This window comes from Paraburkholderia phosphatilytica (genome assembly GCF_003443895.1).
GTDB lineage: Bacteria > Pseudomonadota > Gammaproteobacteria > Burkholderiales > Burkholderiaceae > Paraburkholderia > Paraburkholderia phosphatilytica.
Genome location: NZ_QQOA01000051.1, coordinates 1 through 46087 on the forward strand (window position 1 = coordinate 1; position 46087 = coordinate 46087).

General features: G+C 64.9%; 42 protein-coding genes. 18 read left to right on the top strand and 24 right to left on the bottom strand.

Annotation, left to right across the window (positions count from 1 at the left end; translation table 11 throughout):
- Positions 1–129, bottom strand: a 129-nt coding sequence (locus DVS29_RS32515; protein ID WP_118184737.1) for an FAD-binding protein, incomplete at its 3' end; no start/stop codon positions are given.
- 250 nt (positions 130–379) lie between these two features.
- Here DVS29_RS32515 and DVS29_RS32520 point away from each other — a divergent pair.
- The 3 genes from DVS29_RS32520 to DVS29_RS32530 all read left to right on the top strand — a co-directional run bounded on the left by DVS29_RS32520 (position 380) and on the right by DVS29_RS32530 (position 3312).
- Positions 380–1567: an NAD(P)/FAD-dependent oxidoreductase gene (locus tag DVS29_RS32520; protein ID WP_118184663.1), complete on the top strand. Its 1188-nt coding sequence runs from the start codon at positions 380–382 to the stop codon at positions 1565–1567.
- A gap of 66 nt (positions 1568–1633) precedes the next feature.
- Positions 1634–2383 carry an electron transfer flavoprotein subunit beta/FixA family protein gene (locus tag DVS29_RS32525; RefSeq protein WP_118184665.1) on the top strand — a complete coding sequence of 250 codons (750 nt, stop codon included), beginning with the start codon at positions 1634–1636 and terminating at the stop codon, positions 2381–2383.
- On the top strand, positions 2383–3312 hold the full coding sequence (locus DVS29_RS32530) for an electron transfer flavoprotein subunit alpha/FixB family protein (protein ID WP_118184667.1): 930 nt from the start codon (positions 2383–2385) through the stop codon (positions 3310–3312). The genes DVS29_RS32525 and DVS29_RS32530 overlap by 1 nt, the downstream gene beginning before the upstream one ends.
- A gap of 40 nt (positions 3313–3352) precedes the next feature.
- Here the strand turns inward: DVS29_RS32530 and DVS29_RS32535 are convergent, their stop codons facing one another.
- The 16 genes from DVS29_RS32535 to DVS29_RS32610 form a co-directional block, all read right to left on the bottom strand.
- Complete coding sequence (locus DVS29_RS32535; protein WP_118184669.1) at positions 3353–4534, bottom strand: alpha-hydroxy acid oxidase; 1182 nt, start codon at positions 4532–4534, stop codon at positions 3353–3355.
- 10 nt (positions 4535–4544) lie between these two features.
- Positions 4545–5999, bottom strand: coding sequence for an FAD-binding oxidoreductase (locus DVS29_RS32540; protein WP_118184671.1), 1455 nt, complete (start codon positions 5997–5999; stop codon positions 4545–4547).
- Position 6000: 1 nt separating this feature from the next.
- Positions 6001–7182, bottom strand: a complete 1182-nt coding sequence (locus tag DVS29_RS32545; RefSeq protein ID WP_118184673.1) for an ABC transporter ATP-binding protein — start codon at positions 7180–7182, stop codon at positions 6001–6003.
- Positions 7183–7195: 13 nt separating this feature from the next.
- Positions 7196–8044, bottom strand: coding sequence for an ABC transporter permease (locus DVS29_RS32550; protein ID WP_118184675.1), 849 nt, complete (start codon positions 8042–8044; stop codon positions 7196–7198).
- Complete coding sequence (locus DVS29_RS32555) at positions 8041–8913, bottom strand: ABC transporter permease (RefSeq protein WP_118184677.1); 873 nt, start codon at positions 8911–8913, stop codon at positions 8041–8043. The genes DVS29_RS32550 and DVS29_RS32555 overlap by 4 nt, the downstream gene beginning before the upstream one ends.
- Before the next feature lie 57 nt (positions 8914–8970).
- Entirely contained in the window at positions 8971–10041 is a 1071-nt protein-coding gene (locus tag DVS29_RS32560; protein WP_118184679.1) for an ABC transporter substrate-binding protein, read from the bottom strand.
- Between the two features lie 30 nt (positions 10042–10071).
- A complete protein-coding gene (gene dapA, locus DVS29_RS32565; protein ID WP_118184739.1) occupies positions 10072–10971 on the bottom strand; it encodes a 4-hydroxy-tetrahydrodipicolinate synthase in 900 nt (299 codons plus the stop codon).
- A 190-nt stretch (positions 10972–11161) separates the two neighbouring features.
- Positions 11162–12775, bottom strand: coding sequence for an L-glutamate gamma-semialdehyde dehydrogenase (gene pruA / locus DVS29_RS32570; RefSeq protein ID WP_118184681.1), 1614 nt, complete (start codon positions 12773–12775; stop codon positions 11162–11164).
- Between the two features lie 229 nt (positions 12776–13004).
- Positions 13005–14006, bottom strand: a complete 1002-nt coding sequence (locus DVS29_RS32575; RefSeq protein WP_118184683.1) for a LysR family transcriptional regulator — start codon at positions 14004–14006, stop codon at positions 13005–13007.
- 154 nt (positions 14007–14160) lie between these two features.
- Positions 14161–15015 (bottom strand): N-formylglutamate amidohydrolase, encoded by an 855-nt coding sequence (locus tag DVS29_RS32580; RefSeq protein WP_118184685.1) that lies wholly within the window; start codon positions 15013–15015, stop codon positions 14161–14163.
- A gap of 224 nt (positions 15016–15239) precedes the next feature.
- On the bottom strand, positions 15240–16034 hold the full coding sequence (locus DVS29_RS32585; protein ID WP_118184687.1) for an amino acid ABC transporter ATP-binding protein: 795 nt from the start codon (positions 16032–16034) through the stop codon (positions 15240–15242).
- On the bottom strand, positions 16031–16750 hold the full coding sequence (locus tag DVS29_RS32590) for an amino acid ABC transporter permease (RefSeq protein ID WP_118184689.1): 720 nt from the start codon (positions 16748–16750) through the stop codon (positions 16031–16033). Before DVS29_RS32590 ends, DVS29_RS32585 begins: the two co-directional genes overlap by 4 nt.
- Before the next feature lie 13 nt (positions 16751–16763).
- Positions 16764–17666: a dihydrodipicolinate synthase family protein gene (locus tag DVS29_RS32595; RefSeq protein WP_118184691.1), complete on the bottom strand. Its 903-nt coding sequence runs from the start codon at positions 17664–17666 to the stop codon at positions 16764–16766.
- A gap of 55 nt (positions 17667–17721) precedes the next feature.
- Positions 17722–18504 carry an ABC transporter substrate-binding protein gene (locus DVS29_RS32600; protein ID WP_118184693.1) on the bottom strand — a complete coding sequence of 261 codons (783 nt, stop codon included), beginning with the start codon at positions 18502–18504 and terminating at the stop codon, positions 17722–17724.
- Between the two features lie 149 nt (positions 18505–18653).
- On the bottom strand, positions 18654–19724 hold the full coding sequence (locus DVS29_RS32605; protein ID WP_118184695.1) for an ABC transporter substrate-binding protein: 1071 nt from the start codon (positions 19722–19724) through the stop codon (positions 18654–18656).
- A 59-nt stretch (positions 19725–19783) separates the two neighbouring features.
- Positions 19784–20935, bottom strand: a complete 1152-nt coding sequence (locus DVS29_RS32610; protein ID WP_118184697.1) for a porin — start codon at positions 20933–20935, stop codon at positions 19784–19786.
- 398 nt (positions 20936–21333) lie between these two features.
- Here DVS29_RS32610 and dapA (DVS29_RS32615) point away from each other — a divergent pair, with 398 nt between their 5' ends.
- From dapA (DVS29_RS32615) to DVS29_RS32635, 5 genes are all read left to right on the top strand, one after another.
- Complete coding sequence (gene dapA / locus DVS29_RS32615; RefSeq protein WP_118184699.1) at positions 21334–22239, top strand: 4-hydroxy-tetrahydrodipicolinate synthase; 906 nt, start codon at positions 21334–21336, stop codon at positions 22237–22239.
- A gap of 37 nt (positions 22240–22276) precedes the next feature.
- Entirely contained in the window at positions 22277–23347 is a 1071-nt protein-coding gene (locus DVS29_RS32620; protein ID WP_118184701.1) for an ABC transporter substrate-binding protein, read from the top strand.
- A 62-nt stretch (positions 23348–23409) separates the two neighbouring features.
- A complete protein-coding gene (locus DVS29_RS32625) occupies positions 23410–24840 on the top strand; it encodes an FAD-binding oxidoreductase (protein ID WP_118184703.1) in 1431 nt (476 codons plus the stop codon).
- A gap of 77 nt (positions 24841–24917) precedes the next feature.
- Complete coding sequence (locus tag DVS29_RS32630) at positions 24918–25688, top strand: pyrroline-5-carboxylate reductase (protein ID WP_118184705.1); 771 nt, start codon at positions 24918–24920, stop codon at positions 25686–25688.
- 139 nt (positions 25689–25827) lie between these two features.
- Positions 25828–26847 (top strand): LysR family transcriptional regulator, encoded by a 1020-nt coding sequence (locus DVS29_RS32635; protein ID WP_118184707.1) that lies wholly within the window; start codon positions 25828–25830, stop codon positions 26845–26847.
- 54 nt (positions 26848–26901) lie between these two features.
- Here DVS29_RS32635 and DVS29_RS32640 read toward each other — a convergent pair whose 3' ends face one another.
- The 3 genes from DVS29_RS32640 to DVS29_RS32650 form a co-directional block, all read right to left on the bottom strand.
- Positions 26902–28476, bottom strand: a complete 1575-nt coding sequence (locus DVS29_RS32640; RefSeq protein WP_240655929.1) for a methyl-accepting chemotaxis protein — start codon at positions 28474–28476, stop codon at positions 26902–26904.
- Positions 28477–28551: 75 nt separating this feature from the next.
- Entirely contained in the window at positions 28552–29703 is a 1152-nt protein-coding gene (locus DVS29_RS32645; RefSeq protein WP_118184711.1) for a porin, read from the bottom strand.
- Positions 29704–30083: 380 nt separating this feature from the next.
- The gene (locus tag DVS29_RS32650) at positions 30084–30995 is read right to left on the bottom strand and encodes a helix-turn-helix domain-containing protein (RefSeq protein ID WP_240655930.1); all 912 of its coding nucleotides are present in this window, start codon (positions 30993–30995) and stop codon (positions 30084–30086) included.
- Between the two features lie 270 nt (positions 30996–31265).
- Here DVS29_RS32650 and DVS29_RS32655 point away from each other — a divergent pair, with 270 nt between their 5' ends.
- Positions 31266–32045 (top strand): glucose 1-dehydrogenase, encoded by a 780-nt coding sequence (locus DVS29_RS32655; protein ID WP_118184715.1) that lies wholly within the window; start codon positions 31266–31268, stop codon positions 32043–32045.
- A gap of 134 nt (positions 32046–32179) precedes the next feature.
- On the opposite strand, the gene DVS29_RS32660 is transcribed toward DVS29_RS32655, so the two are convergent.
- Positions 32180–33712 (bottom strand): amino acid permease, encoded by a 1533-nt coding sequence (locus DVS29_RS32660; RefSeq protein WP_118184717.1) that lies wholly within the window; start codon positions 33710–33712, stop codon positions 32180–32182.
- A gap of 290 nt (positions 33713–34002) precedes the next feature.
- On the opposite strand from DVS29_RS32660, the gene DVS29_RS32665 reads away from it, so the two are divergent.
- The 9 genes from DVS29_RS32665 to DVS29_RS32705 all read left to right on the top strand — a co-directional run bounded on the left by DVS29_RS32665 (position 34003) and on the right by DVS29_RS32705 (position 44043).
- Positions 34003–35016: a helix-turn-helix domain-containing protein gene (locus tag DVS29_RS32665; protein ID WP_118184742.1), complete on the top strand. Its 1014-nt coding sequence runs from the start codon at positions 34003–34005 to the stop codon at positions 35014–35016.
- Between the two features lie 79 nt (positions 35017–35095).
- On the top strand, positions 35096–36367 hold the full coding sequence (locus tag DVS29_RS32670; RefSeq protein WP_118184719.1) for an MFS transporter: 1272 nt from the start codon (positions 35096–35098) through the stop codon (positions 36365–36367).
- A 78-nt stretch (positions 36368–36445) separates the two neighbouring features.
- A complete protein-coding gene (locus DVS29_RS32675) occupies positions 36446–37900 on the top strand; it encodes an amidase (protein ID WP_118184744.1) in 1455 nt (484 codons plus the stop codon).
- A gap of 151 nt (positions 37901–38051) precedes the next feature.
- Complete coding sequence (locus DVS29_RS32680) at positions 38052–38816, top strand: SDR family NAD(P)-dependent oxidoreductase (protein WP_118184721.1); 765 nt, start codon at positions 38052–38054, stop codon at positions 38814–38816.
- Positions 38817–38954: 138 nt separating this feature from the next.
- Entirely contained in the window at positions 38955–39767 is an 813-nt protein-coding gene (locus DVS29_RS32685; protein ID WP_118184723.1) for a molybdenum cofactor biosynthesis F family protein, read from the top strand.
- The gene (locus DVS29_RS32690) at positions 39764–40576 is read left to right on the top strand and encodes an SDR family NAD(P)-dependent oxidoreductase (protein ID WP_118184725.1); all 813 of its coding nucleotides are present in this window, start codon (positions 39764–39766) and stop codon (positions 40574–40576) included. The genes DVS29_RS32685 and DVS29_RS32690 overlap by 4 nt, the downstream gene beginning before the upstream one ends.
- 156 nt (positions 40577–40732) lie before the next feature.
- The gene (locus DVS29_RS32695) at positions 40733–42184 is read left to right on the top strand and encodes an APC family permease (RefSeq protein WP_118184727.1); all 1452 of its coding nucleotides are present in this window, start codon (positions 40733–40735) and stop codon (positions 42182–42184) included.
- A gap of 99 nt (positions 42185–42283) precedes the next feature.
- Positions 42284–43585, top strand: coding sequence for an NAD(P)/FAD-dependent oxidoreductase (locus DVS29_RS32700; protein ID WP_118184729.1), 1302 nt, complete (start codon positions 42284–42286; stop codon positions 43583–43585).
- A gap of 98 nt (positions 43586–43683) precedes the next feature.
- Positions 43684–44043 (top strand): cupin domain-containing protein, encoded by a 360-nt coding sequence (locus tag DVS29_RS32705; protein WP_118184731.1) that lies wholly within the window; start codon positions 43684–43686, stop codon positions 44041–44043.
- A gap of 53 nt (positions 44044–44096) precedes the next feature.
- Here the strand turns inward: DVS29_RS32705 and DVS29_RS32710 are convergent, their stop codons facing one another.
- From DVS29_RS32710 to DVS29_RS37500, 3 genes are all read right to left on the bottom strand, one after another.
- Entirely contained in the window at positions 44097–45086 is a 990-nt protein-coding gene (locus DVS29_RS32710) for a helix-turn-helix domain-containing protein (RefSeq protein WP_118184733.1), read from the bottom strand.
- Positions 45086–45493: a DoxX family protein gene (locus DVS29_RS32715; protein WP_118184735.1), complete on the bottom strand. Its 408-nt coding sequence runs from the start codon at positions 45491–45493 to the stop codon at positions 45086–45088. The genes DVS29_RS32710 and DVS29_RS32715 overlap by 1 nt, the downstream gene beginning before the upstream one ends.
- A 58-nt stretch (positions 45494–45551) precedes the next feature.
- Positions 45552–46087, bottom strand: a 536-nt coding sequence (locus tag DVS29_RS37500) for a WD40/YVTN/BNR-like repeat-containing protein (protein ID WP_164708044.1), incomplete at its 5' end; no start/stop codon positions are given.

Genomic DNA, 46087 nt, shown 5'->3' on the forward strand with positions numbered 1-46087 from the left:
CGCGCGCTGCTTCAGGCGGATCGCGGCCGCGAGGCCCGCCGGGCCACCGCCGACGATCACGACGTCGTACTCCATCGATTCGCGCGGGCCGTACTGGGCGGCCAGTTCGGCCAGAGTGGGAGGATTCATGGTCGACAGATTGGGATGAACGCAACAACCGCATGCTAGCCCGCACGGCGCCACCCGCCGCCGTTATCACGAATGCTTATGCTGCATTCAAGCCTTACACGCGGTTGACACCTTCATGAATCCGCTCTTCCCTCGCCGCGCTTGATTGAGCATGCCTTCTACTAAAGATTGCAATCGCTTATATAGCCCGGCAGCCGGTTCTGGCCATGCAACATGCGGGGGTGATCTGCAAAACAAGGAAGGCGGAACAGTGAATACCTATGATGTGGTCGTGATCGGCGCGGGCGTGGTGGGTAGCTCGGTGGCGTATCACCTGTCGAAGCTCGGCGCGAAAAGCGTGCTGGTGCTGGACCGCGCGACGATCGGCGCCGGTACGACGGCGCAGTCGTCGGGCATTCTGCGCACGCATTATTCGGTGAAGGAAAACGTCGAACTGGCCCACAAATCGTGGTCGGTATTCAACGACTTCGCCGCCTATCTCGGCGATGACGAAGCGTCGTGCGGTCTCGTCAAATGCGGCTACATGATCGTCGCGGCCGAAGGCGACAAGCTGGAGCCGCTGCGCGCGTCGCTCGACCAGCAGAAGGCGCAAGGCATTCCGCTGGAAATTCTCGACACCGCCCAGGCTCGCGAACGGATGCCGATCGCGCGGTTCGACGACGCCGCGTTGATCGGCTACGAGCCGGAAGCCGGTTTCGCCGACGCGTATCTCACCGCCACCAGCTTCGCGCGCGCGGCACGGCGCGGCGGCGTGACGATTCGCGAGAACGTCTCCGTCAACCAGTTGCTGATGGAAAACGGCAAGGTGGTCGGCGTATCGACCAGCATCGGCGATTTCGCCGCAGGCACCGTCATCAGCACGCAGAACATCTGGACGCCGGAACTCGCGGGCTGGACCAGCAAGACGCTGCCCGTCGCGCCGGAACGTCACGCGGTGCTCGCCCTCGAATGCGCGGAAGCGCCGTACACGTTCGCGATGCCCGTTTTCAAGGACCTCGCGTCGGAAGGCATGCTGTATTACCGCAGCTATGGCGGCAACCAGATGCTCGTCAGCGAAGGCGTGGTCGGCGAAAAGCTCAGCGTCGCCGATCCCGAACAGGGCGATATTCCGATGGACTACGTCGTCGACGTCGGCACGCAGGTCGCGCAGCGTTTCCCCGCCTACGAAACGGCGGGCATCGCGTCGTCGTGGACCGGCGTGTACGACGTCACGCCCGACTGGAACCCCGTGCTCGGCGCGCTGCCGGGCATCGAAGGGCTGGTGGTCGGCTACGGCTTCTCGGGCCACGGCTTCAAGCTTTCGCCGACGGTCGGCAAGGTGCTCGCGCAGGCCGCGCTCGGTCTGCCCACCGACGTCTCGCTCGAACCGTATTCGATCGAGCGCTTCGCGACCGGCGCGCTGCTGACGGGCAAATATGGCCTCGGCGCCGTCTCCTGACGCGTGCCGGGCGTTGCCCCACGTCCCCGCTCCATCCGCATCAGGGAACCGAACAGGAACACACGCATGAAAGTCTTCGCAGCAGTCAAACGCGTCGTCGACTACAACGTGAAGGTGCGCGTCAAGGCGGACCAGAGCGGCGTCGATATCGCCAACGTCAAGATGTCGATGAATCCGTTCGACGAGATCGCCGTCGAGGCCGCGACGCGCCTGAAGGAAGCCGGCAAAGCCAGCGACGTGATCGCCGTGACCTGCGGCCCGGCGCAAAGCGTGGAGACGCTGCGCACTGCGCTCGCGATCGGCGCGGACCGCGCGCTGCATATTCAGACCGACGTCGAACTGCAACCGCTCGCGGTCGCGAAACTGCTGAAGGCGGCGGTCGAACGCGAAGCGCCGCAACTGGTGATTCTCGGCAAGCAGGCGATCGACGGCGACGCCGGCCAGACCGGCCAGCTGCTCGCCGCGCTGCTCGACTGGCCGCAGGCCACCTTCGCGAGCCAGATCGAGATCGACGGCGACAAGGCGACCGTGACGCGCGAAGTGGACGGCGGCCTCGAAGTGATCGAACTGCAACTGCCCGCGATCGTCACGACCGATCTGCGCCTGAACGAACCGCGCTACGTGACGCTACCCAACATCATGAAGGCCAAGAAAAAGCCCGTCGATACGCTCAGCCCGGCCGATCTCGGCGTCGATCCGGCGCCGCGCCTGAAGACGCTCAAGATCGTCGAACCGGCGGCGCGCAAGGCCGGCGTGCAGGTGGCGGACGTTGCGGCACTGATCGACAGACTGAAACACGAAGCGAAGGTAATCTGATGACCACTCTCGTCATTGCGGAACATGACGCCGCGCAACTGAAGGCCGCGACGCTGCACACCGTCGCCGCCGCGCGGCTGCTGAACAACGGCGTGCACGTGCTGGTCGCCGGTAGCGGCGCGCAAGCGGTCGCGCAGGCCGCGAGCACGATCGAAGGCGTCGACAAGGTGATCCTGATCGATGCGCCGCATCTCGCGGATGGCCTGGCCGAGCACATCGCCGCACAGGTGACCGCGCTGGCGGAGCACTACACGCATCTGCTCTTTCCGGCCACAGCGGCAGGCAAGAACGTGGCGCCGCGCGTCGCGGCGAACCTCGACGCGTCGCAGATTTCAGATGCGATCGCAATTCACGGCCCCGATACGTTCGAACGTCCGATCTACGCGGGCAATGCGATCGCCACCGTGCAGTGCGACGATCCGGTCAAGGTCGCGACCATCCGCACCACCGCATTCGAAGCCGCGCCTGCAACGGGCGGCAATGCTGCCATCGAAACGCTCGACGCGGTGCCCGCCACGGTGCGCGTGCGCTTCGTGCGCCGCGAGGTCGCGGTAAGCGAGCGGCCCGAGCTGACCTCGGCACGGGTGGTCGTTTCCGGCGGACGCGGCCTTGGCAGCGCGGAGAACTTCGCGCTGCTCGACCCGCTCGCAGAGAAGCTCGGCGCGGCGGTCGGCGCGTCGCGCGCGGCGGTCGACGCCGGCTTCGCGCCCAATGACTGGCAGGTCGGACAGACCGGCAAGATCGTCGCGCCGCAACTGTACATGGCCGTGGGCATCTCGGGCGCGATCCAGCATCTGGCCGGCATGAAGGATTCGAAGGTGATCGTCGCGATCAACAAGGACGCCGAAGCACCGATCTTCAGCGTGGCCGACTACGGTCTGGTCGGCGATCTGTTCGAAGCCGTGCCGCAGATCACGCAGGCGCTGTAACCGCCGTGAAGAACGCGCCGGCCGAGCGCCGTTGCGTTCTTCACGCGTCCACTTCCTCCAAAGCTCGCGCTGCCTGCGGCCGGCGCAACCACGACGTATCGAGCGCATCGATGCGCGGGCAGCCGAGCAGCCGCAGGCAGATCTGCAGTTCGTTCTCGAGCAGCGCGAGCACGTGGTCCACGCCCGCGCGACCGCCGCCGGCAAGCCCATAGAGCGGTGCGCGACCCAGCAGCACGCCGCGCGCGCCAAGCGCAACCGCTTTCACGATGTCACTGCCACGACGCACACCGCCGTCGATGAAGAGATCGAAATCGCGGCGCACCAGCGGTGCGGCTTCGGCGAGCACGTCCATTGCGCTTGGCGCGCCGTCGAGCTGGCGGCCGCCGTGGTTCGACAGCACCACCCCGTCCACTTCGTGCTTCGACGCATGCAGCGCATCCGTCGCGGACTGCACGCCCTTGACGAGCAGCCGGCCCGGCCAGTGCCGGCGCAGCCACGCAAGGTCGGCCCACGCGATCGAGCGGTCCATCTGCCGGCTCAGCGCGGCGGCCTGCTCTTCAATGCCGCGTCCGAGCCCTGCACTCTTCGCAATGTTCACGAGTTGCGGCACGCCGTGCCGACCGACCGCCGCGACCCAGCGCGGATGGGTGGCCACGTCCCATAGCAGACGCGGCGTCCATTTGAGCGGCAGCGTGAAGCCGGTGCGCGCGTAGTGATCGCGCTGACCGGTGACGGGCGTATCGACCGTCAACAGCAAGGTCGTGAAGCCGTTGGCACGCGCGCGCGCCATCATGTTTTCAGCGATGCGGCGATCCTGCTGCACGTAGAGCTGCAGCCAAAGTTCGCCGTCGGTTGCGCGCCGCACGTCCTCGATCAGACTCGTCGACGCGGTCGAAAGCGCGAACGGCAGGCCGCGCGCATGCGCAGCGCGCGCGAGCGTTTCTTCCGCATGTGGACGGTACAGACCGTTGAGTCCGGTGGGCCCGACCACCGCCGGCCACGCGGCCGTCGTCGTTCCCGATGTCGTGCCCCACATCACACGCGTATCCACCGCGTCGACGTCGACGAGCACGCGCGGCGTGAAGCCGATACGCTGGAACGCGGCGCGATTGTCCGCCATCGTGAGCTGGTCTTCCGCACCACCTTCGAGGTATTGCCACGCGAAGTCCGGCAGAAAGCACCGGGCCGCTTCGCGATAGTCCGCGACATTCGAGCAGCGCATCGTGGGTCCGTTACGCGTGCGAAGGCGGCGTTGCGTTGCGCGCCGGAAGCACCCGGCCCGGGTTCATCGTGTCGTTCGGATCGAGCAGGTCCTTCACCTGACGCATGATCGCCACTTCCTGCGCGTCCTTGTACAGCGACATTTCCTCGACGTGCAGCGAGCCGATGCCGTGCTCCGCGCTGAACGTGCCGCCCATCGTCGCGGCGATGTCGTACAGCAGATGGCTAACCTTGCTCTGCATGCGCATCTTGTCGGACACGCCCGCCCAGTACTCATGCGAGAACATCGCGATGTAATGCAGGTTACCGTCGCCCATGTGGCCGACGATCACCGGCACCGCCTGCGGATAGTGTTCCGCGAGCGCGGCGCCCGCCTGCGCGACGAAATCGGGAATGCGATAGATCGGCACCGCGATGTCGTGCGTGAGACCCATGCCTTCGCGGCCGTTGGCCTCCGTCACGTGATGACGGATGTGCCAGAGGTCGAGACGCTGCTGCTCGCTCGATGCGACCACCGCGTCGACGATCGTGCTGTTCTCCAAAGGCGCTTCGAGCGCCGCGGTCAGCGCATCGGCAAGCGCGTCGTTCGAGCCCGCCGATGCTGCCAGTTCCACCAGCACCATCCACGCGGGCGTCCGTTCGAACGGATTGCGCGCGTTGGCGGCATGCCGCAGCGAGATCTCGAATTCGCTTTGCGAGATCAGTTCGAGCCCGACGAGTTCGCCGGGAAACGCCGACTGCAGTTCGATGCCGAGCTGCACTGCCGCATCGACGGTATCGAAACCGAGCAACGCGGTCGCAACCGCGCGCGGCTTCGGAAAGAGTTTCAGCGACGCCGCGGTGATCACGCCGAGCGTGCCTTCCGCGCCGACGAACAGGTTCTTCAGGTCGTAGCCGCTGTTGTTCTTGCGCAGCGTGCGCAGGCCGTTCCACACCTTGCCGTCCGGCAGCACCGCCTGCAGGCCGAGCACGAGATCGCGCGTATTGCCGAAGCGCACCACGTTCGTGCCGCCCGCGTTGGTCGCGAGATTGCCGCCGATCTGGCACGAGCCTTCAGCGCCGAGCGTGAGCGGAAACATGCGGTCGGCGTCGAGCGCGGCCTGTTGCAGGTCCGCCAGGATGCAGCCCGCCTCGACGGTCATCGAGTTGTCCTGCGCGTTGATGTCCAGCACACGGTTCATCTTGCCGAGGTTCAGCAGGATGCTGTTGCCGCTCGCGTCCGGCACCGAGCCGCCGCACACGCTCGTGTTGCCGCCTTGCGGAAAGACCTTGATGCCGTGCGCGTTGCAGAACGCGAGCACGGCCGATACGTGTTCGACGCTGCGCGGAAACACCACGCACGCCGCGATCCCCGTGTGACGCTTGCGCCAGTCGATCAGATGCGGCGCCATGTCGGCGGCAGCCGTGACGACGTTGGCCGCGCCCGTGAGTTCGCGCATCGCGTCGACGATGGATTGCTGTTCCATGTTATTCCTGGTTCTTCAGCACGACGCTGTCGTTCGCCGACCATGCGACCGTCATCGCCTGCCCGACAGGCAAACGCTCGGCGGCGCGGGTCGAAATCGTCTTCACGAGCAGCGGCGCGCCGTTCCCGCGTTTCAGTTCGATCCGCGTCATGCCGCCGATAAACGAGGTTTGCGCAACCGTGCCGGTGCACGTGTTCCGCTGTTGCGCGGCGGCGGGCGCGGCATCGCTGTCGAGCACGCCGATCTTTTCCGGGCGCACCAGCACCTTCACGCGCGTACCCGTCGCGTGGCCCTGCGTGCTGCGCACCGCCAGCGTAAGGCCGTCGGCGGTCGCGACCGTGTCGTCCGCCGTCACCGTGCCTTCGATCAGATTCGATTCGCCGACGAAATCCGCAACGAACTCGCTGACCGGCTCGAAGTACAGCTCGTCCGGCGTGCCGATCTGCGCGATGCGCCCGCCGTTCATCAGACACACGCGGTCGGACAGGTTCAGCGCCTCTTCCTGATCGTGCGTGACGTACACGAGCGTCGTGCCGAGATCCTTGTGCAGCATCTTGATCTCGCCCTGCAGCTGCTCGCGCAACTTCTTGTCGAGCGCGCCGAGCGGCTCGTCCATCAGGATCACCGACGGCGCATACACGATGCAGCGCGCGATGCCCACGCGCTGCTGCTGGCCGCCCGACATCTCGCGCGGCTTGCGCCCTTCGTAGCCGGTGAGGCCCACGCGTTCCAGCGCGTTGCGCACGCGTTGTGCGATCTCGGCCTTGCCGAGGCCGCGAATGCGCAGCGGAAACGCGACGTTGTCGAACACGTTCAGATGCGGCAGCAGCGCATAGTTCTGGAACACCATGCCGAGGCCACGCTCGCGCGGCGGCACGGTCGAGACGTCCTGGCCTTTCAGCAGGATGCGTCCGCTCGTCGGCGCGATCGCGCCCGCGATGATGTTCAGGATCGTGCTCTTGCCCGAGCCGCTCGGCCCGAGCAGGCTCAGGAACTCGCCTTCGCGCACGGTGAAATCGGTCGTGTGCAGCGCGACCGCATTGCCATACGTCTTGCCGACGCCCTCGAAAGCAATCATGTTGCCTTTCATGTTCGTGATAGCGGACGCCGCGCGCGCGTCCCCGTCATTTCGCGCGTCCAGACCGGAAGGCCGTCCTTCCTTTTCGAGCAGTACATGGGACATGGTACCTCCGGCTTCAATGTGAGGATTCGGGTGTGGCCGGCTGCAGCATCGCCGAGACGGAGCAGAAAACCAGCGAGAGCACCGTGAGCAGCGCGGACACCGCCGCGATCACCGGCGACACGTCCCACTGGATGCTGCTGTACATCTTGACGGGCAGCGTCGTGGTGGTCGGGCTCGTGAGAAACCACGCGATCACCACTTCGTCGAACGACACGAGGAACGCGAACAGCGCGCCCGCGAAAATCGACGGCCGCAGCTGCGGCAGCACCACCTTCACGAACATCGTGCTGCGCTTCGCGCCCATGATGGTGGTCGCGAATTCGAGCGCGGGATCGAGCTTCTTCACGCCGGCCATCACCGTCATCATCATGAATGGCGTGACGTAGGCGACGTGGCTCATCACGAGGCCCGCGGTCGTGCCGACCAGATGCAGACGCGACAGATACAGGTACAGCCCGAGCGACACGACGATCACCGGCACGAGGATCGGGCTCATCAGGAGCAGCATCACGAGCCGCTTGCCGGGAAACTCGAAGCGCACGAGACCGTACGCCGCCGGCACGCCGATCAGCGACGCGAGCACGGTCGTCATCGACGCGACCTTCACGCTTTGCAGGATCGTGCCGACCCAGCTGCTCGACGTGAACAGCTGGTGATACAGCTCGAGCGTCCACACGCGCGGCGGGAAAGTCATTTCGCCGCTGCCGCCGAACGAAATCGGAATCACGATCAGCGTCGGCACGAGAATGAACGCGTACACCGCGAACGCGATCACGTTGCGCAGCCGCACATACCGGCGCGTGAGGCGGTCGACCACCACGCCGCCTTTCGCGGGCGCGGACATCTGCATGGAGGGTGTCATGCGAACGCTCCTTCTTTCGTCGTCGTGCTCGCGGGCGCGGCCAAAGCGCGCCGCCTGTCGCGTTTCTGGAACCAGTCGGCGCCGAGCGCGGCCAGCGTCACGATGCCGAGCAGGATCACGCCGATCGCCGATGCCATGTTCCAGTCCAGCGCTTCGCGCGTGTAGAAGTCGACGAGGTTCGACATCATCGCGTCCTTACGGCCGCCGAGCAGCGCCGGAATCACGAAGAAGCCCATCGACATCACCGTCGTGCTGAGTCCGGCCGCGACGACGCCCGGCAGGCTCAGCGGCAACGTGATCTGGAAGAAGATGCGCGGCGGTTTCGCGCCTGCGATCTCGGAGGCGAGATAGAGCGAGCGGTCGATCGCGAGCAGGCTCGCCAGCACCGGAAACACGATGAACGGAATCAGATAGTTCGTCATGCCGACGATCACGCCAAACCGGTTGAACAGCATCGGCAGCTGGACCTGCGTATGGAACAGCGCGGAGAGCGCCTGATTCACGAGACCGTCGCGGCCGAGCAGCACGGTGAACGCGTAGCTCTTCACGAGGATGCTGGTCCAGAACGGCACCAGCACGAGCACCATGTAGACCGCGCGCTTGCGGGGTGTCTGGCGCGCGAGATGCATCGCGATCGGATAGCCGAGCAGCATGCTCGCCACCGCCGCGCTGATGCTGATCTCGAACGTGGACCACAGCGTGCGCAGAAACAGCGCGCTGCCGAAGAGCCGCCGGTAGGCGGAAAGCGATGGTCCGTCCGCGGTCCAGAAACTTGTGTACACGACATAGGCCAGCGGCACGAACAGCACGAAAAACAGAAACACGGTCGCCGGCCCGACATACAGCAATCCGTCGTTGCGTCCTTTCATCTCTCCTCCTCCTTCCTGCTACCGCGGCGCGTCGCACACGCGCCGCTTTCCCTGCGACTAGCCGAGCACCCACTCCTTGAAACGCAGCGTCAGATCGTCGTAGTGATCGGCCCACCATGCGTCGTTGCTGACCACGTTCATCTTGCTGTTCGGATCCGACAGCCACTTGCGCGTTTCCGGCTTCAGCATGGTCAGCGCCGAACGGCTCGCCGGCGTGTTGATCAGGTACTCCATCAGCGCGGCCTGACGGTCCGGGCGCATCGCGAACTGAACGAACTTCATCGCGCTGGCCTTGTTCGGCGCGTTCTTCAGCACGACCAGATATTCGAGCCCGACGATGTTCTGCTTGAACGAAAAGTCGATCGGCTTTTTCGCGTCCTGCGCGGCCTTCACGCGGGTCGAGTACGTGTAGCTGAAATCGACCTGCCCGGTTTCGACGAGCGTCACTGTCTGCGGCGTCTGGTCGACCCAGTTCGAGATGTACGGCTTGATGCGGTCGAGCGCCTTGAACGCGCGTTCCACGTCGAGCGGGTACAGCTTCTCGGGCGGCACGCCGTCGGCGAGCAGCGCGATTTCGAGCGTCTCGCTCGCGCGGTTGCGCAGCGTGCGATGGCCTGGAAACTTCTTGACGTCCCAGTAATCGGCGAAGGTTTGCGGATGCTTGCCGTCCGGGAACCTGCTGTTGTCCCAGCAGATGCCGCCGGTGAAGCCGTAGAACGGCACGGCTTCCTTCGTCATCGGCGCGATCAGGTCCTTCGTGTTGAAGAGCGCCGGATCGAGCGGTTCCCAGTAGCCGTTCTTCGAGCCGGTCATCGCCATCGGGCCGACGGCGTCGAACACGTCCCACTGCACGTTGTTGGTCATCACCTGCGCCTTGACCTTCGCGAGATCCGGCGTGTCGACCAGCGTGACGTGCACGCCGAATTCCTTTTCGAACGGCTTGGCGAGCGCCTCTTCGACGCCCTGGTGATAGTTGCCGCCCCAGCTCACCACCACGAGGTTGCTCGCAGCCATCGCCTTGCGGGACGTGATGATCATCGGCGCGCTGATCGCGCCGGACAGCAGGGTCGCGCCTGCGCCTTGCAGGAAGCGGCGACGCGGCAGATCGGTTTTCGGATTCGATGACATGGCTGAGCCCCAGTCGTGATCGGCAGTGGTCTATTCGGATTCCCGCGCGACGAGCGCCGGGAGAACGTCGGCCAGACGGCCGCGCAGCGACGCGGACGCCGCTTCGAGCGGCGACAGCAGACCGCCGAAGTCGAGGCCGCGCAATTGCAGCGCGGCCTTCACGCCTGCCGGATTCGGCTCGGCGAACATCGCGTCGATCAGCGGACGCAGCGTCGCATGCAGCACCACGGCCTCGGCGAGCTGGCCGTTCATCGCGAGGCGCAACACCTTCGCCCACTGCTTCGGAATCAGGTTGCTACTGACGATGATCGCGCCGACCGCGCCCATCGCCACGTGCAGCGGCAGCACGTCTTCTTCGCCGGTCAGGATCGCGATTTTCGACTTCGCCAGTTCGGCTGCGCGCATCTGCTGTGCGAGATCGGGATTGCACGCCTTGATGCCGACCACGCGCGTCAGGTCGGCGAGTTTGTCGACGGTTTCGTAGTGCAGCGACACGCCGGTGCGGTACGGAATCTCGTACAGGATGATGTCCGCGTCCACGGCATCGGAGAAGCGCTTGTAGTAATCGACGATGCCCTGCTGGGTCGGCCGGTAGTAGTACGGCGTGACGACCATCAGCGCCTTCGCGCCTGCCTTCACGTATGCACGGCCGGCTTCGATCGCGTCGCCGAGGCCCGGCGGCAGCACACCCGGCACGACGGGCAGCTTGCCCGCGCCGGCTTCGAGCGCCGTGTCGACCACGCGCAGGCGTTCGTCGGGCGTCAGCGCGACGTATTCGCCGCTGCCGCCGAGCGCTACGATGCCGTCCGCACCCGCTGCGATCAGGTTGGCGATGTGCTGCTTGAGCGGCGTGGGATTGAAGCGGTTATCGGCATCGAAAGGCGTCGGCACCGCGGTCAGGATTCCGGCGTACGGATGGTTCGTGCTCATCGTCTCGGAGATTCTTGTCAGTTCAGGGTGAATCGGGTGGCGGCGTTGCAACGCCGCCGTTTCGATCAACGATAAGAAGCCAAAAAAACGGACTGCATTCCATCACGTTTGATTAGCCTCTTTATAAGGGCGGGTAATTCAAGACCCGTAAAGACCCGTAAAGCCCCGCCCTCGAAGTCGCGCTACAACCTCAAACGCCGAACGACCACTCTCGCGGCGGCAGATACGTCTCCTTCACGACGCGCGGCGATGCCCAGCGCAACAGGTTCAGATACGAGCCCGCCTTGTCGTTGGTGCCGCTCGCGCGGCCGCCGCCAAACGGTTGCTGGCCGATCATCGCGCCTGTCGGCTTGTCGTTCAGATACAGGTTGCCCGCCGCGTTCACGAGCGCGGCCTCGGCTTCATGCAGCGCGAAGCGGTCGGTGCAGAAGATCGAACCAGTCAGCGCGTACGGGCTGGTCGAATCGATCAAAGCAAGCGTGTCGGTCCACGCGTTGTCCGCGTAGACGTACACCGACAGCACCGGCCCGAACAGTTCCTCGCTCATCAGCGCGTGTTTTGGATCGGACACTTCGAGCACCGTCGGCTCGACGAAGAAGCCCGGCTCCGACCATGTTTTGCCGCCCGACACCACGGTCACCTTGCTGTCGTCCTTCGCGGCGTTCAGCACGGCCGTGAGCTTCGCGTGCGAAGCCTGCGAGATCACCGCGCCCATGAAGGTCTTGCCGAGATCGGCCGGATCGCCGACCTTCAACTGCGCGAGACGCGCGACCATTTCGTCGCGCACCGCCGGCCACAGGCTGCGCGGGACGTACGCGCGCGACGCGGCGCTGCATTTCTGCCCGCAATATTCGAACGCACCGCGAATCAGCGCGATCGCGACTTCGGACGGATGCGCCGACGCGTGCGCGAGCACGAAGTCCTTGCCGCCCGTCTCGCCGACCAGGCGCGGAATCGTGCGGAACGCGTCCACCTTCGACGCGACGCCCTTCCACAGCGACTGGAACACAGCCGACGAACCGGTGAAGTGAATGCCCGCCAGATCCGGCGAATTCAGCACGGCACGCGTGGTGAGTTCGGCCTCGCCAGGCACGAAGTTGATCACGCCCGCAGGCAGGCCCGCTTCTTCCAGCGCTTCGTAGAAAATCCAGTTCGCGAGCGCCGATTTCTCGGACGGCTTCCACAGCACCGTGTTGCCCATGATCGCGGGGGCCGTCGTCAGGTTGCCGCCGATCGCCGTGAAGTTGAACGGCGACACTGCGTACACGAAACCTTCGAGCGGGCGCCAGTCGGTGCGGTTGACGGCGGTCGCGACCGAAGCCGGCTGCTCGGCATACACGCGCTGCGCGTTGAACGCGTTGAAGCGCAGGAAGTCGATCAGCTCGCACGCCGCATCGGGCTCGGCCTGATCGATGGTCTTGCTCTGGCCCAGCACGGTGGCCGCGTTGATGCGCATGCGCTGACGCGTGGCAATGATGTCCGCTGCGCGATGCAGGATGGTCGCGCGGCTCGCGAACGGCAGCGACGCCCAGTCGCGCGACACCGACTTCGCACTGGCGATCGCCTCGCCGATCTGCGCTTCGGTCGGACGGTGAATGCGTGCGAGCAGACGCGACTGGTCGTGCGGTGCGCGCACTTCGACGACGTCGTTCGAGAAGTAACGCTTGCCGCCGATCACCGTCGGAATCTCGACTACGTCGCGTGCATTCAGCGCTTCCTGCAGTTGCGCGGCGGCGACAGTTCCCGTGCCGAAATGCACTTCGGGTTCGTTGGCGGGCAGCGGAAAGTTTGGACTGGAATTCACTCCTGCTCCTTGAAGAAACGGTAGGACGGAAGGCCGGCCGGCGCGCGCGACACGCGGCATAGGCCGGACTCAGGCCGGCCGGGTTCAGGATGGAGCGTAGTCGGCGCTAAAAAAAGTGGCGCTTGCTTCACGCGTCCTTATGCATAGGATCGGTGGCAGTTATGGAGCGCCGCGTGAACGAGGCGCGGCATGGCGCGCGGGCTGCGCCAATGGGGAAAAACCCGGAGCGTTACGCGTCATCGGCGATACGGATGTCATCGAGTTCCAGCGAGAGTGCGGCCGCGATGTCACGCGCGACCTGACGCTCGAATGCGAGTCGCAGCATTTCATACAGATCGGTAGGCAGACGGCCCAGTTCGTTTTCGCGGAACGCCAGATAGAACGCGCGGCTGAGCGGCTCGTACGGCCGGCCGTGCCTCGAGAACGCGGAGAGCGGCACCACCCGCACGTCGGACACGAAATGCCGCGACTGCCACAGGCACAGCGGCGTGGTGAGCGCGAAGCCGAGTCCCGCCGCAACCAGCGCCAGCATCGGATCGGTCGCATCCAGTTCATAGGTGCGCTCCACATTGTCGGCGCTCGCGGCGAGATACGCGTCGACCTGCTGGCCGATGGTGGAGCGGGCGCTATAGCGGATCAGTTGCAGATGGCGGCTGAGATCGGTCAGCGAGCCGAAGCGGTCCACTTCGAAGCTGCGCGGCATGACCACCAGATAGGGCTCGGAAAAGAGCTTCTGGCGACGGATGCCCGGCGCCTGCGACTTGCTGGCCGTGGTCACCGCGATATCGATCTGACGCGCTTCGAGCTGCGCGTCCAGCGTGGGCGTGATGCCGGACCACAGGCGGATCTGATGCGACGTGCCCGCCAGCGCGCGCAGCACGATCGGGCCGATGGTGGCCGCGAACGAATCGACGCAACCGAGCCGCACTACCACCCGCTTTGCGCGCGTCACGTTGCGCACGCTTTCCATCATCTGGCCCGCGCCCTGCAGCAGCACGGTGGCATGCTCGAACAGACGCTGACCCGCGGCTGTGGGTCGCGCGGGACGTGTGGCCCGATCGAGCAGCGTCGTGTCGAGGATGGTCTCCAGCACCTTGATGCGCTGCGACACGCCCGCCTGCGAAATCGCGAGCCGGGTGGCCGCCTCCGAGATCGAACCGGCCTCCACCACGGCGACCCAGCTCGCCAGCAGGTCCCAGTCGGGAAACTGTTCAGGTGCAGTGTCTTTCATATTCGGCGGCAGGTTGGAAAGCCGAATGTAGCACGGTCGATCAGTTGGCCGTGTCGGATGACGCACGCTGGTAGAGCAAGACGCGTACCGTGTCAGCGGCACGCGCAGCGCGACATTCGTCAGGCTCGCCGAGCAGCCGGATCGAGCCGCCCGCTCAGACCGTCCAGGCGCGCGACAGCTGCCGCACCGTCGTATCGAGCGCGGCCAGCACCGCGTCGAAGGTCGGATCAGAGGGCGCATGCGGCGATGCGTCCGTGCGCGCGGCGGCCGTCTCGTCGTCCGCCGGCGTCGCGCCGACGCGCGCCATGCAGTCGCTGCGCCAGCTGCCCGCCACTTCCACTTCGATCGCGTGCACGCCCTGGTCCGGGTGCCCGTAGTGTTGCGCCGCGAAGCAGTCCGCGATCTTGCCGTTCACCACCCACGAGCGCCCCTGCGCGCGCGCGGCGTCGGTCAGCGCCGAGACGAGCCGGCGGTCGCACGCCTCGCCGCGATGCGTGCCGATGTTGCAGTCGAGATCGCCATGCTGGAGCCGGTACGGCGACAGCCAGAAACTCGCATGCGACACGAGCAGCACCACCTGCTCGTGGATCGCGCGCAGCCGCGCGATTTCTTCGCCGACGCGCGCATGGAACGGCTGCCAGTATTGCCCGATGCGCGCTTCGACCTCGTCGGCGCTCAGTTCGGCGCCCGGCTCGTAGAGCGCCTCGCCGCGCGATGTATGGGTGCGGCACAGGCCCTGACGGCTCAGGCTCGGCGTGAGCGAGCGGTTGTCGGCGGCCACGTTGAAGTCGATCACGCATGCGTGGTAGTGCCCTGCCACCAGCGTTGCGCCCGCGCGCCGCGCGGACTCCTGCAGCAGGATGCCGGCAGGATCGGCGACGCGGCCCTGCACGGGCACCCATGCGGGATGACGCAGCAGGTCGGTCGGGATGGCGGTGCCGGTGTGCGGCGTAATCACCAGCACGGGCGAATCGCCGCGGACGATCGGTCGATAGCCAGGAGTCTGCATGTCGGGAATTCCTCGGTTTTGCGCTGCCGCCCTGCGTTTCAGGACCGGACCGGGCAAGCGCGCCGCCAGGCGACGCGCACGTCCTCGCAGACTACAGCGGCGGTCGGCCCTCGGATGCAGGATCAGCAGCGGTTGAGTTCGACATAAGCATCGCTTAAGTTTTTTGCGCGGACCTGTCGTGCGGCCCAACGACAGTTACCGCCGCCATCGCGACAGCGGACCGGTCAGTTCCGCGCGCCCGTCAGGCCTGCCAGAAATCGCTGGCAGCGCTCCGTCTGCGGCGCGAACAGCACTTCGCCCGACGGTCCCTGTTCGACGATCTGCCCGGCCTCCATGAAGATCGTCGTGTCCGACACATGGCGCGCGAACTCCATTTCGTGCGTCGCGATCAGCATCGTCATGCCCGACTCCCGCACATCGCGAATCACGTTGAGCACCTCCTGCACGGTCTCCGGATCGAGCGCGGAGGTCGGCTCGTCGAACAGCATGATCTGCGGATCCATCGCGAGCGCGCGTGCGATGGCCACGCGCTGCTGCTGCCCGCCCGACAATTGCCGCGGAAAATTGCCCGCGCGATTGCCGAGGCCAACCCGTTCGAGCAGTTCCATGCCACGCTTTTTCGCGCGTTCCGCGGACTCGCCGCGCACGAGCCGCGGCCCGGACGTGACGTTTTCCAGCGCCGTCATGTGCGGAAACAGGTTGAAGCTCTGGAACACCATGCCCACGTGTTCGCGTTGCGCGGCGAGCGCGGATGCGCCCAGCCGGCGACGCGTCCTGCCTTCGGTGCGGTAGCCGACCTCGAAATCGCCAACCTCGATCGTGCCCGACGAAATCTCTTCGAGCGCGTTCACGCAGCGCAGCAGCGTGCTCTTGCCCGAGCCGCTCGGTCCGATCAGCGCAACGGCGCTGCCCTTTGCGACATCGAGCGACACCGATCGGAGCGCGGTGTAGTCGCCGTACTGCTTGACCACGCCGGACACGCGCAGAAAGCGGTCCGTCGATCCATGCGTGCTGTTCATTGCTGCTCCGCTAGCGAGGTTTTGATCGACGACGCACGCTTCCGGGCATCCGCGAACCAGCGCGAGTTGCGCCGCTCGAAGGCCGCCTGCAGCAGCGTCCAGATCGCCGTCACGGCGAGGTAGTACAGCGTCGCGACCGTCAGCGCTTCGAGCACGCGGAAGTTGGCCTGGGTGAGATTGTCCGTGGCACGGAACAGTTCGGTCATCGAAATGACCGACACCAGCGACGTGTTCTTCAGCTGCCGCACGAACTCGTTGCCAAGCGGCGGTATCGCGATGCGCAAGGCCTGCGGAAAGACGATCGCGCGCATGATCGTGACCGGCCGCATGCCGACCGCGCGCGCGGCCTCCCATTGCGCGACCGGCACCGCGGACAGCGACGAGCGCACGATCTCGGCAACGTACGGGCTCTCGGAGAACATCAGACCGATCACCGCGGCTTCCAGCACCGAGAGCCGCACGCCGAGCTGCGGCAACGCGCTGTAGAGAAACACGAGTTGCACCAGCAGCGGCGTCGCGCGAAAGAACGCGACGTAGCCCTGATAGAAGCTTCGGGTGATGCGGCCGTTCACACCACCGATGAGCGCGATCATCGTGCCGAGCACGATCGCGAGCATCAGGGTGACGAGCGTGAGCCAGATCGTCGTCCAGAGCCCCGTGAGAATGGAGGGCTCGACGAGATCGTGAAGGAAAACCGACCAGTCCCAGACAGTCATCACCCGCCTCCCCTTACAGTCCCGCCAGCCGGCCCACTTCCGCGCGATCCAGCAGCGCCTTCAGCTCGCGCCGCAAGGCTTCGGGCGACGAAGCGATCGGTTCGCGCGGCTCGCCGAGCGGCAGTCCACGCAGCGCCGATCCCGCCTTCGCAAGCGCGACATAGCCGTTGAGCAGCATGAAGTCGATGATCGGCCACAGCTTCGCCCACACCGCGAGCGCGGCTGGCAGATCTCGTTTGACCGACACCGCGTCGTACAGCGCGACGCACAGCTCCGGCACGAAGGTCGATGCGCCGATGATGGTGCCCGGCGCGCCGTGCGCGAGCACCGCGAGCAGCGCGGGGTCGGAGCCGGCGAACACGGTCGGCGCATCCGGATTGCTCAGCATGCGCATCGTGCGCGTGTAGTTGGCCGGGCTGTCCTTGATCGCCGACACCAGGCCTTCACGGCGCAGCGTCACCATCTGCGCTTCGGTGATGTCGAGCCCGGTGATGCCCGGCGTGTCGTAATAGATGATCGGGCCGCCAGCGATCTCCACCACCTTGCCGAGAAAGCGCTGCACGTCGGCGAACTTCAGGCGATCGAAATACGGCGTGACCACCAGCATCTGATCGACGCCGACGTCTTTCGCATGACGCGTCAGATCGAGCGTGTCGCGCACGTTGTTCGAGCCCACGTGCGCGATGAGATCGGTCTTGCCCTTGCCGGTCTGCACGCCGATCTCGAAGAGCCGCTTGCGCTCCGCAATGGTCAGCGCCGGATGCTCGCCCGTCGAGCCGCTCAGCAGCACGCCGTGAATGCCCGCCGCGATCTGCGATTCGATCAGCTTCACATAGGCCGCTTCATCGATCTGGCTGCCGTCCCGCGAAAACGGCGTCAGGATCGCGCTCAAAATGCCCTTCAGCTCCTGCTTCATCCTTTGCTCCTGTTGGCTTCGTTGAGAGTGATGGATTCGATGCGACGCGGCGGCATCAGAACGTGCTGACCGCCGCGCTTTCGATGCCCCACGTCTTGAGAATCGATTGATAGGTGCCGTCGGCCTTCATCGCTTCGAGCCCCTTGCGCACCTTGGCTGCCAGCGCCGCGTTGTCTTTCGGAATACCGATGCCGAGCTGCATCGGGCTGATGCCGGTCGCGATCTTCTTGTAGCCGCTGTTGTGGTTCATGAAGTACGACACCAGCGAATCGGTGGCGATGAACGCGTCGACGCTGCTGTTTTCGAGCGCGCGGAGCGCCACGGGCTGCGTGTCGAAGGCCTGAATCGTGATCTCGGGCTTGCCGGCCGCCTTGCATTTTTCGCTTTCGTCCTGCAGCACCTTCATCGAGCCCGAGCCTTGCAGCACGCTGGCGGAATGGCCGCACAGGTCGCTGGCGGAGGCGAGCTTCGCGTTCTGCCGCGCGATGATCGTTTGCGATGCCATGATGTAAGGCACCATCTGGATCACGCTCTGACGCTCGGGCGTCACGTACATCGCCGCGCAGACCACGTCGAAGCGGTCGGCCTGCAACGCCGGAATCAAGCCCTTGAAGTCGAGGTTGACGAAGTCCGGCGTGTCGCCCAGCTGCTTCGCCAGCGCGCCGCACATCGCGACGTCGACGCCGGTCGGCTTGCTGTTCTGATCGAAGAATCCCCAGGGCATCTGCGTCAGCGACGTGCCGATCCGCAGATGTCCCGCCTGGGTTTCCGCCTTTGCCGTTCCCGCGATACACAGTCCTGCCGTCAAGCCGATGCCGATAATCCTCGCGATGCGCATTGCGATCTCCTGTTCGTTATCGTCGTACCGCCGTGTTGCAAAATCATCCGTCGCCGTAACTCGACGCCGCGTTCCTTGAGCGCCGCTTCATCAAAGCTTTGCCCGCGCTAATGCTGTCGAAGCATGCGATGCGAAACGCGGCGATGCGCTCAGCTCAGCACCCACTCCTTGAAACGCAGCGTGAGCTCGTCGTAGTGGTCCGCCCACCACGCGTCGTTGCTGAACACGCTCGCCTGGTTGTTCGGATCGGGGAGCCATCTGCGCGCTTCGGGCTGCATCATCGGCAACGCGGACCGGCGCGCCGGCGTGTTGAGCAGGATGTTCATCAGCGCGGCCTGACGGTCGGGGCGCAACGCAAACTGCACGAACTTCATCGCGTTGGCCTTGTTGGGCGCATTTTTCAGCACGACCAGATACTGCAGGCCGCGCATGTTCTGTCTGAACGAAAACTGCATCGGCTTGCCCGCATCCTGCGCGGCCTTCACGCGCGTCGAATACGTGTAGCTGAAATCGATCTGGCCGGTCTCGACCAGCGCGACCGTCTGCGGCGTCTGGTCGATCCAGTTCGACACGTAAGGCTTGATGCGATCGAGCGAGCGGAATGCGCGCTCGACGTCGAGCGGATACATTTTTCCGGGCGGCACGCCGTCGGCCAGCAAGGCCATTTCCAGCGTTTCGCTGACGCGGTTGCGCAAGCCGCGATGGCCTGGGAATCGCTTCACGTCCCACAGTTCCGCGAAGGTCTCGGGATGCTTGCCCGCCGGAAATTTGCTGTTGTCCCAGCAGATGCCGCCCGTATAGCTGAAAAACGGCACCGCGTCTTTCGTCATCGGCGCGATCAGATCGTGGGTGTCGGTCATCGCCGGATCGAGCGCTTCCCAATAGCCGTTCTTCGAGCCAGTCATCGCCATCGGGCCGACCGCATCGAACACGTCCCATTGCACGTTGTTCGTCGTGACCTGCGCCTTGACCTTCGCGAGATCCGGTGTATCGACGATCGTCACCGGCACGCCGAACTCTTTTTCGAAGGGCTTCGTCAGCTCCTTTTCGACGCCGTCGCGATACGCGCCGCCCCAGCTCACCAGCACCAGGTTGCCGGCAGCACGCGCCTTGCGCGAAGTCATGAGCATGGGCGCGCCCAGCACGCCCGACAACAACGTGGACCCTGCTGCCTGCAGAAGCTTGCGTCGCGTTGCCACGACGGGTTTTCTCGTTGACATGTCGATGTCCTTTAGAGAACCGGGGCTCGTGCGAGCCCCGCCTGCTTTCGTCGGAAACGTCAGAACCGATGCCGCATGCCGACGATCGTCAGCATCTGGTTCGGCGTCGACGATGCGGTCAGGCCGTTGAGCGCGGCCACCGCCGGGCCGCCGGTCGAGTCGGTGCCCGACGCATGCTGGTACATCACGTCCGCATACAGGTCCGTGCGCTTGGACAGCAGGTACACCGCGCCCAGCACGCCCTGGTTATAGGTCGCCTGGTGCACGCCAAAACCCCGCGTGTAGTCGTACGCCGCGCCGAGCAGCAATGCAGGCGTCAGCTGATACTTGAAGTTGAGTTCGGCGTTGTTGAACATCGCCGAACGGCCGACGTTGGTCGACGCGAGGCCGGACTCGGTGCCGAGATTCCCGAATTGCGTGTAGCTGTACGTTCCGCCGATGGTCGCGGCGCCGAACGTATAAGCGCCGCCCGCCGCGATGATCTGCTGCGTGTGCGCCGACGCGTAGCCCGAGAAGATCCGGTTCGTTACGTTCGACGCCGTCGCGCTGGACGTCGCGTTGTTGCCGTACAGCGAATAGTTCGGATCGCGAATGTTTTCGTACGCCACGCCGAGTGCGACCGGTCCCTGCTTGTAGGCCGCGCCCACTGCGTAGATCTGGTTGCGCGTGTACTGGCCGGCCACGCCGCCCAGGCTGTACATGCCGCCGAACGTGAAGCCGCTGTAGTCGAGGCTCTTGAACTTGATCGTGTTGTTGATCCGGTTGGTGCCGTTGACGTTGTCCAGGTCGCCCGGATGCGCGCCGAAATACGGCGACCACTGGTTGGCGGCTTCGAACGGACCGGGGTAGTCGGTGATCGAGTCGTACTGGCGGCCGATCAGGACCGTACCGATCGACGTGGACGTGAGGCCCACGTAGACTTGCCGGCCGAACAGGTCGCCGCCCTGGCCGAGCTTGCCGTTGTTGAGGCTGTAGCCGCTCTCGAGTACGAACAGCGTCTGCAGGCCGCCACCGAGGTCCTCGTTGCCCTTCAACCCCCAGCGGCTGCCGTTGATGTTGCCGCTCGACATCTCGGCCAGGCTGTGACCGCCCGTATTGTTCACGTAGACCATGCCGACGTCGATCAGTCCGTACAGCGTGACGCTGCTTTGCGCGTGGGCGAGCGTCGACACGCTGGCGAGACTGGCCAGGAATATCAGTTTCTTTTTCATAAGGACGAACCTTGGGAGAGTTGACGGATCGAGCCGCTCATATCCGACCTTGACGCGGCGATGGACAGCGGCCGGAACCGGGTCTTCCTGGTTCCGACACCGAGCGCAGCGTAGGCAAGTCAAAAAATTGACTCGCGCAAGATCGGTTCGTCCTTAACTTGAGTTTTAGCGCGGCTTAACCAAGCGAAAAAACCGGCGCCCAGCGCCTGGCTCGACGCCCCCCCTTTCCAGCCGGGTTCCGCACGAAGGTTTAGTCCGGCTAATACAATCGTTCAGCGAAGTTGATGGTGTACCGGTACGCTTTTTGATGTCTCTAATGTCTCGCTAAACGCGGTCTTGCCAAACGCGCTCCGGCGTTTTGAGCTGGAGCGTCTTTCGAGCGACTTATCGAGGCACACATGAGCACCCGTCACAAGTACACAGGCATTCTCACGTCGGTCCCCACCCCCTTCGATTCGAAAGGTCAGTTCAATGCGCCGGTGTTGCGCCAGCTGATCGAACGGCTGATCGACGCGCAGGCGGACGCGATCGTGCCGGTCGGCGGAACCGGCGAATACATTTCGTTGACGTTCCGCGAACGTCTCGCAGTGGTGGAGAGCACGCTCGAAGCGGTCGGTGGCCGCTGCCCGGTGATTCCCGGCATCATCTCGGCCGGCATCAACGATGCGGTCGAGAACGCGCAGGCTTACGTCGAAGCCGGCGCGAAGGCGGTGATGGTCGTCACGCCCTACTACTACCGCCCGACCCAGGAAGGCGTGCTCGACTACTACAAGCATCTGTCCGACAAGGTGGATGCCGACATCATCCTGTACGAGATTCCGTATCGCACCGGCGTTTCGCTGCATTACAACACCGTCAACCGGCTGGCCGAGATGACGCGCGTGGTCGGTATGAAGGCCTGCAATCCCGATCTCGCGCAGCAGATGCGCGTGGCGGAGCAGTCGGCGTCGAAGATGGCGATCCTGAGCGGCGAGGAAGACGTGCTACCTCTGCACGTGGCGATGGGTGCGGTCGGCGGCATCATCTCCAGTTCCAACCTGGTGCCGCGTCAATGGAAGCGCATACTCGATCTCGCGCTTGACGGGCGTCTGAAGGAATCGATCGCGCTGCATGCGACGCTGCGCCCGCTGATCGATGCGGTCTTTGCCGAGCCCAACCCGGCGCCGCTGAAAACCGCACTGACGCTCACCGGCCTCGATTTCGGCGGCGTGCTGCCGCCGCTCTTCCCCACGTCCAGCGCCCTGCGGCAACGGCTCGAGCAGATCGTGCCCGCATTCGTCGAACGAGAGTCCGCGCGAGTCTGACGGGCGGCCCGGCTCACCACTACAAGAGGAGATCAGCATGGCATCGAATCGCACAACCGGCCTGGACAGGCGCCGCTTCCTGCAACTCGCGGGATCGGCGCTCGCGGGCAGCGCGCTTGCCGCGCCAATGATCGTCACGTCGCGCAAGGCGCTCGCCGCCGAAAACCTCACGGTCGTGAGCTGGGGCGGCAACTATCGCAAGGGCGTGGAGGAAGCGCTCGCGAAGCCGTTCGAGAAAGAGTTCGGCGTGAACGTCACGCTGGTGGATACGCCGGATCTCGCCAAGGTGAAGGCGCAGGTCATGACGAACAACGTGCAATGGGACGTGTTCGATGCGCCGGGTTCGATGGCCTTCAACGGCGCGAAGAACGGCTACTGGGAACCGCTCGATCCGGCGCTCTTCAATGCGTCCGACCTGATCGCGCCGGTGCGCAAGGAGATGGTGCCGTTCTATGGCTTCACCGGCGGCATCTGCTGGGACGGCAAGCGCTTCCCCGACGGCAAGCATCCGCAAACCTTCGCGGACTACTTCGACTTCAAGCGCTTTCCCGGTCCGCGCACGTTGCGCAACCGCGCGTTCGAAACGCTGGAAATCGCGCTGCTCGCGGACGGCGTGCCGCCCGAAAAGGTCTATCCGCTCGACGTGGACCGCGCGTTCCGCGCGCTCGATCGCGTGAAGCCATCTATCGCGAACTGGGTCGAGCAGACGCCGCAGACCGTGACGCTCGTGGAAACCGGTCAGGTCGATTTCAGCTACACGTACGCGACGCGCGTGAAGGAAGCGCAGGAAGCGAACCAGCCGGTCGACTTCTCGTTCAAGCAGACGCTGACAGGCCTCGAATATCTGGTGGTGCTGAAGAACTCGCCGAACCGGAAGGACGCGATGAAGTTCGTGCAGTTTGCGCTGCGCCCCGACCGCCAGGCCGCGTTGATGAACCTGCACGGCAATACGCCCGCGAGCAAAAGCGCGCGAGCAATGATGGACCCTGCCGTTCGCAAATGGCTGTCCGATCCGAACAACAAGTCGAACCTGCTCATCAACGACGCGTACTGGGGCGATCACTACGACGAACTGACGCTGCGCTTCAAGGAATGGGCGCTGTCCTGATTCCGGCCATCCCATCGCAGGACAGGACGGCCGCAATCGAATCCATCACCACCGGAACAGATATGGAAGCGAACGAAATCGTCGCGGCGATGCAGTCGATCGCCGGCGCGGCAAGCGTGGCCAGCGCGGCGAACGACATGGCCCCGCATTTCATCGACTGGAGAAAGCGCCATACGGGCGTCTCGGCATGCGTCGTGTTTCCGCGCAGCACCGAAGACGTATCGAACGTGCTCGCGTTCTGCAACGAGCATCGCATCAAGGTATTCCCGCAAGGCGGCAACACGAGCACGTGCGGAGGCTCGGTGCCGGACGAAAGCGGCAGCAGCATCGTGCTCAACCTCGCGAAGATAAATCGCATCGTCGAGGTCAACGCGCAGGACAACTCGATGACGGTGCAGGCCGGCTGCATCCTGGCCGACATTCAGGCAGCGGCGGACCAGGTCGACCGGCTCTTTCCGCTGTCGCTCGGCGCGGAGGGCTCGTGTCAGATCGGCGGCAATCTCGCGACCAATGCGGGCGGCACGAACGTGGTGCGCTTCGGCAACACGCGCGATCTCGTGCTGGGCATCGAAGCGGTGCTGCCCGATGGCCGCATCTGGAACGGGCTGCGCACGCTGCGCAAGAACAATAGCGGTTACGACCTCAAGCATCTGTTCATCGGCGCGGAAGGGACGCTCGGCATCATCACCGCGGCCACTCTGAAGCTGTTTCCGAAGCCACGCGCGCGCGCCACGGCCATTCTCGGCTTCGCGCACGTGCAGGATGCGGTCGACGAAGGCATCAAGCTGCAGATGCAGTTTCCCGGCGAACTCGTCGGCCTCGAACTGATATCGAAGAGCGAGTTCGACATCTCGCTGCGTCACGCCGCGCAAACGCGCAATCCGTTCGAGGCGACGCCCGAATGGATCGTGCTGGTCGAACTGGCCGCGAGTTCGGCGACGAGCGAAGCATGGACGGACCGCCTGACCGAATATCTGCGCTTCGCGTTCGAGGATGGCATCCTTCGCGACGCGGTGGTCGCGACGAGCGAGCAGCAGCGCGCGGACCTGTGGAAAATCCGGCACAGCATCACCGAGTCGAACGTGCGGGAAGGCATGGGCATTACGCACGACATCGCCGTGCCGACCTACTGCATTCCCGCGTTCATCGAGCAGGCCGGCAAGGCGCTGCAGCAGCACTTTCCCGACGCGTTGCCTGTCGTCGTCGGCCATATGGGCGACGGCAATCTGCACTACATCGCGATGTTCAGTCACACGTACTGGGCAGCGCTGCCCGATCGCAGAAAGACGCAGCTCGAATTGAGCCATCTGCTGTACGACATCTCGGCGGCGATGGGCGGCACCTTTAGCGCCGAGCACGGCATCGGTTCGCTGCACGTGCCGGAAATGCCGATATACAAGGATCCGGTCGAGATCGCGCTGATGCATTCCGTGAAGGCGCTGCTCGACCCTCGCGACACGATGAACCCTGGGCGCGTGTTGCCCCAGTCATGAACGGCGTGCTTCAACACCTTTAAAACCGGGCGCAGAAAAACGGGCTTTTCGCCCCTGCGCCGCTCTAGAGAAACGATATGCGACTAGGATTTGTAGGTACCGGCGTCATCACGCAAGCGATCGTAACCGGACTGGTGCGTGTGGGCGCGCCTTTCGATTCGATCGCGCTGTCGAACCGGAATGCGCACACCGCCGCGAGCCTCGCGGCGCTCGATGCACGTATCCATGTGTGCGAGTCGAACCAGGCCGTGCTCGATGCATCGGACGTCGTGTGTCTGGCGATCCGCCCGCAGATCGCGGAGGACGTCCTGGCCGAACTGAAGTTTTCGCCCGCGCACCGTGTGATCAGCTTCGTCGCCGGCATGAAGATGGACGAACTGAGAAAACGGATCGATCGCGTCCAGCACATCGTGCGCGCCATTCCGCTGCCCGCGGTGGCCGATGCGCTCGGCAGCACGACGCTCTATCCGCAGGACGACGTTGCGCGTGCGCTGTTCAACCAGGTAGGTGTGGCCGTCGAAGTGGAGAACGAACATCAGTTCGACTGTCTGTCCGCCGCAACCGCGACGATGGCGAGCTTTTATGCCGTGCTCGAAAGCCAGGCGCAATGGCTCGTCGCACAGGGGCTCGCCTATGACAAGGCACGCGCCTTTCTCGCGGCGTATTCGCTTGGGCTCGCACACGGCGCGAAAACGAGCGATGCACCGTTCGACGATCTGGTGAACCAGTCGATGACGCCTGGCGGCATCAACGAGCAGTTGCATCACGAGCTGCTTGGCAAAGCCAGCTACGCCCAGTATCAACATGCATTGACCGGCGTGCTCGACCGGATCGAAGGGCGGCGCTAACGGCAACAGCGTGATCAGGCGCGCGCGCTGGCTGTCGTCACGCGACGCGCGCTGCAGGCACCTTCCGGCTGAAAACTTTGATACGCTTTGCCCATCGGGTCGTGACATCACTGGCGGATATTCGGGGGCAACGCACGGCATGGAACCACTTTCGGCAGAACATTATCCAGACTGGGACTTGCTGATCAGCTGGGTCTGCGTCGTCGAATCCGGTTCGATGTCCGACGCGGCCGACCGCCTCGGCATCTCGCAAGGCGGCGTGTCGCAACGCATCAAGGCGCTCGAAAATCTGCTCGACACGACGCTGCTCGATCGGGCTTCGCGTCCCGCGCGCCCTACCGCGGCGGGACGCCGTCTGTTCGAACACGCGACGGATCTGCTGCGCAACGTCGATCAGATGGTCGAAAGCGTACGCAACGTCACGCGCGCGAAACGCACTGTCGTGCGGCTCGGCGCGATCGACTCGTTCGCCGCGATGATCGGTCCCATTCTCACCCGCGCGCTAGCGGGATCGGCCCATCAGATCCGCTTGTGGTCCGGCATCACGCCCAATCTCGACGCGCAGCTCGAAGCGCGTCAGCTCGACGTGACAGTCACGATGAACGGATATTCGCGCGTACCCGAGATCCGGCGGCTCAAGCTGTTCACCGAACCGTATTTTCTCGTCCTGCCGAAAGCGTTCGAAGTCGAGCAGCTGACGACGCTCACCGAATTGAGCAAACACCTGCAGTTCGTGCGCTACAGCGCGCGCTCGATCAACGGGCAGCAGGTGGATGCCTATCTGAGCGCGCATGGAGAATATATCGAGCGAACCTGCGAGTTCGACGCGACCGATCCTTTACTCAGCCTCGTTGCCGCCGGTCTCGGTTTCGCGCTGACGACGCCGCTCTGCGTGTGGCAATCGCGCCATTATCTGCCTGACATTCGCGTCGTTCCGCTCACCGCGTTCTCCCGTTATGGGCGCGCGCCCGCTGAACTGCATCGTTCGTTTTACCTGGCCTTTCGCGAGAACGAACTGGGCAGCCTGCCGGCCAACCTGTTCGACCTGTTTCGCAATACCTTCGAGCGGCAGGTGGCGCACGACATCGCGAACGCGATGTCGCTCAATCCGAAAACGGTGTTCATTCTCGACGACGGATCGGAGTCGTCCAGCGAATGAGACATCGGGCGGGGCATGGCTTGCTCAACCCTGCCCCTGCGAAAACACCCGTTTTCAGTTGACGAGATAGCCTTCGCGCGGAACCTCGGCCGCATCGGCAATCCTGAACACCGCGACCGCCCGATTGAGATTCACCGTCTGGTCCTGAAGCGACTGTGCGGCCGCTGCGGCCTGCTCCACGAGCGCCGCGTTCTGCTGCGTGACCTCGTCCATCTGGACGACTGCCTGATGAATCTGCTCGATACCGCGGCTCTGTTCCGACGAAGCCGTCGCGATATCGACCACGATGCCCGACACCTGCCCGATCGACCGCATCACTTCCTCGATGATGTTTCCCACTTCGGCGGCTTGAGTTACGCCAACCTGAATCGTCGCCACTGAAGACTCCAGCAGTTCCTTGATTTCTCTCGCGGCTGTGGCGGAACGTTGCGCGAGGCTTCTCACTTCGCTCGCGACGACCGCGAAACCGCGCCCCTGCTCGCCCGCGCGCGCCGCCTCGACTGCCGCATTGAGCGCAAGGATGTTGGTCTGGAACGCGATGCCTTCGATCACACCCGTGATCTCCGAGATTCTCGTCGAGCTCCCGCTGATGCTTTCGATCGTTTTCATCATCCCCTGCATCGCGCCGTTACCGGTGCTGGCCATGTCGCTGGCGCGCCCGGCATAGACGCTGGCCTGCTGCGCATTGTCGGCGTTCTGTCTCACGGTCTCGGTCAACTGCGTCATGCTCGCGGCGGTTTCTTCAAGCGACGCCGCCTGCTCCTCCGTTCGCGCCGACAGATCCAGATTACCCGTGGATATCTCGCGCGCGGTCACATCGACGGATTCCGCACTTGCCTTGATGTCGCTCACGGTCTCGCTCAATTGCTGATCCATGCTCTTCAACGCCTGCAGCAGCTGGCCGAATTCGTCCCGCGATATCTTCACGTCGAACGGATTGCGCAACGTGCCGCCCGCGATCCGGTTCGCGACCCACACTGCCTGATCAAGCGGAGCGGTCACAACATGCGAGAGATAGAGCGACAGCCCGATGGCGGCGAGCACACCGACGCCCACCAGCGCGATCGACATCACCAGAAAGGTATGGAAAGTGACATCGCTGTCCGCTTCGAATACCGCGGCCTGTGCTTTATGCAGCGCGGCGTCCTGATCAACGAGCGTTGCGAGCGCTCCGGCGATTTCCTCGTGGCTGTCCACCATCGGTATTGCGCCGAAATAGCTGCCTGCCGAGAGTTCGGTGATCAGTTGCTCCGTCAGATCGTTGAATTGAGGCAAGAGCTTTTTAATCTGCCCGGCGATCGTGCGTTCCTTGCTGGTGGTCACGCCGCTCGCGTAGTAGTGCTTCCACGCAGCGTCCATGGCTTTCTGGTCGGCACGAATCTGTTCGATGCCGGATTTCGTCCGGCCCGCGTCACGAAACATCTCGATCAGGTGGAGCCGGAGGCGGATATCGAGCTGGGCCGACCGTACGTCGGAGAGGTCTGCGATCGGCCCCGTGTTACCCGTGAAGGAATCGCGCATGTTCGAGTTCACGCTCGACAGGCCGAGCACGCCGAAAATGCCGACTATCACCAGCAGCGTCACGGATGCGCCGAACGTCGCGAAGATCTTGAACCTGATGCTATGCACGAAACTTTTCACTGCTGCTCTCCCGAACAGGCACGTTGCATTCCCGGTCCACACCGTGTGGACCGGGCATCCTGCTTAAAACTTGTGGCGCAGCGCGACGCGGAACACGAACTGCGAATCCGTCGACGACACATTCGCCGCACCGGGAACGTAGGCATCGTCGAGGACGGTGCCGGTCTTGTCGCCGCTCACATGCTGGTAGGCGCCCTGAGCGTAGACGTCGGTACGCTTCGACAGGTTGTAGTCCGCCATCAGGCCGATCGACTGGTAGTTCGGGTGCAGATCGCCGCTCGACGCATCGAAGCTCGTCCGCGTGTACGTGTAGGCCGCGCCGGCATAGAACGCCGGCGTGAACTGGTACTTCGCGTTGAGCTCGAAGTTGTTGAACTTCAGCGACGACAGCGTGGCACCGCCGGTCGGCGTGATCGCGCCGACATAGCCCGAACTGACCGGTTGCGTCACGTCCGTGTTGGTGTAGGCGAAGCCCAGCGTGGTGGCGCCGAACGTGTAGTTCACACCCGCGCCGAACACGCGCAGACGCTTCGCGACGAAGTTCTCGTCGCCACCGTTATTGATTGCGCCACCGGAGGTTGCGGACGGATTGTTCGCCTGCAGGTAAGCCGCCGCCAGCAGCAGGCCGCCATTCGTGTACTGCGCGCCGAGGCTGTACTGGCGGTTGTTCGCGAAGTTCGTGTCGTTGCTGAAGCTGTAGGTGCCGCCGAACTGGAAGCCGGCCAGCGTCGGGCTCGTGTACTTGACCGTGTTGTTGACGCGGAACGTGTTGTCCGTGTTGTCGTTATCGTACGGATGGGAGAACAGATAGCCCGCCCAGTTTCCGTTCGACGTGGTCTGCGCGAGATAGTCGACGAGCGAGTCGTATTGCCGGCCGAGCGTCACCGTGCCGTACGTGTCCTGCGCAAGACCGACGTACGCCTGCCGGCCGAACATCAGTCCGCCCTGCCCGAGCTTGCCGTTGTTCACGTTGAAGCCGTTCTCGAGCTGGAATACCGCCTTGAGCCCACCACCGAGATCTTCAGCACCCTTCAAACCAAAACGGCTGCCTTGCACGTAACCGCTTTGCAGTTCGTAAACCTTGCTGCCACCTACGTTATTCGTATAGTCGATGCCTTCGTCGATCACCCCGTAGAGCGTCACGGTATTTTGTGCCCAGGCAGGCGTAGCGAGCGCAATCGTCAATGCGGGGGCCAGCAGCTTGATATGTCTCATGATAAAGATCCCAAACAGGAATATTGGTTTTTGTTAAACAGCATTCCTAATCATCTAGTTGATATGGAATTGCGGCGTCTCCTCTCCCGGCAGTCCTCGTTCCCGAGGCACGCTGTACCGATAGCATCGAAAAAACCAGGTGCCTTCTTTTCGCCTGGATGGACTGGATCCGGGCGGCCGCGACGGCATTGCATACCGATCGATCGGCGGAATCGAGCGTATCAGGACAAATTGACCGATCCCGCTACATTTTCTGCACGCTTTGCCCTACCTCCGGTAATGCAGGAAGACGATGTAGCGTTCGTTTAACGGTTGGCAACGCAACCAGCGCCCGGTTCCGGCCCGCGCCTTAGCGGCCGCGCTGTGCGCCTGGAATGCCGCTACACCTTGTTGCGAGCGTTGCGCTTCGCGGTGACGGACGGCAACTCACCGAACATGGTCCGGTAGTCGTTGGCAAAACTGCCGAAATGCCAGAATCCCCATTTGGTCGCCGCGTTCGTGACCGATTCGCCGGCCCTCAGCTCACGCCGCACATGGTTCAGGCGGACGGCTCGCAGGTACGCTGCCGGGTTCAGGTTGATGGCATCGTGGAACGCGTACTGAAGCGTTCTGCGGCTGATGTCGAGCTGCACGCAGAGTTCGGCAATCGAAAGTGGACACGTGGATGGATCCTGCAGGCGCGCCTGAACGGCGTTGACGACGCTCCAATGCCGGGTCGCACGGCCGGTTCCGGCCGGCGCCACCGAGACGACTTCAGAAATGGCAAAGAGGATGGTGCGCTCCAGCAACTCGATGCGATCCTGCGTGTCCGGCTGCCCCGTTTGCCACCCGCCGGCCAATGCGACGAGCGTCTGCCGGAGCAGGCTGCGCAGACTGTCCGCAACTTCGGCTGCCATCGGGATCACGGGCGCCACGGTTTTCGCACGCAGCGATGCGGCGAGCCCCCGCATGTCTTCCGACGCCAGGCTATCCGGCTCGATTTCGACGTTCACCAGCACGTGACGGTCCGGCGAGTAGAACTCGAATTGCGGCAGGCTCGAGAAGACGTGCAGGCTGTCGTATCCGCTCTTTTCGCCGCACATCCTCGCGTGCCCTTCCAGCTCGAGCGGCACGGCAACTGCGATCCGGTCCGACGGCACAGCGCCCTGCTGGAGAATCACCTTGTCCAGATGCTCCACCAGCAGGCGGATACCGCCGAGGGAGACCAGCGACGACGAGCCGTGAAAGAGACCGCCCGAGATCTGCGTGTAATTCAGGGCCCAGCCGTCGAATGCGCGCGCCGATTCGTCCACATCGGTATACGTGCTGAACGCGACACTTCGAGCGCGCGAAGTGCCGCCGGAAACGTCTTCGGTGGTCCGTTGCGGAAGTGGACTCATCGGTCGTGATCGATGTGAGCAGGCGAATCGATTGTACCGAGAAGCGCGACCGCACAAAAATCCGCCCCGGCTGTGGACCGTGGAAACCCTTGCTTGCCGAAATCCGATAGCGGGAACGTCCTGCCGGCCGCAATTTTCAGGTTGGTCGTCCCATGCGGACGAGCTCACCTGGAGAACACACGTATGAATGCGAAGATTGACGGCCGTCTTGCGGGCAAGGTTGCTATCGTGAGCGGCGGCGCGGGCGGATGCGGCGCGGCGGCTTCACAGCTGTTCGCCGCGCAGGGTGCCCGGGTTGCGATCGTCGACCGCAACGGCGATGCGGCGGAGACGCTCGCGTCACAGTTGCGCGACGCCGGCCTCCACGCTATCGGTATCGGGGCCGACGTATCCCGGCAGGCCGACGTACAGCGGGCGGTGAACGCGGCGCGGGAACGATACGGCAACGCGGACATCCTCTTCAACCACGCCGGCACGCTGATCGTGAAGCCGTTCCTCGACATCGATGAAACGGAATGGGACTGGCTGATGGGCGTGAACGTCAAGAGCATGTTCCTGATGACCCAGGCCGTGCTCCCGCAGATGCTCGAAAAAGGCCGTGGCAGCATTATCTGCACGTCCTCGATTTCGGCAGTGTGCGCGACGCCGGGCGAGGTGCTCTACGACGCGACCAAAGGCGCGTGCCATATGTTCGCCCGCGCGATCGCGGTCGAGTACCGCGATCGAGGCATTCGCTGCAACGCGCTGGCACCGGGCTTCATCCGTACGCCACACGGCATCCGCGAACTGAAGGATCTGCAGGCGATGGGCGTGGACGCCACTGAGGAAGCGATCGCCATTCAGCAGGGTCGCCTGTGTGAACCGTCGGAAGTCGCATCCGCTGCGCTGTTCCTCGCGTCCGACGAATCGAGCTTCGTCAACGGGACCCATCTTTTCGTCGACAACTGCTTCTCGGCCGTTTGAGCGTCAATGCGTGAAACGCGACGCCCGATCTCCCGGGTGTCACGTGAGTCGGTTACGCGAAAATCTTCTCTGGAGTGCAAACCGTTCCGGCTCCGAGGTCATTCCCCCGGGAGCCGGATTCATTTCAATTTCGTTCAGACCGACTGATCGACTGCGGCCTCGATGGTGCGAATGCGCTCGAGATTGGTCTCCGCCTTCAGCGCAGGTGGGCCCTTGAAGGTCTTGCGAACGCCGAATCCGTACCAGATAACCATCAGCGCAGCGACGAAGCCGACCAGCACGTACAGCACCTTCTCGTTCGGCGGCTGGATGCCGACATAGGCGAGCACGCAGGCGCCAAGCAGTGCGAGCAATGCGCACGGCTTCGACCAGATGCCAAGCTGGAACGGCCCCTTTTCAGTCCACGTGCGTCCCTCCGCGAGCAGACCGGAGCCGATCGGCATTGCATACGAGATGAACAGGAACACGGCGCTGCCCGCGCTCAGCACCGAGAAGGCGTCGCCGTACAGCGTGGCCACGATGGCGAGCACCGCGCAGGTCCAGATGGCCGGTCCCGGCGTGCGATGCGTGGGGCTCACGCTCCGAAGAAGCTTCGAGCCAGGCAGCCCGCCGTCGCGCGCAAACGCGTACATCATGCGCGACGTCGACATGATGGCCGCCAGGCCGCACACGTAGTTGATGAAGAACATCGCGATTTCGAGGCATACGCGGAACGTCTTCGGAATGGGCGCGAGAATGGCTTCGAAGAAACCGGTGCCCTGCTTCATGCTGGTGGTCAGGTCCGGCATGACGAGCACGAACGCGCACACCATCACGTAGCCGAACACGGCCGACCAGAACACTGAACCGATGATGCCTTTCGGAACATTACGCGCGGCGTCGTGCGTTTCTTCCGAGGTGTGTGCCGATGCATCGAACCCGGTAATGGTGTAGGTCACGAGCAGCAGACCCGACAGGAATGCGAGCGGCGTCGCCTGCTTCGGCCACGCGCTTCCGTCGACACCCGTGAAGTTCGTGAACGTGACGAGCCGGTGCGCATCGAATCTGACCGGCGAGAACACCAGCAGCGCGCCCACCAGAACGATAGTGACCACGAAGATCAGATAGCCGGACAGATCCGTGATCTTGCTGGCGATCCTGATTCCACGCGCGTTGAGGTAGGCCTGCGAAATGGTGATGAGGGCGATGAACGCCGTTTGATGCCACCACGTCAGACTGTCCGGATTGACGCCGAACATCGGCGCGATCGACGTCTTGAAGAACGGATCGTAGGTGCCGAAGTTGATCGCGGCGATCACGAAGATCAGCCCGATCAGGTTCAGCCACGCGGTCAGCCACCCCCATTGCTTCCCGCCCAGAATGGCACCCCAGTGATACAGGCCGCCGGCGGTCGGAAACGCGGACGCAATCTGCGACATCGAAACAGCGACGATGAGTGCGAACAGCGCGCCCAATGGCCAGCCGAGGCCGACGGATGCGCCGCCCGCGGCCGAGAAGGCCATCTGGAACGCCGTAATGCCGCCGGACAGGATGCAGATGACCGAAAACGAGACCGCGAAGTTCGAAAAGCCGCTCATCCGGCGGGACAACTCCTGGGCGTAGCCCATCTTGTGCAGCAGCCCGACGTCGCTGTCGCTGGCTGTTTCAGACCGGTATTTCGCGTCCATACCCACTCCGTTACGAAAGCCCCGCGGCGCAGGGCCATGTTTGCCGCCATGTAACCTGGCTTGCGCCTGGCATGGGTCTTTACCGGCAGCGGAGAGCTCTCACCTGAAAAACGGCTGTCGCCATCTGCACGATGGGCAAACGGTAGGAGGCCAAATCTCGGAGCACTATCGGATTTCGGCAAGGTAGGGGATTTCCCGGCCACTTCGTTCACGGGACAATGCCCATTGCCATCGAAATGGATTTCCTGAACGATGACGGACGCCGACAATCGCCGCCTTTCAGAGTCCTGATGAAAGCCCCTTCCCTCCCGTATCAGGCGTCCGCCACAGCATGCGTCGACGCCCGCCCTGACGAAGCGCCGGTCAACCGGCGCTTCGAGTGCGACGACGTCGATGCACACGCGCGGTGCATGACCGGCTGGTCAATCCATCTGGATCAGCTTTCTCCAGGGCCATTTCACGGCATGCTCCATGAAATCCACGTCGATGGCGTGCAGTTGCTGCGTGAACGGGTCAACCGGGCGCTGCTCAAACGCGGCGACGCCTCGCAGCACACGACGTCGTTCAGCGTGCCGCTGGAGACCGCCGGCGCAGGCTACTGTGCCGGCACACCGCTTCAGGAGCGGATGCTGCTGGTTTCGAGCGGCACGTCGCTGCCCGAGCTTCGCACACCCGATCAACATGACGTCGCGGTTCTGACGGTATCCAGCGACGCACTGCGGGCCGTCGCGTCGCTGGACGATGGCGATACTGCTTTGCCACTGTCCGAAGCAGCCTGCCTGGTTGCGCTGAGCGGCCCACGCTACGACACGCTGAAGACCTTTCTGCTCGAGAGTTTCGGCGCGGCGGAGACCGTCGGCGAAGCGTTCGACCACCCTCAGATGCGCAAAGCGCTGCACGATGCCGTGCTGCTCGAACTCGCGCACATCGTCGAGCATGCACAGGATCCGGTCAGGCTCGACCGGACGGCACGCCACCGCATCGTGGCCCGGGTGCGCGAGCTCGTGATCGCGAAGCCCGACGTTCCGTTCACGGTGCTCGATATCTGCCATGCGGTCGGCACGAGCCGTCGCAAGCTGCAATACTGCTTCGAGGAGACCCTCGGCACGCACCCCGCGCACTACCTGCGCGTGCTGCGTCTGAATGCGGTGCGGCGCGAGCTGCGGCGTCACTCGCACGGCGCCGCGTCCGTCAGCGACGTCGCGTTCCGCTGGGGCTTCTGGCACCTCAGCCGGTTCGCCACCCACTACCGGCAGTTGTTCGGCGAACTGCCGTCGGAAACACTGAAGCGGCCTCCTCAATAATTACCAAAAGCGGATAACGCTCAATATTTCGACGTTCCTAGACTCCGTACACACGCTCAACAGTACGGGGAACGGAACGATGAAGACCAGCAGATGCCCGCCCGCGGCCGCCAGCGGCGCAACCCTTACGACCACGACGGCGCCTCGCGCGCTGGCAACCGCCGGCCGTCCGCAGCCCGGCGCCAGCCAGGGCGCCGTCCTGCTGCTCGGCAGCAGCCTCACGATCATGGGCGCGGTGATGATCGCGCCGATCCTGCCGAAGCTCGCGGCCGAGTTCGTGCCGGCCAATCCCGCCGCGGCCGGCCTCGTGCCGCTCGTCGCCACCGGTCCCGCGCTCGCGATCGCGCTGTGCGCGCCGCTCGCCGGCTGGCTCGCCGACCGCGTGGGCCGCAAGATGCTGCTGTTGCTGGCCACGCTGGTGTACGGCATCGTCGGCGCGGCGCCCGCGCTGCTCAACGACCTGGGCGCGATCCTCGCATGCCGTCTCGTGCTCGGCGCCGCCGAAGCGTGCGTGATGACGTGCTGCACGACGCTGATCGGCGACTACTGGCAAGGCGACATGCGGGTGCGCTACGTGAACCGGCAGGTCGTGACGATCGGCATCGTCGGCACCGCGTTATTCGTGATCGGCGGCGCGGCGGGCGAGCATTCGTGGCGCTATCCGTTCTACCTCTATCTGCTGCCGGTCCTGCTCGTGCCCGCGATCGCCGCCCTGCTCTGGGAACCGCTGCGCGCGCCGCAGACCGCACAAGCCGCTGACGACACTGCAGCCCCGGCCGGCGGCAAGCTGGCTCCGACGCTCGCGGTCGGCTATCTGCTGGTCTGCATCGGGATGATCGGTTCGTTCGTCGTGCCGGTGCAAATGCCGCAGTTGATGATCGACATCGGCGAGCGGTCGTCGACGATGATCGGTATCGCGTCGGGCGTCGGTCTGCTGGCGACGCTCGGCGGCTCGATCGCATGGCCGCTGCTGCGCGATGGCATCGGCCGGCGCTTCGTCAATGTCGTGCTGCTGGCGCTGCTTGCGACGGGCCTCTCGTTGTTCGCTCACGCGCATACGGTGACCGCGGTGCTGGTCGCGGTGACGATCCACGGCTTCGGCGGCGGGCTGCTGGTCCCCAATGCGATCCTGCCGCTGATGCGCAAGCTGCCGCTGTCGATGCGCGGCCGCGGCCTGGGCGGCTTTACGTCGGCGCTCTATCTCGGGCAGTTCGCGAGCCCGCTCGTCGTGCTGGCGGGCATGGGCGCATTCGGCAGACTGCGGCCCGCGATCGTCGCGATCGCCATCGGTGCGGCGCTGGTCGCCGCGCTGTGGATACCGGCGGCGCTCCGCCTGCGCGACGACGCGTAACGACGCATGACCCTGCATGATCGCGCGTCGCGCCACGTGACGCGCAGCACCCCTTTTCCCGAACTCGCGGAACCCCTCATGGAAGACTTTCGAACGCTCGTTGCCACACACGACGGCATCGCGCTGGCCGAACTCGTACGCGGCAAGGAAGTGACGCCCGCGGAACTGCTGGCCGCCACGCTCGCCAGTGTCGATGCGGTCAATCCGGCGTTGAACGCGGTCGCCGAGCGACTCGACGAGCCGGCGCGCGCGGCCGCGGCATCGATCATCGGCCGTGAGAGCGTGCTGGCCGGCGTACCCACGCTGATCAAGGACCTCTTCATGCCGGTGCGCGGCGCGCGCATGGCGAACGGCTCGCATCTGTTCGGCGAGTACCGCCCCGACTTCGACGGCGAGCTGGTCGCACGGTTAAGGCGTGCGGGCATTCCGATCTTCGGCACGTCGCTGTCGCCGGAATTCGGCACGTCGTACTGCACGTCGTCGGCGCGCTTCGGCATCACGCGCAACCCGTGGCATCCCGAAGTGACCGCGGGCGGTTCGAGCGGCGCCGCGGCCGCCCTGGTCGCCGCACGCGCGTTGCCGTTCGCGCATGGCAACGACGGCGGCGGTTCGCTGCGCGTGCCCGCGTCGTGCTGCGGCGTATTCGGCCTGAAGCCGACCCGCGGCCGCACGCCGATCGGACCGATGGCCGGCGAAGGCTGGGCCGGCATGGGCATCAATCACGCAATCACACGCTCGGTGCGCGACAGCGCGGCGCTGCTCGATCTGACCGCCGGTGCCGATATCGGCGCGCCGTATGCGGCCCCGCATCAGGCCGACACGTTTCTGTCCGCGACGCGGCGCGAGCCTGGACGCCTGCGGATCGGCGTGATCGAGTGCGCGCCGCCGTGGCCGACAGACCCGGCGTGCGCGGCGGCGCTCGCGCATACCGTGTCCCTGCTGACCTCGCTCGGCCATCACGTCGAGCCGCTCGCGAGCCCGGTCGACTCGCACGCGTTCTACGATCAGGTCTTCACGATCATCGGCGCGCAGACCCGCGCACTGCTCGACGGCATCGCGAGGCAGCGCGGCGAGCCCGTGCGCGACGACGAGATCGAGGCGCGCACCCGCATCATCGTGCGCGACAAGGGCGGCGTATCGGGTGCGCAGTATGCCGCCGCCGTGGACTGGATCCATGCGCTCGGCCGCACCTTCGGCCGGCTGATGGAGCGCTACGACGTGCTGCTGACGCCGACGCTCGCCACCCCGCCGCTGCCGCCCGCCGCTCTCGCGATCGACGACGCGACGCTGCCGCTCGACGCGGTCATCGACCGTTCGCACCGCTTCTCGCCATTCACCGCGTGGTTCAACGCGACCGGTCAGCCGGCGATGTCGGTGCCGTTCTACTGGGACGAGCGCGGCTTGCCGATCGGCAGTCATTTTGCCGGCGCATTCGGCGCGGAAGCATTGCTGTTCTCGCTCGCCGCGCAGCTCGAACGGGCCGCGCCGTGGGCCGCGCGCGTGCCGCCGGTTTGCGCGGTGCCGGCGCTTTGATCAGGATTCGATCCGTGCCCGCTGCATTCATCCAGGCGCATGTCCTGCAGACAGATTGCCGATCTCGGCTCCCTGGCAACACGCTGGTGGGTCCATGCTCGGAAATGGGAGCGGCATCGGCCGGCGGCGGCTTCATCAAGGACAACGGAATATGGATCTTGGATTGGCGGGCAAGGTGGTCGTCGTCACGGGCGGTGCATCGGGCATCGGCAACGCGTGCGCGCGGGCCGCGCTGCACGAAGGCGCGCGCGTCGCAGTTCTCGATGCCGATTTCGAACTTGGGCAGAGGTTCGCGCGCGAACACGCCGACGCCGGACTGCTTTTCCTTTACACCGACGTCAGCGACGAACGCTCGGTGGCGGCCGCGTTCGACGCGGTCGTCGAACGCTTTCACGGCATCGATACGCTGATCGCCTGCGCCGGCGTGTCGGGCCCGGTCGGCCGGCGTGTCACGGAGGTCGGGCAGGACGAGTGGGACCGCGTGATGGCCGTCAACGTGCGCGGCGTGTTTCTGTGCGCGAAGCACGCACTGCCGCATCTCGAAGCGGGCGCGCAAGGTTCGATCGTGCTCGTCGCGTCCGACAGCAGCCTGTTCGCGAGCGCGGGCATGACGCCCTACTGCGCGTCGAAAGCGGCCGCGTTGATGCTCGCGAAGGGTTTGAGCGTCGATCACCCGGCGGTACGCGTGAACAGCGTGTGTCCGAGCGTCGTCGATACGCCGATGTCGCGCCGCGATCTCGGCCTCGAAACGCGCGGCTTCGACGGCACCGGCATCCCGGCGATCGCGCCGCAGGATGTCGCCCGTCACGTGCTGTTCCTCGCGTCGCCGCTCAGCGCGCCGGCCAACGGCACGGCAGCCGTGCTCGACTTCGGCTATGCGGTGCGCTCGGGCTTTCCCGAGGTTGCGTTCGTGTGAGCGCCGCACGCCTGCCTCTGCTTTGCCGAATCCGGTTCCCGTTCACGGCACGCGTTCCAGCACACTGAGCCGGTCTTCGGCCGCATCGTCATCGTCCGGCGCGGTCCGCCTTCGAACCCACCCACAACGGGATTTTCCATGAACGAAACCAACTGGATTTCCGTCGGCGACCTCGGTACGAGCTTCGCCGTTTCGAGCAACGCACTCGCACCCGTCGCCGATCTCGCCGGCCACGCGTACGACATCGACTTCGGCGGCGCCGTGATCACGCACACGTTCGTCGACGGCGAGACGTTGCGCTGGCAGGTCGCCGGCACCAGCGAGTCCGGCACCGACACGTATCGGGCCAGCTCGCCGCGCGACGGCATCTATTTCGTCGACTTCGTCAAATCGTCGGCACGCGCGACGTCCGTGAGTCTCGTGCTCGATCTGCAGCGCGGCATCGCGACCGCCGTCATCGGCACGCTGCCCGACGCGGCGCGCGCCGCGATCCCGGCCGTCGAGCTGGCCTGGCAGAAGCGTGAGCTGACCGGCGTCGACGTGCAGATCCTGGCGGGCGCGATCGACCGCCGCTTCGACAGCACGTCCGCCGTGCACGAAGCCACGCGCGAACTCGTCGGCAAACGCGTGCTGTATCGCTACAACCCGCACGAATGCTACGAGCACGTGTATCTGAACGACAGCATGTATGCGTGGCACTGCGTGTCCGGCATCGAACAGGGACTGGCCGATGCGGATCGCTGCCACTACCGCAAGATTCGCGATGGCCTGTACCTGTTCGTCTGGCGCGAAAAGATCGTGCCGACGCTCGGCGTCGTCGTGATCGATCTCGACGCGCGCAAGACGACCGGCAAGATTTTCGGCTATGCGGGCAACGACTTCGGCACGCTCGCCAATTTCCCGATCGGCGCGTACGCGACCGTGCTCAACACGACGACAGTGCGGCAATGACGCCGCGCTTCGACGGCCGCGTCGCACTCGTCACGGGCGGCGGCACCGGCATCGGCGCGGCGACCGCAGCGCGTCTCGCGCGCGAAGGCGCGCACGTCTATGTGCTCGGCCGGCGCGCGGCGCCGCTCGAAGCGGTGGCGAGCGCGACCGGCGCGATCGCGCTGCCCGCCGACGCGGCGGATCCGCTGCAGGTTCGCGCGGCGCTCGCGCGAATCGCCGAACGTCACGGCCGGCTCGACGTCGTGATCGCCAACGCGGGCGGCTTCGGCATCGGCGCGCTCGGCGACACCAGCGACGACGACTGGCGCCGCGCATGCCGCGTCAACCTCGACACCGCGTTCGTCGTCACCCGCGAAGCGTTGCCGATGCTGATCGAACGCCGCGGCGCGATCGTCGTCGTCAGCTCGATCGCGGGTCTCGCGGCCGGCCCCGACGCGGCGGGCTACGTCACCGTCAAACATGCGCTGATCGGCCTCACGCGCTCGCTCGCGCGCGACTACGGTCGCCACGGCGTGCGCAGCAATGCGCTATGTCCCGGCTGGGTCCGCACCGAAATGGCCGACGACGAAATGCGTGCGCTGATGGCGGCGCGCGGCATCGCGACGCTCGACGACGCGTATGCGCTCGCCACGCGCGACGTCCCGCTCGGCCGGGCTGCGAGCACCGGCGAAATCGCGTCGGTGATCGCGTTCCTCGCATCGGACGACGCGAGCGCGATGAACGGCGCGGTGGTCGTCGCGGATGGCGGCGCCACGATCGTCGACGTGCCGACGCTCGCGTTCGCGGACAGCCTGCCGGCCTCGGCCTGAAAACCGCCGTACGCATTGCCAATTTGGGCTATCTGTCGCATTTTTGACGTTCATAAACTGGGCTCCAGATCGCGTGCCACACGGCGTCCGGCGCGACCGGACCGGCGTGACCGGCGACCTCACCTGCGTCGATGGAAACACCGAGGAGTCTTACAAATGACTGTCGCAAACGAAGCGCAGAAGTCCAACGAATTGCGGCGCGAAGCGCTCGGACTCGGCTTCATCATCTTCTTCGTGATCTCCGCGGCCGGTCCGCTCGTCGCGATCGCGGGCGGCGTGCCGATCGGCATCATGCTCGGTAACGGTGCGGGCACGCCCGCGCTGATCGTCGCCACCGTCGTGATCCTGCTCGCGTTCTCCGCGGGCTATACGTCGATGGCGCGCTATGTGACGAATGCCGGCGGCTTCTACGCGTTCGCCGCGCGCGGACTGGGGGGCGGCGTCGGCGGCGCCGCGGCACTCCTCGCGCTGCTCGGCTACAACACGATGCAGATCGGGCTCTACGGCATGTTCGGCACGGTCGCGTCCGGCTTTCTCGCGCAGCATCTCGGCATCGCCGTGCCGTGGTGGGTCTGCGCGTTCGCCGCGATGGCAAGCATCGCGGTGTTCGGTTACCGGCAGATCGACCTGTCGGCGAAGGTGCTGTCCGTTCTCGTGATCGGCGAATATCTGGTCGTGCTCGTGCTCGACGTCGCGATCCTGAAAGTGGGCGGCGCGGCCGGCCCCACGCTCGTGCCGTTCACGCAGCACGCGGTGCTGAGCGGCACGCCCGCGGTCGGCCTGCTGTTCTGCTTCGCGATGTTCATCGGTTTCGAGGCGACCACCATCTACAGCGAGGAAGCGAAGAACCCGCACCGCACGATTCCGCTCGCGACGTATCTGTCGGTTCTGCTGATCGGCGGCTTCTATGCGTTCTCGGTCTGGTGCATGGTGGTCGGCGCGGGCGCCGATTCGATCGTGAAGATCATCTCCGGCCTGCAGGACCCGACCACCTTCCTCTACTCGCTGTCCGACCACTACGCGAACCGGAGCCTGACGCTCGCGATGAGCGTGCTGTTCATCACCAGCGTCTACGCGGGCCTGCTCGCATTCCACAATTCGGCGGCGCGCTACTTCTTCGCGAGCGGGCGCGAGGGGCTGCTGCCGAAGGCGCTCGGACGCACGCATCCGACCCATCAGAGCCCGCACAACGGCTCGCTGCTGCAATCGGCGCTGGCCGCCGTCGTGGTGCTGCTGTTCGCGATCGCCGGTTCCGATCCGGTGCTCACACTGTTCTCATGGCTCACCAACGTCGCAACGCTATGCGTGATCGCGCTGATGGCGCTCACATCGTTCGCGGTGATCCGCTACTTCCGCCATGCCGACGCCGGCGCGGACGAAGGCGCGCTGCGCGTGGTCGTACTGCCGCTGCTGTCGGGCATCGCGCTCACCGCCGTGCTGCTGTTCGCGATCGCGAACTTCTCGGTGCTGACCGGTGCGAGCAAAACGCTGTCGTATGCGTTGACCGTCTCGCTGCCGGTCGCCGCGATCATCGGCTTTCTGCTCGCCGGGCGGCTGCGCATGCGCAACCCGGTGCTCTTCAGCAAGCTCGGCAATTCGAAGCTCTAGGCGCGCTTCTTCAGGTTTCCTCACGGATTCCCGTATGACCGTCCGGGTACCGGCGCTCGCGCCGACACCCGGGTTCACGTCTTTTCGATCACACGCAAGATGAACACCAAGCTCGATTCCCTCACCTATTACGCGGCAACGAAGAAATACGATCTGCGCTTTCCGACGCTCAGCGAAGATATCGACGCCGACGTCGTCGTGATCGGCGGCGGCTTCTCCGGCATCAATACGGCGCTCGAACTCGCCGAACACGGCATCCGGAACATCGTCGTGCTCGAAGCGAAGCATCTGGGCTACGGCGGCACCGGACGCAACGGCGGACAGATCATGGCCGGCATCGGCCACGATCTCGACGCGATCGCGAAGCATGTCGGCGAAGACGGGCTCAAGGAAATCTTCCGCATCAGCAACCTGGGCGCCAGCATCATCCGCGACCGGATCGACAAGTACGGCATCGACGCGGACTTCCGCAACGGCTACGCGTATCTCGGCTTCAACAGCCGCCAGGAAAAGACGCTGCGCGAGTGGGAAGCGAGCTTCCGTGCGGTCGACCCGGAGACGGAAATCCAGCTCTATACCGGCCAGGAAGTGCGGAAGGTGGTCGGTTCGGACGTGTACGGCAGCGCGCTGCTGCACATGGGCGGCGGGCACGTGCATTCGCTGAACCTGCTGCTCGGCGAAGCGCAGGCGCTGGCAGGCCACGGCGCGCGCATCTTCGAAAACAGTCCGGTGCTCGACGTCGAGTACGGCGACCGCGTGACGGTACGCACGGCGATGGGCTCGGTGCGCGCGCCGAAAATGCTGTGGGCCTGCAACGGTTTTCTGAATGGGCTCGAACCGCAGATCTACCGGAAGACGGTCAATACGTACGCGTTCCAGCTGTGCACCGAACCGCTGCCGGACGAACTGATCGAGCGCATCAGCCCGATCCGCGGCGCGTATAGCGATATCCGGCCGATCATCGACTACTACCGCGTGACCAACGAGAACCGCCTGCTGTTCGGCAGCGCGACCGCGCTCCTCGACTATATCCCGGGCGATCTCAAGGCATGGAACCGCAGCCTGATGCTGAAGGTGTTTCCGTATCTGAAGGACGTCAATATCGATCTCGCATGGGGCGGCCCGCTCTGCTGCGGCGCGAACCTGTTCCCGCAGATCGGCTCGCTGCCGCAGCATCCGAACGTGTTCTACGTGCAGGCGTATGCGGGCTTCGGCGTGACGCCGAGCCATATCGTCTGCAAGGTGCTGGCTGAAGGCATGACCGAGGGCTCCGCGCGCTACGACCTGCTGAGCTCGGTGCCGCACGTCGACATCTTTGCGAAGGACCAGTTGCGCGCCGTGATGACGACCGCAGGCAAGGCATGGAACCAGTTGAGCGGCTTCTGGAAGGGCCGCCGCTAGGCGTCGAAGCCTGCGCCGCATGCACCACACGCCGCGCGGCCGCTTCACCCCGCACGACCACCCGCACTCTCCGCAACCGACCATAGGAGTCGACCGCAATGCATAGCATCAAACTGGGCACGTTTCCGCAGGAACTCGACGCATGGGGAACCGTTGCCGATCTCGGCTCGACGATCGTCGAAGGCGAAGTGAAGGCTTTCGGCAAGGTGCACCACGGCACGCCCACGTCGCCCGTCAGCGCCGGCTACTTCGCGTGCACGAAGGGCAAGTTCAACATGACCTATCCGTTCAGCGAGCAGGCCACCGTGGTCGAAGGCGAATGCGTGCTGCGCGACGAACGCACCGGCGAGGCCGTCCACTACAATGTCGGCGATAGCTGGTTCATCGAGAAGGGCACGCCGATCGCGTGGGAGATTCTGACCGAACGCTTCACGAAGCACTATTTCGCGGTAGTCTGAGCACCCCGCCGCCCTCGCCGCCTGGCGAGGGCCGACGCATAACGCGCCGGCCGTCACGCATGCGTCGCATGACGCCGCAGCGTAACCGACGGCAGTTCGCCGAACATCCTGCGGTAGTCCTCACGAAAGTGCGACGGATGCCAGAACCCCCACTGCGCGGCGATGTCGCCGATGCCCGGCGAACCTGAACCTGCCCGCCGCGCCTTCAATGCGCGCCGCGCGCCGTTCAGCCGGACGGCTTTCAGATACGACAGCGGCGTCACGCCCAGTACGTCTTCGAAACAATATTGAAGCGTGCGGCGCGACACGCTGACCTCGCGGCACAGCGTGCCGACCGTGACCGGCTCCGCGACGTTCGCGCGGATATAGGCCATCGCCCGATCGACTACGCGGCGCCGCGCGATCCACACCGGCCGACTCGCGGCCGGACCGGAAACGCACGGCGTCAGCATGCTCAGCGCACCGTCGAGTTCGTCGAGCGCCGCGTGCGCGGTGACGACGTGCGGAACCCGCACGTCGTGCTTGCCGGCGGGATAGCCAGCAAATACGTCAAGCAGGTTTTCGAGCAAACGGCGCAGCCGTTCGACTGCCGCGCGCTCCGCTCCGACGATGCCGGAGCACGCGGCGATCGGCGCGTTCGCATCGACGCCATCCGCCTGCAGTTCGTCAAGCCGCGCGACCGGCAGCACGAGCCCCACCGTGCGCATGGTTCGCGCGGTGCGGAAATCGAGTTCGTCGCCCGCGTTCAGCACCATCAGCTCACCGCCTGCCAGCGGGCTGCCGCAGAACACCGCGCGCCCATCCACTTCGGCGGCGATCGCGAAGCCGCGCGCATTCGCGCGGATCCGGCCGGCTTCGTGAATCGACTGGCGGGTCGCTTCGCAATACACCTGCACGTCGCCGAACGACACCTCGACGAAGCGTGCATTCAGACGCCCGGCGGTCAGCTGGTCGAAGCGCTGTTCGAACACCGTCAGACCGCACGCGAGATCGTCGACGTCGTCGGTATCGAAGCGCGTCACGCTGCAGCGCAGCGGCTTCATCACGCGGGCGCGCGTGTGCGCTTGAGCGCGAAGGCGCCGTCGCCCAGCAGGAACAGGACGATCAGCGCGACGAGCCAGAAAGCCGGATATTCCCAGCCGCCGTCCTTGTTGGTGAAGAGCCAGCCGTTCGCCGCATGGACCGTGACGATCGCGCCCGCTAGATCCAGCGCGAGCGGAATCGCGAAATAACGCGCGTGCCAGCCGGCGATCAATGCGATCCCGCCCACCAGTTCCAGCGCGATCACCGCGTACGCGAGCGCGGCCGGCAAGCCGAGCGACGCAAAGAATTCGACGGTGCCGGGTATCGTGAAGACAAAAATCTTCAGCGACGCGTGAGCAATAAAGAGCACGCCGAGGCTCACACGCAGCAAAAGCGCGGCATAGGGGGCGGATGATTCGCGAATCATGAGAAAACCTGGTCAGGAATGGAAGCGTCAGTGGAAATGAGATGCGCAGACTGCGGGATCATTCGGCTTTGAGAATGCCCTCCTCCGAAAACAGAATCGGTGTGCCTGCGCCTTTAGCTGCGCTTTTGGCTGCGCTCGCGCCGGCATCCGGCACGATCAGCGCAGTCAGCGACGCGCGATCCAGCCGCTCTTTCGCGGTGAATCGCGCCGCGCCCGAGGCGCCGGTTATGACGAAACCTTCGAGGCCCACGCCGAGCACCTGATCGCCGGCCGCGACGAGGTCCGTGATCGACCCGTTCGAGCCCGAGTCGATCGCCGTCCAGCTATCGCCACCGTCGCTGCTGCGATATAGATGGCCGAGCAGGCCACCGACGTACAGCGAACCGTCGGACGCGGCGGTGCCCGTCCACAGGCTGCCTTTGTTGCCGGTGTCGCGGTACTCCCAGCTAGCGCCGTGATCCCGCGAGCGCAGCACGGTGCCCTTCTCCGCGGCGATATACAGCGTGCCCGCGCGGTCGGCGAAGATCCGGTAGAGATTGCGATCGGCCTTGCCGCCACCCGGCGGCGGTGGCAGCTTCGAGACCTTCCACGTAT

Excerpts from the sequence above, each read along its gene's own strand:
- DVS29_RS32525 (WP_118184665.1), top strand. The coding sequence starts at position 1,634 with ATGAAAGTCTTCGCAGCAGTCAAACGCGTCGTCGACTACAACGTGAAG.
- DVS29_RS32530 (WP_118184667.1), top strand. The coding sequence starts at position 2,383 with ATGACCACTCTCGTCATTGCGGAACATGACGCCGCGCAACTGAAGGCC.
- DVS29_RS32535 (WP_118184669.1), bottom strand. The coding sequence starts at position 4,534 with ATGCGCTGCTCGAATGTCGCGGACTATCGCGAAGCGGCCCGGTGCTTT.
- DVS29_RS32540 (WP_118184671.1), bottom strand. The coding sequence starts at position 5,999 with ATGGAACAGCAATCCATCGTCGACGCGATGCGCGAACTCACGGGCGCG.
- DVS29_RS32545 (WP_118184673.1), bottom strand. The coding sequence starts at position 7,182 with ATGTCCCATGTACTGCTCGAAAAGGAAGGACGGCCTTCCGGTCTGGAC.
- DVS29_RS32550 (WP_118184675.1), bottom strand. The coding sequence starts at position 8,044 with ATGACACCCTCCATGCAGATGTCCGCGCCCGCGAAAGGCGGCGTGGTG.
- DVS29_RS32555 (WP_118184677.1), bottom strand. The coding sequence starts at position 8,913 with ATGAAAGGACGCAACGACGGATTGCTGTATGTCGGGCCGGCGACCGTG.
- DVS29_RS32560 (WP_118184679.1), bottom strand. The coding sequence starts at position 10,041 with ATGTCATCGAATCCGAAAACCGATCTGCCGCGTCGCCGCTTCCTGCAA.
- dapA (WP_118184739.1), bottom strand. The coding sequence starts at position 10,971 with ATGAGCACGAACCATCCGTACGCCGGAATCCTGACCGCGGTGCCGACG.
- DVS29_RS32575 (WP_118184683.1), bottom strand. The coding sequence starts at position 14,006 with ATGAAAGACACTGCACCTGAACAGTTTCCCGACTGGGACCTGCTGGCG.
- DVS29_RS32580 (WP_118184685.1), bottom strand. The coding sequence starts at position 15,015 with ATGCAGACTCCTGGCTATCGACCGATCGTCCGCGGCGATTCGCCCGTG.
- DVS29_RS32585 (WP_118184687.1), bottom strand. The coding sequence starts at position 16,034 with ATGAACAGCACGCATGGATCGACGGACCGCTTTCTGCGCGTGTCCGGC.
- DVS29_RS32590 (WP_118184689.1), bottom strand. The coding sequence starts at position 16,750 with ATGACTGTCTGGGACTGGTCGGTTTTCCTTCACGATCTCGTCGAGCCC.
- DVS29_RS32595 (WP_118184691.1), bottom strand. The coding sequence starts at position 17,666 with ATGAAGCAGGAGCTGAAGGGCATTTTGAGCGCGATCCTGACGCCGTTT.
- DVS29_RS32600 (WP_118184693.1), bottom strand. The coding sequence starts at position 18,504 with ATGCGCATCGCGAGGATTATCGGCATCGGCTTGACGGCAGGACTGTGT.
- DVS29_RS32605 (WP_118184695.1), bottom strand. The coding sequence starts at position 19,724 with ATGTCAACGAGAAAACCCGTCGTGGCAACGCGACGCAAGCTTCTGCAG.
- DVS29_RS32610 (WP_118184697.1), bottom strand. The coding sequence starts at position 20,935 with ATGAAAAAGAAACTGATATTCCTGGCCAGTCTCGCCAGCGTGTCGACG.
- dapA (WP_118184699.1), top strand. The coding sequence starts at position 21,334 with ATGAGCACCCGTCACAAGTACACAGGCATTCTCACGTCGGTCCCCACC.
- DVS29_RS32620 (WP_118184701.1), top strand. The coding sequence starts at position 22,277 with ATGGCATCGAATCGCACAACCGGCCTGGACAGGCGCCGCTTCCTGCAA.
- DVS29_RS32625 (WP_118184703.1), top strand. The coding sequence starts at position 23,410 with ATGGAAGCGAACGAAATCGTCGCGGCGATGCAGTCGATCGCCGGCGCG.
- DVS29_RS32630 (WP_118184705.1), top strand. The coding sequence starts at position 24,918 with ATGCGACTAGGATTTGTAGGTACCGGCGTCATCACGCAAGCGATCGTA.
- DVS29_RS32635 (WP_118184707.1), top strand. The coding sequence starts at position 25,828 with ATGGAACCACTTTCGGCAGAACATTATCCAGACTGGGACTTGCTGATC.
- DVS29_RS32645 (WP_118184711.1), bottom strand. The coding sequence starts at position 29,703 with ATGAGACATATCAAGCTGCTGGCCCCCGCATTGACGATTGCGCTCGCT.
- DVS29_RS32655 (WP_118184715.1), top strand. The coding sequence starts at position 31,266 with ATGAATGCGAAGATTGACGGCCGTCTTGCGGGCAAGGTTGCTATCGTG.
- DVS29_RS32660 (WP_118184717.1), bottom strand. The coding sequence starts at position 33,712 with ATGGACGCGAAATACCGGTCTGAAACAGCCAGCGACAGCGACGTCGGG.
- DVS29_RS32665 (WP_118184742.1), top strand. The coding sequence starts at position 34,003 with ATGAAAGCCCCTTCCCTCCCGTATCAGGCGTCCGCCACAGCATGCGTC.
- DVS29_RS32670 (WP_118184719.1), top strand. The coding sequence starts at position 35,096 with ATGAAGACCAGCAGATGCCCGCCCGCGGCCGCCAGCGGCGCAACCCTT.
- DVS29_RS32675 (WP_118184744.1), top strand. The coding sequence starts at position 36,446 with ATGGAAGACTTTCGAACGCTCGTTGCCACACACGACGGCATCGCGCTG.
- DVS29_RS32680 (WP_118184721.1), top strand. The coding sequence starts at position 38,052 with ATGGATCTTGGATTGGCGGGCAAGGTGGTCGTCGTCACGGGCGGTGCA.
- DVS29_RS32685 (WP_118184723.1), top strand. The coding sequence starts at position 38,955 with ATGAACGAAACCAACTGGATTTCCGTCGGCGACCTCGGTACGAGCTTC.
- DVS29_RS32690 (WP_118184725.1), top strand. The coding sequence starts at position 39,764 with ATGACGCCGCGCTTCGACGGCCGCGTCGCACTCGTCACGGGCGGCGGC.
- DVS29_RS32695 (WP_118184727.1), top strand. The coding sequence starts at position 40,733 with ATGACTGTCGCAAACGAAGCGCAGAAGTCCAACGAATTGCGGCGCGAA.
- DVS29_RS32700 (WP_118184729.1), top strand. The coding sequence starts at position 42,284 with ATGAACACCAAGCTCGATTCCCTCACCTATTACGCGGCAACGAAGAAA.
- DVS29_RS32705 (WP_118184731.1), top strand. The coding sequence starts at position 43,684 with ATGCATAGCATCAAACTGGGCACGTTTCCGCAGGAACTCGACGCATGG.
- DVS29_RS32710 (WP_118184733.1), bottom strand. The coding sequence starts at position 45,086 with ATGAAGCCGCTGCGCTGCAGCGTGACGCGCTTCGATACCGACGACGTC.
- DVS29_RS32715 (WP_118184735.1), bottom strand. The coding sequence starts at position 45,493 with ATGATTCGCGAATCATCCGCCCCCTATGCCGCGCTTTTGCTGCGTGTG.